Origin of the sequence: Diaphorobacter sp. LI3 (genome assembly GCF_022807955.1) — a bacterium.
GTDB lineage: Bacteria > Pseudomonadota > Gammaproteobacteria > Burkholderiales > Burkholderiaceae_C > Diaphorobacter > Diaphorobacter nitroreducens.
The window spans coordinates 1,744,726-1,799,954 of record NZ_CP094346.1 but is presented as its reverse complement, the minus strand read 5'-3'; the positions used below and the strand labels follow the sequence as shown (position 1 = coordinate 1,799,954).

At 65.9% G+C, this 55,229-nt stretch carries 57 protein-coding genes (1 of these 57 running past the window's edge); 41 read left to right on the top strand and 16 right to left on the bottom strand.

Annotated features, from left to right (window positions below):
- The first annotated feature begins 251 nt into the window (after window positions 1–251).
- The 6 genes from MRB47_RS08360 (at window position 252) to MRB47_RS08335 (ending at window position 3,361) form a co-directional block, all read left to right on the top strand.
- Window positions 252–761, top strand: a complete 510-nt coding sequence (locus MRB47_RS08360) for a hypothetical protein (protein WP_252102424.1) — start codon at window positions 252–254, stop codon at window positions 759–761.
- A complete protein-coding gene (locus tag MRB47_RS08355; protein ID WP_252102423.1) occupies window positions 754–1,002 on the top strand; it encodes a hypothetical protein in 249 nt (82 codons plus the stop codon). Before MRB47_RS08360 ends, MRB47_RS08355 begins: the two co-directional genes overlap by 8 nt.
- The gene (locus MRB47_RS08350) at window positions 989–1,423 is read left to right on the top strand and encodes a hypothetical protein (RefSeq protein ID WP_252102422.1); all 435 of its coding nucleotides are present in this window, start codon (window positions 989–991) and stop codon (window positions 1,421–1,423) included. Before MRB47_RS08355 ends, MRB47_RS08350 begins: the two co-directional genes overlap by 14 nt.
- 222 nt (window positions 1,424–1,645) lie before the next feature.
- A complete protein-coding gene (locus MRB47_RS08345) occupies window positions 1,646–2,365 on the top strand; it encodes a hypothetical protein (RefSeq protein ID WP_252102421.1) in 720 nt (239 codons plus the stop codon).
- Complete coding sequence (locus tag MRB47_RS08340) at window positions 2,358–2,618, top strand: hypothetical protein (RefSeq protein WP_252102420.1); 261 nt, start codon at window positions 2,358–2,360, stop codon at window positions 2,616–2,618. Before MRB47_RS08345 ends, MRB47_RS08340 begins: the two co-directional genes overlap by 8 nt.
- Before the next feature lie 182 nt (window positions 2,619–2,800).
- A complete protein-coding gene (locus MRB47_RS08335; protein ID WP_252102419.1) occupies window positions 2,801–3,361 on the top strand; it encodes a hypothetical protein in 561 nt (186 codons plus the stop codon).
- A 568-nt stretch (window positions 3,362–3,929) separates the two neighbouring features.
- On the opposite strand, the gene MRB47_RS08330 is transcribed toward MRB47_RS08335, so the two are convergent.
- The 3 genes from MRB47_RS08330 to MRB47_RS08320 all read right to left on the bottom strand — a co-directional run bounded on the left by MRB47_RS08330 (window position 3,930) and on the right by MRB47_RS08320 (window position 7,796).
- Window positions 3,930–5,837 (bottom strand): hypothetical protein, encoded by a 1,908-nt coding sequence (locus MRB47_RS08330; protein WP_252100595.1) that lies wholly within the window; start codon window positions 5,835–5,837, stop codon window positions 3,930–3,932.
- 137 nt (window positions 5,838–5,974) lie between these two features.
- Complete coding sequence (locus MRB47_RS08325; RefSeq protein ID WP_252102418.1) at window positions 5,975–6,433, bottom strand: hypothetical protein; 459 nt, start codon at window positions 6,431–6,433, stop codon at window positions 5,975–5,977.
- Between the two features lie 136 nt (window positions 6,434–6,569).
- Window positions 6,570–7,796 (bottom strand): tyrosine-type recombinase/integrase, encoded by a 1,227-nt coding sequence (locus MRB47_RS08320; protein WP_252102417.1) that lies wholly within the window; start codon window positions 7,794–7,796, stop codon window positions 6,570–6,572.
- Between the two features lie 180 nt (window positions 7,797–7,976).
- Here MRB47_RS08320 and MRB47_RS08315 point away from each other — a divergent pair, with 180 nt between their 5' ends.
- Window positions 7,977–9,065 carry an IS5-like element ISDisp1 family transposase gene (locus tag MRB47_RS08315; RefSeq protein ID WP_011803559.1) on the top strand — a complete coding sequence of 363 codons (1,089 nt, stop codon included), beginning with the start codon at window positions 7,977–7,979 and terminating at the stop codon, window positions 9,063–9,065.
- Window positions 9,066–9,601: 536 nt separating this feature from the next.
- Here MRB47_RS08315 and MRB47_RS08310 read toward each other — a convergent pair.
- The gene (locus MRB47_RS08310; RefSeq protein ID WP_252100569.1) at window positions 9,602–10,576 is read right to left on the bottom strand and encodes an IS5 family transposase; all 975 of its coding nucleotides are present in this window, start codon (window positions 10,574–10,576) and stop codon (window positions 9,602–9,604) included.
- A gap of 153 nt (window positions 10,577–10,729) precedes the next feature.
- Between MRB47_RS08310 and MRB47_RS08305 the strand changes: the two genes are divergently transcribed.
- Window positions 10,730–11,710 (top strand): DNA ligase, encoded by a 981-nt coding sequence (locus tag MRB47_RS08305; RefSeq protein ID WP_252102416.1) that lies wholly within the window; start codon window positions 10,730–10,732, stop codon window positions 11,708–11,710.
- A gap of 110 nt (window positions 11,711–11,820) precedes the next feature.
- Here the strand turns inward: MRB47_RS08305 and MRB47_RS08300 are convergent, their stop codons facing one another.
- Window positions 11,821–14,190 (bottom strand): arginine/lysine/ornithine decarboxylase, encoded by a 2,370-nt coding sequence (locus MRB47_RS08300; protein ID WP_252102415.1) that lies wholly within the window; start codon window positions 14,188–14,190, stop codon window positions 11,821–11,823.
- Window positions 14,191–14,360: 170 nt separating this feature from the next.
- On the opposite strand from MRB47_RS08300, the gene MRB47_RS08295 reads away from it, so the two are divergent.
- The 11 genes from MRB47_RS08295 to tolA all read left to right on the top strand — a co-directional run bounded on the left by MRB47_RS08295 (window position 14,361) and on the right by tolA (window position 22,558).
- Entirely contained in the window at window positions 14,361–14,792 is a 432-nt protein-coding gene (locus MRB47_RS08295; protein WP_011805919.1) for an NfeD family protein, read from the top strand.
- Window positions 14,793–14,870: 78 nt separating this feature from the next.
- The gene (locus tag MRB47_RS08290) at window positions 14,871–15,785 is read left to right on the top strand and encodes an SPFH domain-containing protein (protein WP_011805920.1); all 915 of its coding nucleotides are present in this window, start codon (window positions 14,871–14,873) and stop codon (window positions 15,783–15,785) included.
- A gap of 81 nt (window positions 15,786–15,866) precedes the next feature.
- On the top strand, window positions 15,867–16,160 hold the full coding sequence (locus MRB47_RS08285) for a 2Fe-2S iron-sulfur cluster-binding protein (protein WP_011805921.1): 294 nt from the start codon (window positions 15,867–15,869) through the stop codon (window positions 16,158–16,160).
- A gap of 258 nt (window positions 16,161–16,418) precedes the next feature.
- Window positions 16,419–17,540, top strand: a complete 1,122-nt coding sequence (gene ribBA / locus MRB47_RS08280; RefSeq protein WP_047350451.1) for a bifunctional 3,4-dihydroxy-2-butanone-4-phosphate synthase/GTP cyclohydrolase II — start codon at window positions 16,419–16,421, stop codon at window positions 17,538–17,540.
- A 3-nt stretch (window positions 17,541–17,543) separates the two neighbouring features.
- Window positions 17,544–18,008 (top strand): 6,7-dimethyl-8-ribityllumazine synthase, encoded by a 465-nt coding sequence (ribH, locus tag MRB47_RS08275; protein ID WP_047350450.1) that lies wholly within the window; start codon window positions 17,544–17,546, stop codon window positions 18,006–18,008.
- A complete protein-coding gene (gene nusB / locus MRB47_RS08270) occupies window positions 18,005–18,538 on the top strand; it encodes a transcription antitermination factor NusB (protein WP_015913682.1) in 534 nt (177 codons plus the stop codon). Before ribH ends, nusB begins: the two co-directional genes overlap by 4 nt.
- A gap of 93 nt (window positions 18,539–18,631) precedes the next feature.
- Window positions 18,632–19,816 (top strand): pyridoxal phosphate-dependent aminotransferase, encoded by a 1,185-nt coding sequence (locus tag MRB47_RS08265; RefSeq protein ID WP_088886446.1) that lies wholly within the window; start codon window positions 18,632–18,634, stop codon window positions 19,814–19,816.
- Between the two features lie 20 nt (window positions 19,817–19,836).
- Entirely contained in the window at window positions 19,837–20,262 is a 426-nt protein-coding gene (locus MRB47_RS08260; RefSeq protein ID WP_011805926.1) for a YbgC/FadM family acyl-CoA thioesterase, read from the top strand.
- Complete coding sequence (gene tolQ / locus MRB47_RS08255) at window positions 20,259–20,960, top strand: protein TolQ (RefSeq protein ID WP_011805927.1); 702 nt, start codon at window positions 20,259–20,261, stop codon at window positions 20,958–20,960. The genes MRB47_RS08260 and tolQ overlap by 4 nt, the downstream gene beginning before the upstream one ends.
- A gap of 179 nt (window positions 20,961–21,139) precedes the next feature.
- Window positions 21,140–21,565 (top strand): ExbD/TolR family protein, encoded by a 426-nt coding sequence (locus MRB47_RS08250; protein WP_011805928.1) that lies wholly within the window; start codon window positions 21,140–21,142, stop codon window positions 21,563–21,565.
- A gap of 21 nt (window positions 21,566–21,586) precedes the next feature.
- A complete protein-coding gene (tolA, locus tag MRB47_RS08245) occupies window positions 21,587–22,558 on the top strand; it encodes a cell envelope integrity protein TolA (RefSeq protein ID WP_252102414.1) in 972 nt (323 codons plus the stop codon).
- Window positions 22,559–22,680: 122 nt separating this feature from the next.
- On the opposite strand, the gene MRB47_RS08240 is transcribed toward tolA, so the two are convergent.
- Complete coding sequence (locus MRB47_RS08240) at window positions 22,681–24,012, bottom strand: MFS transporter (RefSeq protein ID WP_252102413.1); 1,332 nt, start codon at window positions 24,010–24,012, stop codon at window positions 22,681–22,683.
- A 311-nt stretch (window positions 24,013–24,323) separates the two neighbouring features.
- On the opposite strand from MRB47_RS08240, the gene cyoA reads away from it, so the two are divergent.
- The 10 genes from cyoA (at window position 24,324) to MRB47_RS08190 (ending at window position 34,658) form a co-directional block, all read left to right on the top strand.
- Window positions 24,324–25,373 (top strand): ubiquinol oxidase subunit II, encoded by a 1,050-nt coding sequence (cyoA, locus tag MRB47_RS08235; protein WP_015913686.1) that lies wholly within the window; start codon window positions 24,324–24,326, stop codon window positions 25,371–25,373.
- A gap of 61 nt (window positions 25,374–25,434) precedes the next feature.
- Complete coding sequence (gene cyoB, locus MRB47_RS08230; RefSeq protein WP_088886442.1) at window positions 25,435–27,441, top strand: cytochrome o ubiquinol oxidase subunit I; 2,007 nt, start codon at window positions 25,435–25,437, stop codon at window positions 27,439–27,441.
- Window positions 27,434–28,069: a cytochrome o ubiquinol oxidase subunit III gene (cyoC, locus tag MRB47_RS08225; RefSeq protein WP_015913688.1), complete on the top strand. Its 636-nt coding sequence runs from the start codon at window positions 27,434–27,436 to the stop codon at window positions 28,067–28,069. Before cyoB ends, cyoC begins: the two co-directional genes overlap by 8 nt.
- Complete coding sequence (gene cyoD, locus MRB47_RS08220) at window positions 28,070–28,489, top strand: cytochrome o ubiquinol oxidase subunit IV (RefSeq protein ID WP_252102412.1); 420 nt, start codon at window positions 28,070–28,072, stop codon at window positions 28,487–28,489.
- An 11-nt stretch (window positions 28,490–28,500) separates the two neighbouring features.
- Complete coding sequence (locus tag MRB47_RS08215) at window positions 28,501–29,310, top strand: SURF1 family protein (protein ID WP_252102604.1); 810 nt, start codon at window positions 28,501–28,503, stop codon at window positions 29,308–29,310.
- On the top strand, window positions 29,307–30,650 hold the full coding sequence (locus tag MRB47_RS08210) for an ATP-binding protein (protein WP_252102411.1): 1,344 nt from the start codon (window positions 29,307–29,309) through the stop codon (window positions 30,648–30,650). The genes MRB47_RS08215 and MRB47_RS08210 overlap by 4 nt, the downstream gene beginning before the upstream one ends.
- A complete protein-coding gene (locus tag MRB47_RS08205; RefSeq protein ID WP_011805937.1) occupies window positions 30,640–31,173 on the top strand; it encodes a response regulator transcription factor in 534 nt (177 codons plus the stop codon). The genes MRB47_RS08210 and MRB47_RS08205 overlap by 11 nt, the downstream gene beginning before the upstream one ends.
- Window positions 31,174–31,299: 126 nt before the next feature.
- Window positions 31,300–31,929: a glutathione S-transferase family protein gene (locus tag MRB47_RS08200; protein ID WP_252102410.1), complete on the top strand. Its 630-nt coding sequence runs from the start codon at window positions 31,300–31,302 to the stop codon at window positions 31,927–31,929.
- A gap of 319 nt (window positions 31,930–32,248) precedes the next feature.
- On the top strand, window positions 32,249–33,625 hold the full coding sequence (gene yegQ / locus MRB47_RS08195; protein ID WP_252102409.1) for a tRNA 5-hydroxyuridine modification protein YegQ: 1,377 nt from the start codon (window positions 32,249–32,251) through the stop codon (window positions 33,623–33,625).
- A gap of 148 nt (window positions 33,626–33,773) precedes the next feature.
- Complete coding sequence (locus MRB47_RS08190; RefSeq protein ID WP_252102408.1) at window positions 33,774–34,658, top strand: plasmid replication/partition related protein; 885 nt, start codon at window positions 33,774–33,776, stop codon at window positions 34,656–34,658.
- 16 nt (window positions 34,659–34,674) lie between these two features.
- Here MRB47_RS08190 and MRB47_RS08185 read toward each other — a convergent pair whose 3' ends face one another.
- Both MRB47_RS08185 and MRB47_RS08180 read right to left on the bottom strand, forming a co-directional pair.
- Window positions 34,675–35,637 (bottom strand): IS110 family transposase, encoded by a 963-nt coding sequence (locus tag MRB47_RS08185; RefSeq protein ID WP_011804582.1) that lies wholly within the window; start codon window positions 35,635–35,637, stop codon window positions 34,675–34,677.
- Between the two features lie 211 nt (window positions 35,638–35,848).
- On the bottom strand, window positions 35,849–36,280 hold the full coding sequence (locus MRB47_RS08180) for a hypothetical protein (protein WP_252102407.1): 432 nt from the start codon (window positions 36,278–36,280) through the stop codon (window positions 35,849–35,851).
- Window positions 36,281–36,385: 105 nt separating this feature from the next.
- Between MRB47_RS08180 and MRB47_RS08175 the strand changes: the two genes are divergently transcribed.
- A complete protein-coding gene (locus MRB47_RS08175) occupies window positions 36,386–37,201 on the top strand; it encodes a helix-turn-helix domain-containing protein (protein WP_252102603.1) in 816 nt (271 codons plus the stop codon).
- Window positions 37,202–37,420: 219 nt separating this feature from the next.
- Here MRB47_RS08175 and acnB read toward each other — a convergent pair whose 3' ends face one another.
- The 5 genes from acnB to MRB47_RS08150 form a co-directional block, all read right to left on the bottom strand.
- Window positions 37,421–40,012 carry a bifunctional aconitate hydratase 2/2-methylisocitrate dehydratase gene (acnB, locus tag MRB47_RS08170; protein ID WP_252102406.1) on the bottom strand — a complete coding sequence of 864 codons (2,592 nt, stop codon included), beginning with the start codon at window positions 40,010–40,012 and terminating at the stop codon, window positions 37,421–37,423.
- A gap of 114 nt (window positions 40,013–40,126) precedes the next feature.
- Window positions 40,127–40,747 (bottom strand): hypothetical protein, encoded by a 621-nt coding sequence (locus MRB47_RS08165; protein WP_011805944.1) that lies wholly within the window; start codon window positions 40,745–40,747, stop codon window positions 40,127–40,129.
- 59 nt (window positions 40,748–40,806) lie between these two features.
- Window positions 40,807–41,817 (bottom strand): HpcH/HpaI aldolase/citrate lyase family protein, encoded by a 1,011-nt coding sequence (locus MRB47_RS08160; protein WP_252102405.1) that lies wholly within the window; start codon window positions 41,815–41,817, stop codon window positions 40,807–40,809.
- Entirely contained in the window at window positions 41,814–42,590 is a 777-nt protein-coding gene (gene tam / locus MRB47_RS08155) for a trans-aconitate 2-methyltransferase (RefSeq protein WP_252102404.1), read from the bottom strand. The genes MRB47_RS08160 and tam overlap by 4 nt, the downstream gene beginning before the upstream one ends.
- Before the next feature lie 12 nt (window positions 42,591–42,602).
- Window positions 42,603–43,589 (bottom strand): malate dehydrogenase, encoded by a 987-nt coding sequence (locus MRB47_RS08150; RefSeq protein WP_015913700.1) that lies wholly within the window; start codon window positions 43,587–43,589, stop codon window positions 42,603–42,605.
- Between the two features lie 200 nt (window positions 43,590–43,789).
- Here MRB47_RS08150 and MRB47_RS08145 point away from each other — a divergent pair, with 200 nt between their 5' ends.
- The 10 genes from MRB47_RS08145 to fghA all read left to right on the top strand — a co-directional run bounded on the left by MRB47_RS08145 (window position 43,790) and on the right by fghA (window position 52,468).
- A complete protein-coding gene (locus MRB47_RS08145) occupies window positions 43,790–44,578 on the top strand; it encodes a GntR family transcriptional regulator (protein ID WP_047350436.1) in 789 nt (262 codons plus the stop codon).
- A 137-nt stretch (window positions 44,579–44,715) separates the two neighbouring features.
- Window positions 44,716–45,150, top strand: a complete 435-nt coding sequence (gene sdhC / locus MRB47_RS08140; protein WP_015913702.1) for a succinate dehydrogenase, cytochrome b556 subunit — start codon at window positions 44,716–44,718, stop codon at window positions 45,148–45,150.
- A 47-nt stretch (window positions 45,151–45,197) separates the two neighbouring features.
- A complete protein-coding gene (sdhD, locus tag MRB47_RS08135) occupies window positions 45,198–45,563 on the top strand; it encodes a succinate dehydrogenase, hydrophobic membrane anchor protein (protein ID WP_015913703.1) in 366 nt (121 codons plus the stop codon).
- Window positions 45,564–45,585: 22 nt separating this feature from the next.
- The gene (gene sdhA, locus MRB47_RS08130) at window positions 45,586–47,391 is read left to right on the top strand and encodes a succinate dehydrogenase flavoprotein subunit (protein WP_011805951.1); all 1,806 of its coding nucleotides are present in this window, start codon (window positions 45,586–45,588) and stop codon (window positions 47,389–47,391) included.
- A 30-nt stretch (window positions 47,392–47,421) separates the two neighbouring features.
- The gene (locus MRB47_RS08125; RefSeq protein WP_011805952.1) at window positions 47,422–48,126 is read left to right on the top strand and encodes a succinate dehydrogenase iron-sulfur subunit; all 705 of its coding nucleotides are present in this window, start codon (window positions 47,422–47,424) and stop codon (window positions 48,124–48,126) included.
- Between the two features lie 5 nt (window positions 48,127–48,131).
- Window positions 48,132–48,404, top strand: a complete 273-nt coding sequence (locus MRB47_RS08120; protein ID WP_047350435.1) for a succinate dehydrogenase assembly factor 2 — start codon at window positions 48,132–48,134, stop codon at window positions 48,402–48,404.
- Window positions 48,405–48,446: 42 nt separating this feature from the next.
- The gene (locus tag MRB47_RS08115; protein ID WP_011805954.1) at window positions 48,447–49,757 is read left to right on the top strand and encodes a citrate synthase; all 1,311 of its coding nucleotides are present in this window, start codon (window positions 48,447–48,449) and stop codon (window positions 49,755–49,757) included.
- A 313-nt stretch (window positions 49,758–50,070) separates the two neighbouring features.
- Window positions 50,071–50,337, top strand: coding sequence for a metal/formaldehyde-sensitive transcriptional repressor (locus MRB47_RS08110; RefSeq protein WP_015913705.1), 267 nt, complete (start codon window positions 50,071–50,073; stop codon window positions 50,335–50,337).
- A gap of 35 nt (window positions 50,338–50,372) precedes the next feature.
- Window positions 50,373–51,488: an S-(hydroxymethyl)glutathione dehydrogenase/class III alcohol dehydrogenase gene (locus MRB47_RS08105; protein WP_011805956.1), complete on the top strand. Its 1,116-nt coding sequence runs from the start codon at window positions 50,373–50,375 to the stop codon at window positions 51,486–51,488.
- A gap of 107 nt (window positions 51,489–51,595) precedes the next feature.
- Window positions 51,596–52,468, top strand: coding sequence for an S-formylglutathione hydrolase (gene fghA / locus MRB47_RS08100; RefSeq protein WP_252102403.1), 873 nt, complete (start codon window positions 51,596–51,598; stop codon window positions 52,466–52,468).
- 200 nt (window positions 52,469–52,668) lie between these two features.
- Here fghA and MRB47_RS08095 read toward each other — a convergent pair whose 3' ends face one another.
- Both MRB47_RS08095 and MRB47_RS08090 read right to left on the bottom strand, forming a co-directional pair.
- Complete coding sequence (locus tag MRB47_RS08095) at window positions 52,669–52,968, bottom strand: putative quinol monooxygenase (protein WP_011805958.1); 300 nt, start codon at window positions 52,966–52,968, stop codon at window positions 52,669–52,671.
- A gap of 55 nt (window positions 52,969–53,023) precedes the next feature.
- On the bottom strand, window positions 53,024–54,181 hold the full coding sequence (locus MRB47_RS08090) for a PA0069 family radical SAM protein (protein WP_252102402.1): 1,158 nt from the start codon (window positions 54,179–54,181) through the stop codon (window positions 53,024–53,026).
- 278 nt (window positions 54,182–54,459) lie between these two features.
- Between MRB47_RS08090 and rnk the strand changes: the two genes are divergently transcribed.
- Window positions 54,460–54,867: a nucleoside diphosphate kinase regulator gene (gene rnk / locus MRB47_RS08085; RefSeq protein ID WP_088886428.1), complete on the top strand. Its 408-nt coding sequence runs from the start codon at window positions 54,460–54,462 to the stop codon at window positions 54,865–54,867.
- A gap of 55 nt (window positions 54,868–54,922) precedes the next feature.
- On the opposite strand, the gene MRB47_RS08080 is transcribed toward rnk, so the two are convergent.
- Window positions 54,923–55,229, bottom strand: partial view of an acyltransferase family protein gene (locus MRB47_RS08080; protein WP_252102401.1) — the 3' end only. It continues 857 nt past the right edge of the window; the window shows 307 of its 1,164 coding nt (coding positions 858–1,164); the start codon falls outside the window, past its right edge — the gene reads right to left on this strand; its stop codon occupies window positions 54,923–54,925.

The following is a 55,229-nucleotide window of genomic DNA, read 5'->3' as shown; positions in this document are numbered from 1 at the left end:
CGACCCCGTGTCGGGGTGACCAGAGCCTGGCCGACCGTGGCGGGCGTGGCGACCGATGCGGGGAACGCGGCCCGATCGGCGCCCCGAAGCGCCCCAGACCTCTCCCTCGCGCGCGTGGTTCCAGGCCGCCTAATCATCGATTCGTGGGCCGAAGCCTCCCAAGTGGTTGATGCGCTTACCGAAACGATGGCGTGCCCGCGCGCATTAACACGGCACGATCAAGTTCAACACCATTTTTCGGGAGTCGGGCCGTGGCCGCCAAGAAGTTCACCCCCGAGGTGCAGGAGCTGTTCCTCCAGATACTGGAGGACACCGCGTCGCCTAAGCAGGCGGCCCAGGTGTGCGGCATCTCCCGCCGCCTCGCATTCGAGTACAAGCAAAACGACCTGGAGTTCCGCCGCCGCTGGGAGCAGGCGATCGAGGTCGCCATGGACGCCCTGCTGGACGAGGCGTACCGCCGCGCCTGCATCGGCGTGGATGAGCCGGTCATCTACCAGGGGCAGCTCGCCATGACCAAGGACGCGGCGACGGGTGAGGATCGCCCGCTCACCGTCCGCAAGCACAGCGACCGCCTGCTGGAGGTGCTGCTCAAGTTCAGGTACGGCGACCAGCTCGCCGACAGGCTGCGCGTCAAGGTCGAGGATACGGGCCTGGACGCCGACGCGCTGCTCAGGATGCCCAGCGAGGAGCGCAAGGCGCTGACCGAGCTCCTGGCGAAGTACAAGAGCAACCGCCGCGAGGAGGAGGACGATGATGAGTGAGAAGCTGACCGTGGCCGAGGCCCTGGCCCGCGCCGAGATGATCGACCGCAGCCTGGACGCCTGGCAGGGGACCGCCCCGCAGGGCATCGAGGAGATGGGAGGGCGTGACGCCTTCGCCGACCGCTGCGAGATGGCCTGCTTCGGTCCCGTGCCGCGCCTGGACCACGACGAGTGGGAGCGCCTGAGCCTGGAGTACGAGGACAGGCGCGCCAACGGAACCATCAACCGTGGCGAGCGGTAACGGGTACGCCGTCGGCGTCGAGGTGGATGGGGTGCGATACCCCAGCGCCCGACAGGCGGCACTGACCCTCGGCCTCCAGCCCGCCACGGTGCAGCAGCGGGCGCACAGCCCCAACTTTCCGACCTACCGCTGGCTGGGCGAGACGCCCGGCCCCAGGCGGGTAATGACGTTCGAGGACAGGCTCGTCGGCAGGACGCTGGCCGAGCCCGAGCGCTGGCCCTACGACGGAGGCGTGCGACGCGCCCCCGTGATGGACCCGAACTTCGACCCGCCCCGGCTGGTGCGGCGCGTCGGCTGGCTCCGCTGCATGGCCTGCGGCCGCCCGCACTTCTCCGAGGACGTGGCCCGCGTCCGCCTGTGCTGCGCCTGCGGCGGCCTGGGCGGGCTGCCCCTCGGGACCGATCCAGACGGGGACCTCTGATTGGTTGTCGGGACGCCGACGACCGCAAGCCCCTGATCCGCAAGCCGCCGTGATGGCGGCAGCGACACTGGAACACGGCGTGGCAAACGTTGGCTCGCTCCGGGCCGCCCGCACGACACATTGACAGCATCCGGTCGCGCATTGGCGCGTGACCACCCGAAGGCTCGGGGATGCGCTCGTGGAGGCGACCGGAGGAGACCAACCTCACTGGAGCCAGAAGCCATGACCATCCTCGCAGACGCACCCCTCCTCACGCCCGCCCAGGTCGGCGAGCTCGCATCCTCCCTCGACGGCCTGCACGGCCGCGTCCTCAAGGTCATCGACCGCCTGCAGAAGGACGTCGAGGCCCGCAAGAAGGACATCGCCAGCCGCTGGAAGAGCGCCCCCGGCGTCTCGGCCGGCGACCTCGCCCGCTTCGCGCAGAACGAGACCGTGGCCGCCGTCCGCCAGATCAAGGACAACAGCAAGGCCGAGCTCGACAAGATGCTCAAGGAGGCGGGCCCCGCTCACGCCCGCCTGATCGCCCAGCGCCCGTTCTACGACAGCCCCGTCAAGGTGCTGAGCCGCGCCTCCCTCGGCGACGCCCGCCGCACCGAGTACCTGAACCAGCTCGCCTACGCAGGCCCCGCCGAGCTCGGCCACATGGCCCAGGTTGCGGTTGCCACCCAGAACGTGCCGCTGGCCGCCGCCGTGCTCTCCCTGCTTGACCGCATGCCCAGCAAGGACCGCCCGGTCGGTCCCGCCGAGCTGGCACACGCCATGCGCCTGGACGACTTCCTCAAGGTGCAGGAGTACATCAAGCTGGGCGACGTGCGCCTCCAGGGCATCCTGGTCGCCATCCGCACCTGGACCGCCGGCAAGTCCAACCCGCTCGACACCGTGCAGCTCGCCATGCGGGAGCGCGGCATCGACCGCGACCTGATCGGAGGCGGCGATGAATAAGCAGCCCGCCTACGAGGCCAGCCACCCGGTAGCCGTCGCCCTCGGTGGCATGGTCCGCGCCCTGCGCAGCGGCGCAGACCTCCTCGACGCCCTGGCCGAACAGGCACGCCGCGTGGGCGTGGCCCCGTTCTCGCCCGAGTTCGACGAGGCCGCCGCCCTGGCGGGCATGCCGTACAGCCGCGCCTGGGATGCCTACCTCGACCCCGAGACCTGGGCACAGGCAGAGCGCCAGCCGCTCGCGCACATCCACTGAGTTTGGTGCCAGCGGCCGGGGGCGGAACAGAGGCCGAGGTGCCCCGGCCGTGCTTCGGAGGGTCGTCCCACAAGGACGACCCTTCTTTTTCATGCAGTTGCGCGGCGTCGCGTGCCGATCGACAGTCAGAGGGCAACTTTTTGAGGGGGGCCCCGCTCCCGGAATCCCACGAACGCGACCTAATGAACTCACACACCAACAACCTGGAGCGTGAGATGAACCTTCAAGAGATGAGCACCAAGTCCCTGCTGGCCCTGCACAACGCCATCGCAGACGAGCCGGCAGGACCCAAGACTTTCGCGACCAAGGCCAAGCTGATCGCGCGGATCGAGCAGATCGCGGCAGCCGGAAGCATTGACCTGGCCTCGTTCGGGCAAGGCGCAGAGCCCGAGGTGACCGAGCAGCGCGCACAGCCGCAGGCCGAGGCCGCCGAGACGACCGAGGCCCCGACAGAGACCGAGAAGAAGCTCGGCGGCAAGGGCATCGGCCGCCTCGCCCGCGAGTTCCTGATGGACCCAGCGGGCTACCCCCACGCGCTGATCGCTGAGATGGTCAATGCGCAGATCGAGGGCGCGCAGGCAACCGCCAAGTCGGTCAGGTGGTACGCCCACGACATGCGCAAGAAGGGCGTCGAGGTCCCGTCCCGGCAGAAGGTGCACGCCGCCGAGATGAACGAGGAAGAGTCGGCCGAGTGGCTGGCAACCGTGACCGTGGTCGAGCCTGCGCCCACCGATGAGGGCTGAACGTTGCCCGGACGTGTCATGAAAAGGGCCACCTCGACGGTCTAGCCGTTCCGTTAAGGTGTTGCTAAGCCCTTGATTCAAGCCCCTCTGCTTCGGCACGAGGGGCTTCGTTTCTTTGGTCGCTATAAGGGACATGCTGAATTTCAAGCCCCTTTCCCTAGGCGTCGCGCTCGTGTGTGCCGCCAGCTTCCTCACTGCCTGCAACGACGAGCCCGCTCCGGACTTCAGGGGCAGCACTCCCGTGGCATACGGCAATCGGACTGTCTCTCTGAGCGTTGAGGCTTGGCGAGACAATGGCAGCCAGCCTTGTCGTGTCCTTATCAGAGGCGCTGAAGTAACAAATTGGGTCAAACCAACCGGTATTCTGCCGCGGATGACCCTAGCCCCGGCAGTAGTGCTGGCCTGCACAGGGCGGAGCCCGTACCTTTCCTCGGTGAGCGGCGAGGGTGAAGGGGGTGTAGCCGAATGGGAAGAGTCCTCGGGGCCTGAATCGGGAGCCCCCCTCTCTGTCTACCAAGTGCGAGTGAGCTCCCTGACTGCGGACCAAGCTCACCTCGAACTACGGGTCCTACGCGGCAAGTGACTCGCTTGCGTGAGCCACGGGGCCGGAGGGCTTGAGCGACCGAGCGGCAGGCGCGCGGCGTCTTTCGGGCGGTTCGGGAGTGAAATAGATGATGTCTTCGGGCGCTATGGGTCCGCGCGCCAGCCCCAGCCGCATTGCCGGCGTTTTCCCGTCCCGGCCAACCTCGCAGTAGTTGAAGTACGTCCGGAAGATGCCGAGCACCTTCACCAGGACTTCGGGGTTGTAGGCGCTCTTCCCGAACCAGAGACGTCGGTCGGTGTTGGCGCTGGCCACCGCGCGTTCTGCCAGCGTGAGGCCTCGCCGGACCTGCATAAAGAAGCGGTCGACAGCGGTAAGGGTGGCTTTCAGGTGCAGTAGCGCCTGGTGGCTAAGCTGGAGCCGACGCTTGTCCGGTTCGGTTTCGACCGGGTCGATATCGGTCAGCCAGCAAACGGATTTCTCAGGCTCACGCATCTCCGATATGGGATGGCGGAACCAGCGGTCCCCCCACTTGCCGATGGCAACCATGCGCGCCAGTTCTTCCTCGGCAGCCAGAAGTTCTGCAGCCTCAGGGGTTACCCCGTATTTCTCCGCTAAGCGCGCCAGACGCCGCTTGGTTGCACCAACCAGCGCGCGCTTCATGTCCACTGACATATCTTTGAGCACCTTGACATAGAAAGCGTCAGCCGTCCGGTCCAGAACCCTTTTCGGCACGGCCGTCAGAATGGCCGCACGTATGCCCGACTCCTGGTCTGTGAAGAAGCGAATCTTCTTGGCACGGCAGAGCAGTCGAGTGACAAGCTGGATGTGGGCGTACATCACCACTTGCTCATGCAGCAGCATGCCCTTTACGGGGGCACGGGATGAGTTCGCGGGGCCTTCACCATCTTCTATATCGGGGCGACCTAAGGCTGCGTCGTACGTCTCTTCGATGACCGATTCCATAGGCTTTCGGGAGGTACCTCCGCGAGGCGCCGCCCTCTCAGCCGCAGCATTCCAATCAGCCGGTAGCCAGACTCTCGCGTAGCGGCGAAACGCTCTGGCAAGTGCATGGTCGCCAAAGCGAACCATGTCCTTCTCTACGTCAGCAGAGTCCAGCGCAGGGTCAAAGTTGACGTTGACCCCGAACACATAGCCCGTAGCCTGGTCGGCCGTTGCAATGGACAGCAAAAGTGTGTTCTTTCGCACCTTCTTAGAGTGCCAGTTCACCACCAGCTTTTGCCGGTCAACCGACAGATATCTTGAGCCTAGGTCGTCGCGTCCCATGAGGGTTCGCTCACGCTCGCCGGCGAACATCTGGGCCTGCTCATAGAGGAAGTCGATGCGGTCGTATAGCTGGCTGGGGGAGATATCGAGGACCTTGATGATGCGCCGCAGCGGCATGGCGTTCATCAGATGCACCAAGATATCGCGATTGGAGTGACTGCGACGTTGGCGCTTGGTTGACCGGCCGCCGAAGGAGAACGCCTTCTTGCAGCCGACACACTTGAACCGGGGAGTTCCGTGGGCGTTGGTGCCGAAGCGAGTCACATTCTCAAGGGATGGCGCCCCCTCCGATAGAGAGCAGGCCTCGTTCGGACACTGCGGGAGTACTGGTTCAAGGTACTCCGACATGCGCATAAGCTCCTCGGCAATCGCCAAGTTGCTCTGCATAGGGGTGATTTCCTCGCACAGGCGGCACTTCAGTGCCGGCTGGTCCTTACCGGTAGCGACCACGGTGTAGTCGCCTGGGCCAACGGAAGAAGCTGGAGTACCGGCCCCGCCTCGGGCAACCGCAAGCTTGGGCGGTACGCCGAAGTTACCGCACTTGGGGTTCTTGCAGTGATTGACTTGAATACCCGCCGCGGCCGGCGGAAATCTAGGCGGCCACTTAGTCGGCTTTACTGAAGTTGGATGAGATTTTTCCTTGGACAAAGAAACGCCCTAGTCGTTGACTAGGGCGGAATTTTGAGCCATTACAGCTTTCTTAGCAACACTTTAACAGAACGGCTAGCCTCGACGGTGGCCCTTTCGTTTCATCGCCTTGGGCGCGATGGCGCCCCGATAGAGGATCAGGCAGCCAGTTCCGCGAGTTCCTCTTCCTCCTCCTGCTCCTTGCTCAGCTGCAAGTCGCGCACGGTTTCATAGGCCTCCATCGCATGGCGCCAGATCGTCCCAGCCGTCGCCTCTGCGTGCTCGCGAACCGTTCCCTTCACGAGTTCAAGGTAGTCGGTCAGTGCGGGGATGGGCCACTCAGGACCGTAGACGCTGAACAGGTCCATGTAGTCGAGATAGCGGGGAACGTCGCCCTGCGGGTCGAGCCCTTCCCAAGCAGCCTCCCAGCCGATGTTGGTTCCGACAGCGCTCCTCAGCTCGTAGGGCGCCTCCTCGTCCTCGATGTCGTAAGAGGTCTCCTCGGGCTCACACAGGGCGACCCAAGCCGACACGGGGCGCACGCCGCTGAAGGTCATCATCTCGTTCCCGAAGGCGATCAGGCTGCTGCGGGCGTTTTCAAGGTTGTTGGTGTTCATGCTCACATCTCCAAAAAGTAGGTTGGTGAGACGCTCTGCCGAGGTGGCCTACCTCGGCGAGCGCCCCGGTCAAATAGCGCGCTGGAGAGAAGTTTGAACGCCAGTCAACACCCCGTGAACTATTATTTTGCAGGCGCTATGCGACCTCGAATTCGTTGATTGACGCGGCTTCTGCAGACGTGGTTGCGAGGCGTGGGGGCCACTGTCCTTCGGTCCATTCGAGGCCGAGGGCTTCGAGCACGTAGGCGCTGGCCTTCTCTTGGTAGCCGCGCAGGTGGTCCAGCGTCGGGTTCAGGTAGCCCATGGTCACGTTGCCCGCCGCGTGGTTCAGCAGGAACTTCAGCTCGGCGATGGGGACCCCTGCCTGCAATGCCAGCGTGGCGTAGGTATGCCGCAGGGCATGCCCCGTTAAGCCGTCTAGCTCGTGCTGTGCCACCTCGGCGACGTGCCCCGACTTCGAGTCGGCGGGGAACAGCCACGGACTCTTGCGGTGGAGCTTCGGGTTCTCGGCCAGCCGGTGGCCGAGCAGGTCGGCGAGCGGTCCCGACAGCGGCAGGTCGAACGCTCGGGCCGCGCCGCCCTTGGGCTTGGGTACGTGCAGGCGCCGCGCGCCGAGGTCCAGCTCGGGCGCCCGAGCCTCGCAGGCAGAGGTGCGCCGCATGCCCGTCAGGATCATGAACAGGTGAAGGTCGCGCCGCACGGGGTGGAGGTCGAGCACTGCCTTGCCCCACGCCCGCAGGCGCTCGGCCTCGACGTCCACCTTGCGCCGACGCAGGCCGTGGTAGTCCACGTTCGTGGTCGGGTTCGAGGGCAGGTCGGGGTGCTCCCGCAGGCCGCGGTTGTAGACGGCGCGCAGGACGCGGAAGACGTTGTCTGCCGAGGGCGCGCCGTGCTTCTCGGTGATCTTGCGGTGGCGCTCGCGCACGCCCGCACGGTCCGCGCCGAGCTCGGCCAGAGGCTTGTCGAGCCAGTCGGCGAGGTACTGCTCGCAGTTGTAGCGGTAGTCCTCCTTGGTCCTCGGGGACAGGGGCTTCGCCGCCAGGTGCAGGTCGAGTGCGTCGCGCAGGGTGATGCCCCTCGCCCTGGCCTTGCGCCGCTCCTCGTTCGGGTTGGCGCCGCCCCGCATATCAACCAGCGTCTTGCGGGCGGCATCGCGCGCCTGCTTGGCGTCCATCGCCGGGTGGTCGCCCAGCTTCGTGCGGACCTGCTTGCCGTTGACGAGGGACTGGACGTAGAAGCTGCGCTTCGTGGGCGTGACGATCAGGTAGAACCCGCGCATCTCGCTGTCGGCGTAGAGGGCGGACTTGCCCCGCTCGGGGGCTGGTGCCCTCTCGACGAGGGCTTGGGTTATCTTCGACTTCATGTGTTGGCTCCTAGTTACGGGGCCACGGCACGAACACGGTTTAGCACCAAACAGTGCTGTGTTCAGTCGTGCCGCTTTTGCCCCTGTAGAGCCATTAACAGGCCGTTGAAAAATCCCCCGCCGACGCCCGCGTTGGCCGCTACGATCTGAAGCCATCGGTGAACGACCCAGACGAGGACGATGAGAGGCAGTCAAGATTTCCAGGGGGCGATGTTCAGCTACATCAGCCTTGAAGAGCGCGTGCCGCAGGCACACCCGCTGCGCAAGTTGCGCGCGGTGGTTGATGCGCTGCTGGCAACCATGAACCGCGAGTTCGAAGCGGTGTACGCCCGCCGTGGCCGCCCATCGGTGCCACCGGAGATGCTGCTCAAGGCCTTGCTGCTGCAGATCCTGTTCTCCATCCGCAGCGAGCGCCAGTTGGTCGAAGCGATCAACTACAACCTGCTGTACCGCTGGTTCGTGGGCCTGAACATCGAAGACAAGGTCTGGGACCACTCCACTTTCAGCGCCAACCGCGAACGTCTGTTCAACGAAGACCTCGCCCGCGCCTTCTTCGAGCGCGTCAAGCTCAGTGCCCAGTGGGGCAAGCTCGCCAGCGACGAGCACTTCAGCGTGGACGGCACGCTCATTGACGCCTGGGCCTCGCACAAGAGCTTCAAGCGCAAAGACGACGACAGCGGCACGCCGCCTGGGCGCAACCCCGAGGTGGACTTCAAGGGGCAGGAGCGCTGCAACGACACCCACGAGAGCACCACGGACGCCGATGCCCGGCTGTTCAAGAAGAGCCAGGGCGACAAATCCCGCCTGTGCCACATGGGGCACATCCTCATGGAGAACCGCAACGGGCTGATCGTGGATGTCGAGATCACCCACGCCAGCGGCACGGCCGAGCGCGAGGCGGCGCTGGCCATGTTGGAGCGTCGGGGCAACAGGAACAAACGGGCCACGGTCGGTGCCGACAAGGGCTACGACAGCAAGGCCTTCATCAAAGGCTGCAGAAAGCTCAAAGTCACGCCCCACGTGGCGGCCAAGGACAAACACTCGGCGGTGGATGCGCGAGTGACACGGCACGAGGGCTACAAGACCAGCCTGAAGGTGCGCAAGCGCATCGAAGAGGCCTTTGGCTGGATCAAGACCGTCGGTGGTCTGGCAAAGACCAAGCTGATCGGTCAGGCCAAGCTCACGGGCCAGGCGCTGCTGTGCTTTGCCACCTACAACCTTGTGCGAATGGGCAGCATCGGCGGCTGGTGGGACGCGCATCATGCGTGAGCCCAGGGATACGTGCGCCCGAAATGGGCGGGAGGGCCTGCAAACCGGCCAGATGGGCCGTTGCAATCGCTGCGCAGACGCGTCTGGGCAGCTCGTGTCTTCGCACTCAGCGTCCCTGATGCGTTCGAAAAGCACTTTTTCAACGGCCTGTTAAGTCGCGGATTTCCCTTGTTGTAAGCGCCCCTAGGCCATCTAATCTCAAATCATGGCAAAGCTCGCGCGCGCCGATTCGTAATGAGAAGGTCGCGTGTTCGATTCATGTCTCCGGCACCACAATGAAAGCCCCTGATTCGCAAGAGTCAGGGGCTTTTGCTTTGCGGAGTGCATGGGAAGTCCGCCGCTCTCGGGAGCTTTGAACCATGCGTTGCGGCTTCTCTGCCATCCACCCACCGCACCGCAAAGCCGACTTAAGGCAACGCTGAACAAGCCGTCGTAATTTGCTATGCGGCACTGAACGACGCAGTTTTTCGGATGTTTTGGCCCCTCGCACCGCCCATTTGGGCAGTTCGCGGGGCCTTCAGGCCCGATTCCCGCCCTTACGGGCGCACCTGTCCCAACAGATGACTGCGGCACAGGTAAATGTTGGCCAGCGCCAGGGCCGTGAATGCGCGCGTGGCGTTCTTCTGCAGCCCGCGATAGCGCACCTTGCTGAACCCCCATAGCCGCTTGACCACGGCAAAGACATGTTCGACCCGAGCACGCACCCGCGACTTGTTGCGGTTCTTGGCCCGCTGCACTTCGTCCACCTCGCCAGCGCAGCGCGTGCGCTGGTTGGTGAAGTCCTTGGCCCTGGGCGCCTTGCTCGCGATCAGTGCCTTCTGGCTGGCATAGGCCGAGTCGCCATAGACCCGTTGCTCATTGCCGTGCAGCAAATCAGGCAGTGGATGCTTGTCATGCACGTTTGCCGCTGTGACCACCGCGCTATGGCTCAGCCCCGTTTGACTGTCCACACCGATGTGCAGCTTCATGCCGAAGTACCACTGCTGGCCCTTGCGGGTCTGGTGCATCTCGGGGTCTCTTGCCTTGTTAGCGTTCTTGGTCGAGCTGGGCGCACCGATGATGGTGGCGTCCACGATGGTTCCGGTATTGACCTTGATGCCGCGTGCCTGCAGCTCCTTGCCAACGCGTGCAAACAGGGCTTCGCTCAACCTGTTGTCGTTGAGCAGCCGACGGAACCTGAGCATCGTGGTCGCGTCGGGCACGGGTTCACAGCCCAAGTCAATGCCGACGAAGCGACGCAGACTGGCACTGTCGTAGAGGGCTTCCTCACACGCCAGGTCGGCGAGATTGAACCAATGCTGGATGAAGTGGATGCGCAGCATGCGCTCCAGGCCAATGGGAGGGCGCCCATTGCCGGCCTTGGGGTAGTGCGGTGCGATTTCTTCGCACAGCGCCGCCCAGGGCACCAGCGAATCCATAGTCTTGAGGAATTCGTCGCGCCGCGTAGGCTTACGGTGTTGTTCAAAGCCCAACTGCGCGTCGGCTGCCATAGCAAGGGTCTGCTGCTTCATGGCCCAGTAATTTACCCAGGCTGGAGCAGCAGCGGAGACTTTTTCAGCATTGCCTTAAAGACCCCTTCGACCTCTAGCGAGCATCCAGCAAGCGCTGACCGCTATATTTTTTGCATCGCCGACAATCCAGAGTTCCTGAATCCGGACTCTGCCATGCTCCTTGCAACGCAATTCGCACTGTTGGCCCTCCGGCGCCGGGCCTGGCTACTGGCCATAGCTGCTTGTGTAGGAGCAGCAAACGCGCAGCCGGCTGCTGCCCTGGAGTCGCCCTCCTCCGCGGACCCGGCGGCGCCCTCGCCCACGCTGGCGCAGCATTACCACCCGGGCGTGGTGGTCGCGGACTATTGGGTGAGCGAAAAATACGACGGTGTGCGCGCCCTCTGGACCGGTCAGCAACTGATCAGCCGGCAGGGCCTGCTCATCCGGGCGCCAGCGTGGTTCACCGCCGGCTGGCCGCCGGTACCGATGGATGGCGAACTGTGGGCCGGCCGCGGCCAGTTTGCCGCCGCGCAGGCGACCGTGGCGCAGGCCACGCCCGACGATGCCCGGTGGCGCGCGCTGCAGTACATGGTGTTCGACCTGCCGCGCGCGCCGGGCGGTTTCGGCGAGCGCCTGCCCCTGCTGCGCCGCACCGTGGCCCATCTGGGCCAGCCGTGGGTCCAGCCTGCAGCGCAATGGAGGGTGTCCAGCCACACGGAACTGGTGGGGCAGTTGCACCGGCTGGAGAAGGCCGGCGCCGAGGGACTGATGCTGCGCCGGGACGACGCGCCCTACCGTGGCGGGCGCAGCGACGATCTGCTCAAGCTCAAGACCTTCGAGGATGCGGAGGCCGTGGTGGTAGGGCACGTGCCCGGACGCGGCAAATACGCGGGCCAGACCGGCGCGCTGCTGGTGGCGCTGCCCGACGGCCGGCGCCTGCGCTTGGGCAGCGGCCTGCCGGATGCGGTGCGGCGCAATCCACCGCCGGTGGGCACCGTGGTGACCTACCGCTTCAACGGCACCCACGCAAGCGGCTTGCCGCGGTTTGCGCGCTTCTGGCGAGTGCGCGCCGACGCGCCCTCTGCGGCCAACGCGGCCGCTGCCGGCGGGCAGGCCAATCTGGAGCCCGCCCCAGCAAGAAACAGAGGCAAATGAGGTCCTAGCACACACCCAGCAAGCGCTGCCAGCTATCAAAACAAAAGCAAAAGGGGCGGTCGCCCGCCCCTTTTTAGCCCGCCCCTCCTGCGAGAGGTGCTGCCGGCACTTCAGATGGTGCGGCCAAACGGGCCGTCGCTGCCCACCTGCACCAGCGACTCAGGGTCGTTGGCGCGGGGCTTGCGGCTGCCGCCCGTGCCCTGCGCCACGCAGTCGGCGTAATAACGCACGTTGCCGTTGTCGTCCTCGATCTCCACCAGGCCGTGGATGTCGGTCTCGAAGCCCGGGCAGAGCTTGGAGAACTCGCGCGAGAACTTGAGGTAGTCCACGATCTTCTTGTTGAACACCTCGCCGGGAATCAGCAGCGGAATGCCCGGCGGGTACGGCGTGATCAGGCTGGTGGTGATGCGGCCTTCCAGTTGGTCGATCTCCACGCGCTCGGTCTTGCGCTGCGCGATGTGGGCATAGGCGTCGCTGGGCTTCATGGCCGGCGTGAGGTCCGAGAGATACATCTCGGTCGTCAGGCGGGCGATGTCGTACTTGGCGTACAGCTGGTGCACATGCTGGCAGAGGTCCTTCAGGCCCATGCGTTCGTAGCGCTTGTGCTGCTGGCAGAACTCGGGAAGGATGCGCCACATGGGCTGGTTCTTCTCGTAGTCGTCCTTGAACTGCTGCAGCGCGGCCAGCAGCGTGTTCCAGCGGCCCTTGGTGATGCCGATGGTGAACATGATGAAAAACGAGTACAAGCCCGTCTTCTCCACCACCACGCCGTGCTCGGACAGGTATTTGGTGACGATGCTGGCCGGAATGCCGGTCTTGTCGAACTTACCGTCCAGGTTCAGGCCGGGCGTGACGATGGTGGACTTGATCGGGTCCAGCATGTTGAAGCCGTCGGCCAGCGCGCCGAAGCCATGCCACTTGCTCGCGCCGTTCTTCTTGCCCTTGGCGTCGCCGCGGATGATCCAGTCGTCTGCGCGGCCCACACCCTCGTCGGCGAGCTTGTCGGGGCCCCAGACCTTGAACCACCAGTCGTCCTTGCCGAACTCGCCCTCCACCTTGCGCATGGCGCGGCGAAAGTCCAGCGCTTCGACCAGGCTTTCCTCCACCAGGGCGGTGCCGCCGGGCGGCTCCATCATGGCTGCAGCCACGTCGCAGCTGGCGATGATGCTGTACTGCGGGCTGGTCGAGGTGTGCATCAGGTACGCCTCGTTGAACAGGTGACGGTCCAGCTTGGTGGTCTGGCTGTCCTGCACCAGCACATGGCTGGCCTGGCTGATGCCGGCCAGCAGCTTGTGGATGGACTGCGTGGCGTACACCACCGACTGCTTGGGCCGCGCGCGCTTCTTGCCCATGGCGTGGTAGCTGCCGTAGAACGGGTGGAAGGCCGCGTGCGGCAACCAGGCCTCGTCGAAGTGCAGGTTCTCGACGTAGCCGTCGAGCATGCCCTTGATGGTCTCGGTGTTGTAGAGCACGCCGTCGTAGGTCGACTGCGTGAGGGTCAGCACGCGCGGCTTGACCTTCTTGGCGTCCACGCCCTTGAGCAGCGGGTTGGCCTTGATCTTCGCCTGGATGGTCGCGGGCTCGAATTCGCTTTGCGGAATGGGCCCGATGATGCCGAAGTGGTTGCGCGTGGGTTTCAGGAACACGGGGATCGCCCCGGTCATGATGATGCTGTGCAGGATGGACTTGTGGCAGTTGCGGTCCACCACCACCACGTCGCCCGGCGCCACGGTGTGGTGCCACACCATCTTGTTGGAGGTGGACGTGCCGTTGGTCACGAAGAAGCAGTGGTCGGCGTTGAAGATGCGCGCGGCATTGCGCTCGCTCTCGCCGATGGCGCCGTTGTGGTCCAGCAGTTGGCCCAGTTCTTCCACGGCATTGCAGACGTCCGCGCGCAGCATGTTCTCACCATAGAACTGGTGGTACATCTGGCCCACGGGGCTCTTGAGGAACGCCACGCCGCCCGAGTGGCCCGGGCAGTGCCAGCTGTAGGAGCCGTCTTCCGCGTAGTCCAGCAGCGCCTTGAAAAACGGCGGCTGCACGCCCTCCAGGTAGCTCTTGGCCTCGCGGATGATGTGCTTGGCCACGAACTCGGGCGTGTCCTCGAACATGTGGATGAAGCCGTGCAGCTCGCGCAGGATGTCGTTGGGCAGGTGGCGCGCGGTCTTGGTCTCGCCGTGCACGTAGATCGGCACGTCGGCGTTCTTGCGGCGCACCTCTTCGATGAAGGTGCGCAGGCTGTGCACGATGGGATCCTGGCCCGTGCCCAGCGTGAACTCCTCGTCGTCGATCGACAAGATGAACGCGCTGGCGCGGCTTTGCTGCTGGGCGAACTGCGACAGGTCGCCGTAGCTGGTCACGCCCAGGACCTCGAAGCCCTCTTGCTCGATGGCCTGCGCCAGCGCCCGAATTCCCAGGCCGGAGGTGTTCTCTGAACGATAGTCCTCGTCGATGATGACGATGGGAAAGCGAAATTTCATGCGCTGCCTCCGATGACCGGGCCAAAAAAACGAAAGAGGCGCGCAGTGTAAGGAATATGCGTGCTATCCCTATGAACACCGCAGCATTTCGCCCAGAATCCATCGACCTGGAAACAACACCGCGCCGCCCGCCGGCGCGCACCCGACAGAGAGGGAAGGAGAAAACACACATGAATCTGGACGCATCCACGCTCTGGTGGCTCATGGCCGGGGTGGCCGTGGTGGCCGAGCTGCTCACCGGCACCTTTTACCTGCTGATGCTGGCCGTGGGCCTGGCGGCCGGCGCACTCGCGGCCCACGCGGGCCTGGGCAACACGGCGCAGATCCTGGTGAGCGCACTGGTCGGGGCCGGCACCGTGCTGGGGGCCTACGTCAAGCGCCGCAGCCGGCCGGGCGAGCCGTCCGCGCGGGCCGACCGCAGCGTGAACCTGGACGTGGGCGAGACGGTGTTCATCGACGCCTGGCAGCCCGATGGCACGGCCGTCGTGAAGTACCGCGGCGCGAGCTGGACCGCCATCCACCGCCCGGGCATCACGCCCGCCACTGGCCCGCACCGCGTGGCCGAACTGGTGGGCAACCGCCTGCTGGTGGATCCGCTGTAGTCATCCGGAACCGGGAGCGGCCTCGCTACCATCCGCCCTGCCCTTCACCGCCGCACGCGGCACAGAAAGAAAAACCTCATGGAAATCGCCATCATCCTCTTCGTCATCGCGGTGATCTTCATCGCGCGCGCCGTCAAGATCGTGCCGCAGCAGCATGCCTGGGTGAAGGAGCGCCTGGGCAAGTACGCCGGCACGCTCACGCCGGGGCCGAAGTTCATCATCCCCTTCGTCGACCGCATCGCCTACAAGCACAGCCTGAAGGAAATCCCCCTGGACGTGCCCAGCCAGGTCTGCATCACCAAGGACAACACCCAGCTGCAGGTGGACGGCATCCTGTACTTCCAGGTGACCGACCCCATGCGCGCCAGCTACGGTTCGTCCAACTACATCACCGCCATCTCGCAGCTGGCCCAGACCACGCTGCGCAGCGTGATCGGCAAGCTGGAGCTGGACAAAACGTTCGAAGAGCGCGACATGATCAACGCCCAGGTGGTGCAGGCCATCGACGAGGCGGCGCTGAACTGGGGCGTGAAGGTGCTGCGCTACGAGATCAAGGACCTGACGCCGCCCGCCGAGATCCTGCGCGCCATGCAGGCCCAGATCACCGCCGAGCGTGAAAAGCGCGCGCTGATCGCCGCTTCGGAAGGCCGCCGCCAGGAACAGATCAACATCGCCACCGGCGAGCGTGAGGCTTTCATCGCCCGCTCCGAAGGTGAAAAGCAAGCCGCCATCAACAACGCCCAGGGCGAGGCCGCCGCCATCACCGCCGTGGCCGACGCCACCGCCCAGGCCATCGAGCGCATTGCCGCCGCCATCCGCCAGCCGGGCGGCGAGCAGGCCGTGCAGCTCAAGGTCGCCGAAAAGGCCGTGGAGGCGTATGGCAAGGTGGCCGCGGACGCCACCACCACGCTCATCGTGCCCAGCAACATGACCGAGGTATCCGCACTCGTCAGCTCGGCCATGAAGATGATCCAGACGCAGCAGCGCAGCTGACCCAACGCTTTCACTATTTTTTTTATAGCTACCAGCGCTCACCCCACAAGCGCTGGAGCCACTTTTTGCTTAGAACTGCGCATGAACTCCCCCGTAGCCCCCTTCTTCACGGCCCGCGTGGGCGACGACGGCACCCAGTGCGATGCCTGGCCCGAGCAGCCGCTGCTGCTGTCGCTGGAGCAAGGCGGTATCGACTGGCCCAGCTCCTGCCGCAACGGCACCTGCCGCACCTGCATCGGCGTGCTGGCGGAGGGCGAGGTGCGCTATGCCATCGACTGGCCGGGCCTGACGGCAGAAGAAAAGGCCGAGGGCTGCGTGCTGCCCTGCGTGGCCTATCCCGTGAGCGACGTGAAGCTGGAGGCCCCCGCCATCTGAGCCCTGTGCCGCGCTCCGCGCACCGGTACGGTTGAGGCAGCGCAACCTGCGGCCCGCTTGCCCCCACCTGCGGCAGACTTACCGCGGCGGCGCGCGGACAACGGCCCGGCGGCGCGACTAGAATTGGCCGCTTCGGGACCGCGCGTCCCTCCTCCGTGCGGCAGGGGCCGCATCGCCGTTCTTTGGGGGCACGCCCGTTGCCCGCCCGCCGGGGAACGCACACCGCCCCGGACCGCATGGCCCATCCGAAAGCCCTGCATGACCACCCCCCTCACGCCCGCGCCCATCTCGCCCGTCCAGGACATCGTGGCCGAGTTGCGCGCCGGCCGCATCGTGATCCTCGTCGATGAGGAAGACCGCGAGAACGAAGGCGACCTCGTGATCGCCGCGGACCATGTCACGCCCGAGGCCATCAACTTCATGGCGCGCTTCGGCCGCGGCCTGATCTGCCTGACCCTCACGCGCGAACGCTGCGAGCGCCTGCGCCTGCCGCCCATGGTGGCGCGCAACGGCACCAAGATGGGCACCGCCTTCACCGTCTCCATCGAGGCGGCCGAGGGCGTGACCACCGGCATCAGCGCCGCCGACCGCGCGCGCACCGTGCAGGCCGCCGTGGCCGCCAACGCCCAGGCTGCCGACCTGGTGCAGCCCGGCCACATCTTCCCGCTGCAGGCGGTGGATGGCGGCGTGCTCATGCGCGCCGGCCACACCGAGGCCGGCTGCGACCTGGCCGCCATGGCCGGCTGCAGCCCCTCCGCCGTGATCTGCGAGGTGATGAAGGACGACGGCACCATGGCCCGCCTGCCGGACCTGCAGCTGTTCGCGGCCGAGCACGGCATCAAGATCGGCACGATCGCCGACCTGATCGAATACCGCAGCCGCACCGAGTCGCTGGTACACAAGGTGGCTTCGCGCCAGATCACCACGGCGTTCGGCGAGTTCACCATGCACGCCTTCCGCGACGAGCCGAGCCAGGCCGTGCACCTGGCCCTGGTCAAGGGCCAGTGGGACACCGCCGAGAGCGTGCCCGTGCGCGTGCACGAGCCCTTGTCGGTGCTGGACCTGCTGGAAGTGGGCCGCGGCATGCACTCGTGGAGCCTGGACGCCAGCCTGCAATACATCCACCACCACGGCCAGGGCGTGGCCGTGCTGCTGAACTGCGGCGAGAGTGCCGAGCAACTGCTGGAGCAGTTCGAAGGCACGGCCCGCGCCGCCCAGGCGCCCGAGCGCGGTCGCATGGACCTGCGCACCTACGGCGTGGGCGCCCAGATCCTGCGCGAAGTGGGCGTGGCCAAGATGCAGCTCATGGGCCAGCCGCGCCGCATGCCCAGCATGGTGGGCTACGGACTCGAAATCACCGGCTACATCCCCAAGGAATAAGACATGTTTGGCGCAGACAAAGGAACCGCAGACAAGCTCGATGGCAAGAAGCTGCACATCGGCATCGTGCAGGCCCGCTTCAACGAGAACATCACCAACACCCTCGCTGCCGCCTGCCGTGCAGAGCTGCTGCGCCTGGGCGTGCAGGAAAAGCACATCCGCCACGTGCTGGTGCCCGGCGCGCTGGAAGTGCCCGTGGCGCTGCAGGCCCTGGCCGAGCGCGACGAGTACGACGCGCTGATCGCGCTGGGCTGCATCATCCGCGGCGAGACCTACCACTTCGAGCTGGTGGCCAACGAATCTGGCGCGGGCGTGACCCGCCTGGCCCTGGACTACCAGGTACCGATCGCCAACGCCATCATCACCACCGAAAACCTGGAACAGGCCCTCGCCCGCCAGACCGAAAAAGGCGTGGACGCGGCCCGCGTGGCCGTGGAAATGGCCAACTTGCTGGAGGAGCTGTCGTGACCGATTCCGCCAACCCCACGCCATCCGCGCGGCCGCCGCGCCAGCCGCGCACCGGCACCACCGGCACCGGCGCGCGCAAGGCCGGCTCCAAGTCGGGCCGTAGCCGCGCGCGCGAATTCGCCCTGCAGGCGCTCTACCAGCACCTGGTGGGAGGCAACGACGCCACCGCCATCGACGTGTTCACGCGCGACCTGTCGGGCTTTCACAAGGCCGACGCGGCGCACTACGACGCGCTCCTGCACGGCTGCATCACCACCGCCCAGTACATGGACGAGTTGATCGCGCCCCAGCTGGACCGCAAGATGAGCGAGATCTCGCCCATCGAGCATGCGGTGATGTGGATCGGCGTATACGAATTCCAACATTGCCAGGACGTGCCCTGGCGCGTGGTCATCAACGAGTGCATCGAGCTGGCCAAAGAGTTCGGCGGCACCGACGGCCACAAGTACGTCAACGGCGTGCTCAACGGCCTGGCGCCGCAATTGCGCGCCACCGAGGTCGCGGCCGACAAGGCCGCCGCCCGCGGCTGAAGGCCCCGCCCTCTTGCGCCGCTTCGCATTGTTCGTTCCCTCAGCGCACCCGCCGCTGGCCTCAGCCGGCGGGTGCCTGCACGTTGCATCGCCATGAAGTTTTCCACCCGCGCCGAGCGCATCGAACCCTTTTACGTGATGGAAGTGGCCAAGGCCGCCCAGGCCCTGGCGCGCGAGGTCGCCGGCACCCGCGAGCCGATGATCTTCCTGAACATCGGCGAGCCCGACTTCACCGCGCCCCCGCTGGTGGTGGAGGCGGCCGACCGCGCGGTGCGCAGCGGGGCCACGCAGTACACCAACGCCCTGGGCCTGGAGGCGCTGCGCGAGCGCATCAGCGGCTGGTATGCCGAGCGCTTTGGCGTGGATGTGCCGGCGCGGCGCATCGTGGTCACGGCCGGCGCATCGGCCGCGCTGCAGCTGGCCTGCCTGGCGCTGATCGACGCGGGCGACGAGATCCTGATGCCCGACCCCAGCTACCCATGCAACCGCCACTTCGTGAGCGCGGCGGAAGGCAAAGCGGTGCTGATCCCCACCACGGCCGAGGAGCGCTTCCAGCTCAGCGCCGCCAAGGTCGAGGCCGCATGGGGTACCAAGACACGCGGCGTGCTGCTGGCATCGCCCTCCAACCCCACGGGCACCTCGATTGCGCCGGACGAACTGCGCCGCATCCATGATGTGGTGCGCGGCAAGGGTGGGCTCACGATCATCGACGAGATCTACCTCGGCCTGTCCTATGACGACGCCTTCGGCCAGACGGCGCTGGCGCTGGGCGAGGACATCATCAGCATCAACAGCTTCAGCAAGTACTTCAACATGACCGGCTGGCGCCTGGGCTGGATGGTGGTGCCCGAAGCCATGGTGCCCGTGGTGGAGCGTCTGGCGCAGAACCTGTTCATCTGCGCCAGCACGGTGTCGCAGCATGCGGCGCTGGCCTGCTTCGAGCCGGACAGCATCGCCGAGTACGAACGCCGCCGCGCAGAGTTCAAGGCGCGGCGAGACTACTTCATCCCCGCACTCGATGCCCTGGGCCTCACGGTGCCGGTGCAGCCCGATGGCGCCTTCTACGCCTGGGCCGACTGCACGCAGGCCGCCGAGCGCCTGGGCGTCGCCGGCAGCTGGGACTTCGCCTACGAGCTGATGCGCCGTGCCCACCTGGCCATCACGCCGGGGCGCGACTTCGGCACGGCCGACACCCAACGCTTCGTGCGCTTTTCCACGGCCAACTCCATGGCGCAGTTGCAGGAAGCGGTGGCGCGCCTGCAGCGCCTGATCGGCTGACCCCATCCAGGCGTGCCAGCATGGCTTTCGAGTGGCCCGTTCGCATTTACTGGGAAGACACCGATGCCGGCGGCATCGTGTTCTATGCCAACTATCTCAAGTTCTTCGAGCGCGCGCGGACCGAGTGGCTGCGCTCGCGGGACCTGGGCCAGCAACGATTGCGGGAACTCACGGGCGGCATGTTTGTCGTAACCGACGCACGCCTGCGCTACCTGCGCCCCGCCCGCCTGGACGATGAACTGATTGTTACCGCCAGCCTGCGCGAAGGGGGCCGCGCTTCGCTCACAATCGAGCAGCAGGCGCTCTTGAAACCAGAGCAGATGATCCCCGACTCTCCCCCCGCACTGCTGTGCGAAGGCACCATCCGCATCGGCTGGGTGGATGCCGCCACCATGCGCCCTGCACGCATTCCGGGGTCCCTTTTGGAACGACTCTCCTCATCATGAATTCCCAAGACATGTCCATCTTGAGCCTGGTGCTCAATGCCAGCTGGGTGGTGCAGCTGGTGATGCTGCTGCTGCTCGCGGTTTCCGTGGCCAGCTGGGCCGCCATCTTCCGCAAGCTGTTCGCACTCAAGCGCGTGAAGGCCCTGAACGAAGACTTCGAGCGCGACTTCTGGTCGGGCACCAGCCTGAACGACCTGTACGCCAGCGCCACGCACAACGCCAAGAGCGCGGGCCCGATGGAGCGCATCTTCGCCAGCGGCATGCGCGAATACCAAAAGCTGCGGGAACGCCGCATCAGCGACCCCGGCACACTGCTGGACGGCGCGCGCCGCGCCATGCGCGCGAGCTTCCAGCGCGAGATGGACGTGATCGAGTCCAGCCTCTCGTTCCTCGGCTCGGTGGCCTCGGTGTCGCCCTATGTGGGCCTGTTCGGCACCGTCTGGGGCATCATGCACGCCTTCACCGGTTTCGCCGGCATGGAGCAGGTAACGCTCGCCACGGTGGCGCCCGGCATCGCCGAAGCGCTGGTGGCCACCGCCATCGGCCTGTTTGCCGCCATTCCCGCCGTGATTGCGTACAACCGCTTCGCACGCGACATCGACCGCGTGGCGACGCACCAGGAGACCTTCATCGAGGAGTTCTCCAACATCCTGCAGCGCAACCTGGGCGCACACCCCGCGTCCCCCTCGGGGCATTGAGATGAAGGACATCCCCCTGAGCCGCTGCGCGGCTTCCCCCTTCTCTCGCAGCGCTACGCACTGCGGGAAAGGGGATCGATTGCTCAGCGCGGCGAGACGGCCCTTGCGCGGCGTCTGCTGGCATCGGACACGTCCGTTTTATCCACAGCGCGCACTGCTCAGCGCAATGGAGAACTGAAATGCCTGCCATGGCCTCACGCAGCGGCACCCGCCGCCGCTCCATGAACGAAATCAACATGGTGCCGTTCATCGACGTGATGCTGGTGCTGCTCATCATCTTCATGGTGACCGCGCCCATGCTCACGCCCAGTTCGGTGAACGTGCCTTCCGTGGGCAAAGGCGCCAAGGTGCCCAAGACGCGCGCGGACGTCATCGTCGACAAGGACGGCAGCATCCGCTTCAAGGCCGACGGCAACGAACGCACCGTGCCGCTGCAAAACCTGGGCGCCACCGCCAAGAACTGGCTCAAGGACCAGCCAGAGGACACACCCGTGCTCATCAGCGCCGACAAGAACGTGTCGTACGACGCGGTGATGAAGGCCATGTCTGCGCTGCAACAGGCGGGCGTGGCACGCGTCGCCCTGGCGGTGAAGAGCGGCGGCTGACGAGAACTTTCACACGATCTAATGCACGCCACGAACGACCGCGACCAGTTTGCCCCGCCCCGCCCGCCCGGACGCATGCGGGCCATCGCCCTGGCGGTACTCGCCCATGCCGCGCTGATCGGCGCGCTGACCTGGGGCGTGAACTGGAAGAGCAGTTCCGACCAACCGGCGGTGGAGGCCGAACTCTGGTCTGCCGTCCCCCAGCAAGCGGCGCCGCGCGCCGTGGAGCCGCCCCTACCCCCTGCTCCGGCCCCTACCCCCGCACCAGAGCCCGCGCCCGCACCGCCGCCTCCACCGCCACCACCGCGTCCGGAGCAAGCCGACACGCGCGAGGCCGATATCGCCCTGCAGCAGCAGAAGAAGCGCCTGGAAGAAGAAAAGAAAAAGCGCGAACAGCAACTGGAGCGCGAGAAGCGCGAACGCGAGCGCAAGGAAGAAGAGCGCCGCGAGCGGCTGGAGCAGGAGAAGAAGGAACGCCTGCTGGCGCAGCAAAAGGCCGAGCGCGAGAAAGCCGAACGCGAAAAGGCCGAGAAGGAGAAGGCCGCCAAGGCCGAGCAGGACAAACAGAAGAAGCTGGCCGAGGACAAGCGCCGCAAGGCCGAGGAAGCCCGTGAAGCCAAGGAGGCCGAGGCGCGCCGCCAGGAGAACCTGCGCCGCATGCAGGGGCTGGCAGGCGCCACGGGCGGCGAGACCGCCACGGGCACCGCGCAGCGCAGCTCCGGCCCCTCGGGCAGCTACGGTGGCAAGGTGGCCGCCAAGGTACGCCCCAACATCGTCTATCCCGACACCATCTCGGGCAACCCGCGCGCCGAGGTCGAGGTGCGCGCCGCTCCGGACGGCACCATCGTCGGCGCGCGCATCACCCAGTCCAGCGGCAACAAGGCGTGGGACGACGCGGTGATTCGTGCGCTGCACCGCACGGAAACCCTGCCACGCGACGTGGACGGCCGCGTGCCGTCGTCCCTGGTGATCGGCTTCCGCCCGCGCGACTGAAGCAAAAAAGAGAGCTGCCTGCGCTTGTCCCTCAAGGGTTTCACATTGAAAACACTGTGAACCCTAGTTGCAGCAAGCGCCGGCAGCTATCATTTTCGAGAACAGCCGACAGCCAGTCGAACTCAGCTGCGCTGCTCGATGAGGCGATTGATACGCAACGCGCCGAGTGTGCAGACCACGCCCGACAGCAGATACAGCGTCACCGCCCCCAGCCCGAAACGTGCCGACAACCCCAGAGCCACCAACGGCGCGAAGGCCGCGCCGATCAGCCAGGCCAGGTCGGACGACAGTGCCGCCCCGGTGTAGCGGTGCAGGGTGGAGAAGTTGGCCGTCACCGTGCCCGATGCCTGGCCGTACGACAGGCCCAGCAGCACGAAGCCCAGCAGCAGGAACACCGTGCCGCCCACCGCGCCACCGCCCAGCAGCCAGGGTGTGGCCAGGCTGAACAGGCCAATCAGCACGGCCATGGAGCCCAGCAGGTTGCGCCGGCCCATGCGGTCGGCCAACCGCCCCGACACCACCACCGCGCCGATGGCCAGGAATGCGCCGGCGATCTGCACGCACAGCACCTCGGCCATGGAGCGGTCGGAGAACAGGGCGAACCACGACAGCGAGAACACCGTCACCACGTGAAAGAGTGCGAAGCTGGCCAGTGCCGCAAAGGCGCCCAGCACCACATTGCTCCCCTCTTCGCGCATCACGCGGGCCACGCCCACGGGCTCCAGTTCCTTCTCTTGCAGCAATTCGGCATAGGACTGCCCCACCACCAGGCGCAGCCGCGCAAACAGCGCCACCACGTTGATCGCAAAGGCCACGCAGAACGGGTAGCGCCAGCCCCAGGCCAGGAATTCTTCGCTGGAGAGGCTGCCGTACAGGTAGGCGAACAACCCGGCGGCCAATGCAAACCCTACGGGCGCGCCCAGTTGCCCCACCATGGAATACCAGCCGCGGCGCTCCGGCGGTGCCGCCATCGCCAGCAGCGACGGTAGCCCGTCCCAGGAGCCGCCCAGCGCCAGCCCCTGGCCGAAGCGCAGCACCGCCAGCGCCCCGGCGGCTGCCAGCCCCGCCACCTGGTAGCTGGGCAGGAAGGCCATGCTCACCGTACAGCCGCCCAGCAGGAACAGCGCCAGCGTCAGCTTGGTGCCGCGCCCCCAGCGCCGCTGCACGGCCATGGAGATGGCGGTGCCCAGCGGCCGGGCGATGAAGGCGATGGCAAAGATGGCAAAGGCCATGAGCGTGCCGTCCAGCCGCGACATGAAGGGGAACAACAGCGACGGGAAGACCAGCACGCAAGCGATCCCGAATACGAAGAAGTCGAAATACTCCGACGCGCGCCCGATGATCACGCCCACGGCGATCTCGCCCGGGGTGACGTCTTCGTCGGTGTGCGCGCGCGACAGCGATGCCGCGCTCTCGGGGCCGTAAACGGGGTATGCGACGGAACCGCTACTCATGACCGTACTCCTTGGCTTTGCAGACACAGCTCCGTTCTACACGCAAGCCCCGCGGTCAACAAGTACGCTTACACTGACGTCCCGCGCGGGAAAACCCTCACGCCCAGTCGGCCATCCGCGCCGCCATGGTCGCGCCTGCAGGCCGCATCCGGCCTGCCATCACGCCATAAGTTTGACCCTGGACAAAATGTCCAATCGACAAATGCGCTAGGCGTATTACATTCGTCTCCGTCCAGTAATTCGCGTTTACACCTAGCGCCGCGCCCGCCCGCGCGACGCAAGGCCGTGCACGCTTTTTGACACGCCTAGCAATGCTCCAACTGAAGAAACTCCGCGGGCCCACCTGGCTCGCCGCGGCTTTGGCCGCAGCCAGCCTGGCTGGTTGCAGCAAGGCCGTCGTATTAAACCCGGCGGGTGATATCGCTGCCCAGCAGGGCAACCTGGTGGTGACTGCCACGGTGCTGATGCTGATCGTCATCGTGCCGGTGATCCTGCTGACGCTGCTGTTCGCCTGGAAGTACCGCCAGGGCAACACCGACGCCGAGTACGACCCCGACTGGCACCACTCCACCTCGCTGGAGCTGGTGATCTGGAGCGTGCCGCTGATGATCATCATTGCCCTGGGCGCGCTGACCTGGATCGCTACCCACAAGCTGGACCCCTACCGCCCTCTGGACCGCATCGACGCCCAGCGCGCGCTGGCCGCCGACGTCAAACCGCTGGAAGTACAGGTGGTGGCCATGGACTGGAAGTGGCTGTTCTTCTACCCCGAGCAGGGCATTGCCACGGTGAACGAGGTGGCCGCGCCAGTGGACCGCCCGATCCTGTTCAAGCTCACCGCCACGTCGACCATGAACGCGTTCTACGTGCCCGACCTGGCCGGCATGATCTACGCCATGCCTGGCATGCAGACCGAGCTGAACGCCATCATCAACAAGCCCGGCGTGTTCCATGGCCTCGCCTCGCACTACAGCGGCCCCGGCTTCTCCGGCATGACCTTCAAGTTCCACGGCCTGAGCGATGCCGAGTTCGCCCAGTGGGTGGACAAGGCCAAGACTGAAGGCAAGCCCCTGGACAAGACCACCTACCTGCAACTGGCCAAGCCCAGCCAGCGCGACCCCGTGCAGCGCTTTTCCACCGTGGAAGACGGCCTGTACGGCAAGGTGCTCAACCGCTGCGTGGAAGACGGGCAGATGTGCATGCACGACATGATGGCCATCGACGCGCTCGGCGGCGAAGCCTTCGTCAAAGCCAACGGTCTGACGCTGCCGCAGGACGTATGCACCGCCGGCAACGCGCCACAGATCCTGGCCGCGCTGCAGCCCGCAGCCGCCCTCCCCGAGGCCACCACCCAACAGTGAATTTGACGGACCCGACGCGGGCGCCAAGCCGGCGCCGGGCCCATTAGCCAAGAGATTCGATATGTTGTCTGAACAAACTACCCCAGCCCACTGGCTGTTGGGCCGCATCACCTGGGACTCGATCCCGATGGCGCACGAGCCCATCGTGCTGTGGACCTTCATCGCGGTGGTCCTGGGTGGCATCGTGATGCTGGCCGGCCTCACCAAGTTCCGCCTGTGGGGCCCGCTGTGGCGCGACTGGATCTGCTCCATCGACCACAAGAAGATCGGCATCATGTACATGATCCTGGGCCTGGTCATGTTCCTGCGCGGCTTCGCCGACGCGGTGATGATGCGCCTGCAGCAGGCCATGGCTGTGGGCGAGAGCATGGGCTACCTGCCGCCGCACCACTACGACCAGATCTTCACGGCCCACGGCGTGATCATGATCTTCTTCGTGGCCATGCCCTTCGTCACGGGCCTGATGAACTACCTCGTGCCGCTGCAGATCGGCGCGCGCGACGTGTCGTTTCCCTTCCTGAACAACTTCAGCTTCTGGATGACCACCGGCGGCGCCGTGCTGGTGATGATCTCGCTGTTCCTGGGCGAGTTCTCCACCTCCGGCTGGCTGGCGCTGTCCAACCTCGGGGCGCAGGACCCTGGCGTGGGTCTCGACTATTACATCTGGGGCCTGCAGATTGCGGGGGTGGGCACCACCTTGTCGGGCATCAACCTGATCGTCACCATCATCAAGATGCGCGCGCCGGGCATGAACCTGATGAAGATGCCCGTGTTCACCTGGACCGCGCTGTGCACCAACGCGCTGATCGTCGCCTCGTTCCCCGTGCTGACGGCAGCGCTGGTGCTGATGTCGCTGGACCGCTATATCGGCACCAACTTCTTCACGAACGACCTGGGGGGCAACTCCATGCTGTACGTGAACCTGATCTGGATCTGGGGCCACCCCGAGGTCTACATCCTGGTGCTGCCGGCCTTCGGCGTGTTCTCCGAGGTCGTCGCCACGTTCTCGCGCAAGCGCCTGTTCGGCTACACCTCCATGGTGTACGCCACGGTGTGTATCACCATCCTGTCGTACCTGGTGTGGCTGCACCACTTCTTCACCATGGGCTCGGGCGCCACGGTTAACACCTTCTTCGGCATCACGACGATGATCATCTCGATCCCGACGGGCGCCAAGATCTTCAACTGGCTGTTCACCATGTACAAGGGCCGCATCCGCTTCAGCGTGCCCATGCTGTGGACGGTGGGCTTCATGTGCACCTTCGCCATCGGCGGCATGACTGGCGTGCTGCTGGCCGTGCCCCCGGCCGACTTCGTGCTGCACAACAGCCTGTTCCTGGTCGCGCACTTCCACAACGTGATCATCGGCGGCGTGGTGTTCGCCGTGTTCGCTGCCATCAACTTCTGGTTCCCCAAGGCCTTCGGTTTCCGCCTGATCGAGTCCTGGGGCAAGGCATCGTTCTGGTTCTGGTTGACTGGCTTCTGGGTCACGTTCACGCCGCTGTACATCCTGGGCCTGATGGGCATCACACGCCGCGTCAACCATGTGGAAGACGCTTCGCTGCACATCTGGTTCATCATCTCCGCGGTGGGCGTATGCCTGATCGCGGCGGGCATCGCCTGCTTCTTCATCCAGCTGTTCGTGAGCTACCTCAAGCGCGACCAGCTGCGCGACGTGACCGGCGACCCCTGGGACGGCCGCACGCTGGAGTGGGCCACCTCCTCGCCCCCGCCGCAGTACAACTTCGCCTTCACGCCCGTGGCGCACGAGATCGACGCCTGGTGGGACATGAAGAAGCACGGCTACAAGCGCCCGCTGACCGGCTTCCAGCCCGTCCACATGCCCGCCAACACTGGCGCCGGCGTGGTGATCGCCGCGCTGTCCACCGTGTTCGGTTTCGCCATGATCTGGCACATGTGGCCGCTGGCGATCGCCTCGTTCGCCGCGACCGTGCTGGCCTCGATCATCCACACCTTCAACTACAAGCGTGACTACTACATTCCGGCAGCCGAAGTGGCCGCCACGGAAGACGCACGCACCAAGCAGCTTGCCGCAGCCCATGTCTAATACGCACACCCTCCAAGCGGGCGGCACCGCCGCCCTGGCACCGCGCGAGTACCACCTCGCGCATGAGCCCCACCCTGAGAACGGCACGTCCCTGGGCTTCTGGCTCTACCTGATGAGCGACTGTCTCATCTTCGCAGCGCTGTTCGCCACGTACGGCGTGCTGGGCCGCAGCTACGCTGCGGGCCCCACGGGCGCGCAGCTGTTCGACTTGTCTCTGGTAGCCATCAACACGGCCTTCCTGCTGACGTCGTCCATCACCTTCGGCTTTGCCATGCTGCAAAAGCAGGCGGGCAACGCGCGCGGCACGCTGGCCTGGCTGGCCGTCACCGGCCTGCTGGGCCTGGCCTTCCTGGGCGTGGAGCTGTATGAGTTCGCACACCTGATCCACCAGGGCGCGACACCCCAGCGCAGCGCGTTCCTGTCGGCCTTCTTCACGCTGGTGGGCACGCACGGACTGCACGTGACCTTCGGCCTGATCTGGCTGGTGACATTGATGATTCAGATCAGCAAGCACGGCCTGATCCATGAAAACAAGCGCCGCCTGAACTGCCTGTCCATGTTCTGGCACTTCCTGGACGTGGTCTGGATCGGCGTCTTCACCTTTGTGTACCTGATGGGGGTGCTGTAAATGAGCGCACACGAAATTCACGCCGGCCACGACGACCATGGCCACGACCATGACGACCTGCACGTCACCAAGGGAGACTACGTCAAGGGCTTCATCCTCGCCGTGATCCTCACCGTGATCCCGTTCTGGCTGGTCATGGCCGACGTGATCCAGAACCGCACCACCGCCGTGCTGGTGCTGGGCGTCTTCGCCATGGTCCAGGTGGTGGTGCACATGGTGTACTTCCTGCACATGAACGGCAAGATCCAGGGCGGCTGGACGATGCTGTCCACCATCTTCACCATCGTGTTCCTGGCAGTGATCATCATCGGCACGTTGTGGGTCATGTTCCACATGAATGCCAACATGATGCCCGCGCACGCCAACCCCATGGCCGCACAGCACCAGGGCAGCGAGGCACACCAACCGAAGGCGCCTTGACCGCTCCGACCATGCACGCCCCGGAGCCGCAGCGCACCCGCGCGCACTCCAACCTGACGATGGCGGTGCTCGCTCTGGCGGGCATCGCCTTGTTCGTTGTGTTCTGTGCCCTCGGCTGGTGGCAGGTGGAGCGGCGCACCTGGAAGCTGGCCCTGATGGAACGCGTAGAGCAGCGTCTGCATGCCGCGCCCGTGCCGCTGCCCGCGCGCGCGCAGTGGCCTGGCGTGGATGCGGCTGGCTTTGAATACCAGCCTGTGCAGGCTGAGGGTCAGTGGTTGGCCAGCAAAACCGTATTGACCCAGGCCACCACGGCGCTCGGCGCGGGTTTCTGGGTCATGACCCCGCTGCAGCTGGACGGCGGCGGCCAGGTGCTCGTCAACCGCGGCTTCATCCCCCAGGCGCAGCGCGCCCAGTGGGCCGCTGGCGGCCCCGGCATGCAGGAAGGCGAAGCCGTACAGCTGCAGGGCCTGTTGCGCATGAGCGAGCCCGGAGGCGGCTTCCTGCGCCGCAACGACCCCGGGGCGCAGCGCTGGCATTCGCGCGACGTGGCGGCCATCGCCCAGGCCCAGGGCCTGGACGCCGCGGCCCCGTTTTTCATCGACGCGGGCATTCCCGACGCGAACGCCCCAGCGCCGATGGATGCCGAGACTTCCACCACCGCCGGTCCCTGGCCCCGCCCGGGACTAACGGTGGTTCGCTTCCACAACAGCCACCTGGTGTATGCCATCACCTGGTTCGGGCTGGCCGCCATGGTGGCGGCAGCGGCTGCGTATGTGGCACGCTACGAGCTTCGCCTGCGCGCCACCTTGCGCTCCCGATGACAGCTTCCGCCACCTCCACCCCCTCCGCCTCCCCGCCCGCCTTGAAGGCGCGCTCGGCCGATGCCGCGGCCGGGCTGAAAAACCTGCACCAGCTCATCCAGTTGCGCTGGATCGCCGTGGTGGGCCAGGTGTTCACCATCGAGGTGGCGCACTACGTGCTGCAGCTTCCCCTGCCCCTGCGCGAGATGCTCATGGTGGTGGGTTGCCTGGTGCTCTACAACGCGGTGAGCTTCGTGCGCTGGCGCACCGGCCGCGGCGTGCGCAATGTGGAGCTGTTTCTGGCGCTGTTGGTGGACGTGGCCGTGCTCACCGTGCAGCTGTATCTGAGCGGGGGCATCCGCAACCCATTCGTCTTCTTGTACCTGCTGCAGGTGGCGCTGGGCGCGGCGCTGCTGCGCAGCGCCTACATCTGGACCATGGTGCTCATCACCGCAGCCTGCTTTGCGCTGCTGGCGCATTACAGCGTGCCATTGCAGCTGGCGCCCGACTTCGCGCGCGGGCTGGGCAGTCCCTACGTGCTGGGCCTGCTGGTGTGCTTCATGCTCAACGCGGCGCTGGTGGTGATCTTCATCAGCCGCATCGGCCAGAACCTGCGCCAGCGGGACGCGCGTCTGGCCGCCATACGTCAACGCGCCGCCGAGGAAGAGCACGTGGTGCGCATGGGGCTGCTGGCTTCAGGCGCGGCCCATGAGCTAGGCACGCCGCTGGCCACCATGGCGGTGATCCTGGGGGACTGGAAGCGTGATCCTGCATTGGCCGCCAACCCCGCGCTGCAGGAAGACGTGGCCGAGATGCAGGCGCAGGTGCAGCGCTGCAAGACCATCGTCAGCGGCATCCTGATGTCCGCCGGCGAGACGCGCGGCGAGGCATCGGCGCAGACCACCGTGTGCCAGTTCCTGGACACGCTCGCCAGCGAGTGGCAGGCCACGCGCTCGGTTGACGAGTTCACCTATGACAACCGCTTCGGCCAGGACACCCCCATGGTGTCCGATGTCACGCTGCAGCAAATGGTTTTCAATGTGTTGGACAATGCCCGCGACGCATCGCCCCACCGGGTCGGCCTGGTGGCCGAGCGTGATCAAGGCCTGCTGCGCATTACCGTCACAGACAATGGCCCCGGCTTCGCGCCGGCCATGCTGTCGCAGTTCGGCAAGCCCTACCAGTCCAGCAAGGGCCGCCCCGGCGGCGGGCTGGGCCTGTTCCTGGCAATGAACGTGGCGCGCACCCTGGGGGGCACCGTGCAGGCACGCAACCTTCCGGGCGGCGGCGCCCAGGTCACGATCACGCTGCCGCTAGCCGCGATTGCGTTGCAGGAGACACCCACGCACCATGGACGCTGAACGCTTGCTGCTCATTGTGGAAGACGACGAGGCCTTCGCGCGCACGCTGGCCCGTTCGTTCGAGCGGCGCGGCTACCGCGTGCTGCACGCCGATAGCCTGGCACAGGCCGAAGCACTGCTGGCCGGGCACACGCCCGACTATGCCGTCGTGGACCTCAAACTCAAGGGCGAGGCCACAGGCCTGGCCTGCGTACGGGCGCTGCACGCGGCCAACCCGGACATGCTCATCGTCGTGCTCACGGGCTACGCCAGCATTGCCACCGCCGTCGAGGCCGTGAAGCTGGGTGCCTGCCACTACCTGGCCAAGCCATCGAACACTGACGATATCGAGGCCGCCTTCGGCCTTACCGAAGGCAATGCCGACGTGGAACTGACCAACCGCGCCAGCTCCATCAAGACGCTGGAGTGGGAGCGCATCCACGAAGTGCTGGCCGAGACGGGCTTCAACATCTCCGAGGCCGCGCGCCGCCTGGGCATGCACCGCCGCACACTCACGCGCAAGCTGGACAAGCGGCGGGTTTAGCGCATTGAGCGCGCATGGGCTGTCATCGGCCAGAGCCTGCCTTTACGAAGGGCGGCTGATGGGGAGGCTGTCGCCGCATACATTCAGGATCCTCGAAGCGCGTTGTTTGAGATGGAAGACCTGCCCATGATCCTCGTCGGCCAATATGACAGCCCCGTCACGCGCCGTGTCGCCATCGCGCTGCATCACTACGGCATCCCCTTCACCCGCGATACGCGATCCATCTTTGGCGATGCGGCAGCAATCGGGAGGATCAGCCCGCTGACCCGCATCCCGGCCCTCGTCCTCGACGATGGCGAAGTGCTGATCGACAGCGCATCCATCCTGGATCATCTCGATGAGCAGGCAGGCGACGCGGCGCTGATCCCCCGCTCCGGCCCCGAACGCCGGCGCGTTCTCCAGATGACGGCACTGGCGCAAGGCACCCTCGAAAAGGTCGCGGCTGTGGTGTACGAGAGGCACTTTCACCGCCCCGAACACCGCAGCGCCGTCTGGCTGGATCGCTGCCTTGGCCAGGCACGCGCTGGTCTCGACGAACTGACCAAACGCCTTGCCACACCGTATGCCTGCGGGGCGGCACTCACCCATGCCGATGTGATGATCACCACGCTGATCTGGTACATGCAGGACCGGATGGATGAAGTGCTGTCACCGTCCGCCCACGCCGCGCTGATCTCACTGGCCGAACACTGTGAAGCGCTGCCCGCCTTCCGCGCCGCCGCCCCGAGCGATTTCGAGGCGATGCCACGAAGCTAGGGCCTGTTGGCACGGATGTGAACAGGCCCTCGTCTTGGATATACCTGTTCATGGCATCCAAGGGAAGGCCGGGCGCACGCGGCGTTGAGCCACGGTTCGTGGCGTCGGATTAGCGTCCGGCACAAGCCGCTGGGGGCCAAACTCCGCCACCGGCGAGCAGTCCGCTCTCGCCCCAGCCTCTCGACCCTACGTCACACACCCCTCCTAATCCTTCCAACTGCCACCGCCGACAACGCAAAGCAACCGCCCCAAAGACCCCAACCCGGTCATTACCCACGCGCCCCACCCTCACCCCGCACATCAGCGAAAATTGCAGGCTATGACCCTCAAAGCCCCCGAACTGCTGCTGCCCGCCGGCTCGCTCGACAAGATGCGTGCGGCGTACGACTTCGGCGCCGACGCCATCTACGCCGGCCAGCCGCGCTACAGCCTGCGTGCGCGCAACAACGAGTTCCGCCTGGAGCAGATCGCCCAAGGCATCCAGGAGGCGCACGCGCGGGGCAAGAAGTTCTTCGTCACCAGCAACCTGATCGCGCACAACGACAAGGTGCGCACCTACCTGCGCGACATCGAGCCCGTCATCCAGTGCAAGCCCGACGCCTTCATCATGGCCGACCCGGGGCTGATCATGATGGTCAAGGAAAAGTGGCCCGAGACCGAGATCCATCTCTCGGTGCAGGCCAATACCACCAACTACGCCACGGTGAAGTTCTGGCAGAAGGCGGGCGTGTCGCGCATCATCCTCTCGCGCGAACTGAGCCTGGACGAGATCGAGAAGATCCGCCAGGAATGCCCTGACATGGAGATCGAGGTCTTCGTGCACGGCGCGCTGTGCATTGCCTACTCGGGCCGCTGCCTGCTCAGCGGCTACTTCAACCGGCGCGACCCCAACCAGGGCACCTGCACCAACGCCTGCCGCTGGGAATACAAGACCCACGACGCGGCGGTGGACCCCAACACCGGCGAAGCGCTGGCCACGTCCATGGAGCAGGGTTTCAACTTCGAACAGGCGCGCGAGGAAGCCGACAGCCAGTTCACCAGCACCTGCGGTAGCGGCCAGCGCCACCCCAAGGCCGACCAGGTCTACCTGATCGAGGAGATCGGCCGCCCCGGCGAACTGATGCCCATCATGGAGGATGAGCACGGCACCTACATCATGAACTCCAAGGACCTGCGCGCCGTGGAGCATGTGGAGCGCCTGGTGAAGATCGGCGTGGACTCGCTCAAGATCGAGGGCCGCACCAAGAGCCTGTACTACGTGGCGCGTACCGCCCAGGTGTACCGCCGCGCGATCGACGACGCGGTGGCAGGCCGCCCGTTCAACCCGCACCTGATCACCGAGTTGGAAGGCCTGGCTAACCGCGGCTACACCGGCGGCCTGCTGGAGCGCCGCCCGGCCAACGACTACCAGAACTACGAGACCGGCAACAGCGTGCTGCAGCGCGCCCACTTCGTCGGCCAGGTGCGCGGCTACGCCGACGGCATGGCCGAGGTCGAGACCATGAACCGCTTCGCCGTGGGCGACACGCTGGAGGTGATCCACCCCAGCGGCAACCGCACGGTGCAGCTCACGCAGATGTTCAACCTGGACGGCGAAAGCGTGCAGGTGGCGCCGGGCAATCCGCTGCGTGTGCGCATTCCGATCGACGGCCCGGTGGAAGGCGCGCTCATCGCGCGATTGCTGCAACCTTCCTGAAACCATAGCTGGCAGCGCCCGTCCACAGGGCGTTTCAGGTAGATTTGATACCGAAACGCCCAGCCATCAAGCGCGAGCAGCTCCTCTTTTTGCAAAGGCCCCGGCGGGGCCTTTGCCCATTTCTTGCCCCGCCCCATACCAAGAACCCATGAATCCTGAAGACATCGTCGTCCTGCCCGAACTCAAGGCCTACATCGACCCGCTCACGCCCGAAGAGCACGACGCGCTGGAGCGCAGCATCCTCGCAGAGGGCTGCCGCGACGCGCTGGTGCTGTGGGGCAACATTCTCGTGGACGGCCACAACCGCTTCGGCATCTGCCACAAGCACGGCCTGCCCTTCCAGACGGTGCAGAACACCCGCTTTCAGAACATGGAGGACGTGCACCTGTGGATGATCGACCAGCACCTGGGGCGGCGCAGCGTGTCGGAGTTCCAGCGCGGCGTGCTGGCACTGCGCAAGCGCGAGATCATTGCCGAGCGCCGCGCCGCGGCCGCTGCCGCCGTGGTGGCAGCCAAGGCCGAGGCCGCCCAAGCGCCTGAACAAGCGCCGTGGGAGGGTGACACCGACCCGGTCGTCGCCCAGGCGCTGGCCAGCGTGCCCAAGGTGCCCGAAGACGCGCTGGACACGCGCGAGGCCCTGGCCCGCGCCGCCCGCCTGACGGCCGCCCAGGTCAAGGCCATCGAGACCATCCACCAGAACGCAGCGCCGGAGGTGGTGGCCGCCGTCAAGTCGGGCGAACTGTCCTTGAACGCCGCTGCCGTGGTGGCCACCCTGCCGGTGGACGAGCAAAAGAGCGCCGCGGCCGGCGGTGCGCAGGAACTCAAGCAGGCCGCCAAGCGCGTGCGCGATGGCAAGAAAAAACCAAAGGCCGATGCCGCCGCAACGGAGGCCGACGGCACCGCCGGGCCGGAATCGACGGCCGCCCCCGACGCCGCAAAGCTGCAGCAGCGCGTGGCGGAACTGGAGGCCGAAAACGAGCGCCTGCGCCAACAGGTCAAGGCCCTGCAAGACCTGCTGGCCGAGCAGGACTGAGTAACCGTCTTCGAAGTCAAGCGCAATGAAGCGACTTGTCCCAAGGTTTTCCAGTGCGCACCATGGCGTTGAGCGTGGTGAGCAACTTGCGCATGCAAGCGACCAGGGCGACCTTGGGCAACTTGCCAGCGGCCTTCAGACGCTCGTAGAAGGCCTTGATGGCCGGGTTGTAGCGGGTGGCCGTGAGCGTTGCCATGTACAGCACGCGGCGGATCTCGAAGCGCCCGCCTTGTACGCGCCGCCTGCCCTTGCTGCCGCCGGAGTCATTGGCCATGGGCGCCACGCCCACCAATGCAGCGATCTCGCGCCGGTTCAGCCGGCCCAGCTCTGGCAGCTCGGCAATCATCGTGGCACTGGCCACCGGGCCGACTCCCGCAGCCGACTGCAGCAGCGTGTCGAGCTCCCCAAAGTGCTCGCGCACATGCGTGACCATCTGCTCTTCGATCTCATCGAGCTGCGCCTTGATCGCCGCCTCGATGGCCTCGATGCTGGCGTGCAGCTTCTTGGGCGTGATCTGCAGCCGTTGGCGCTCCGAATGGAGCATGGTCAGCAACTGGCGCCTGCGCGTGACCAGGGCCGCGAGCCACTGCTGGCGCTCATCGGCCAGGGGGCGCAAGAAGCGCTGCAGATCGTCGCGGCGCAGCAGCACCGCTGCCAGCTCGGCCAGCGTGCGCGCATCCACCGCGTCGGTCTTGGCCAGGCGTCCCATGGATTTGGCGAAGTCGCGCGCCTGGCGCGGGTTGATGACCGCCACGGGCAGGCCTGTGGCCTGCAGGGCACACGCTAACGCGGCCTCGTAGCCGCCGGTGGCCTCCATCACCACCAGACCCACGTCCAGGGGCTGCAGGGCAGCCGCCAGCGCCGAGTGGCCTTCGGCATCGTTGTCAAACCGCTGGGCGCTGCTCTTGGCACCCAGCACACAGACATCCACGTGCGCCTTGGCCACGTCGATGCCCACCGTCACTGAGGTAACAGACATGATCTTCAGATCCCTTGCTTGTGCATGCGCGCTCAATCAAGGCGCGCGTAACCGTTCGGGCTTCACGAAGACCAGCGCGGCGGCCATGCGTTCTGTACTCAGTCACGGGCTCTATCACCCCAGCGCCTACCAAACTGCACGGGCCGGTCTGGCCGCCTCAACGGCGTTCAGACTCTACCGCGCTGGTCTGGTTTAAAGATACAAGCGCCCGTCAGGAGACCGCCGCGCGCACGCCCTGCACCGCCACGCGTGCGCCGCGCAGCGCCATCCACTGCAGTTCCGCCAGGGCCAGCACGGCCACCGCCTGCACGGCCACATAGGCCTGGCCCCAGCCGCCGGTCACCCACGTCGTGCCCCACAGCACCACTGCGCTGGCCAGCACCCACAGGAAATTGCCCGCCACCAGCAGCGCCAGCGCGCCGCCGGCTGCCTCGCGCCGCAGGGCCAGCGACCCGGCCAGCAGCACGAAAGGCAGCAGCAGCCAGCCGCTGGCCAACAGCAACCGGGGCGACATGCCCAGCCATTCAGCCAGCGGCGCTGCCGCGCCCAGGTGCAGCGCCGCCATGCCGGCGCCTGCGGCGGCATCGGCCCAGAGCACGCGGCGCAGGCCGCCGGGGGACATGAAAGCATCGATGAAGGCCATGGTGTGATCTCCTGAGGGGTTGAACATGGCCTGCATCGTCGGCACGCGGCGGCTGCGCGTCCATGACCTGACAGGTCATACCCACGCCGCGTGGCCGGCCCTACCATGCAGGGCATGCACCACGCTCCCGCCCTATCGACACCCGCGCCTTTTGGAGAACGCCTGCGCCACTGGCGCCAGCGCCGGCGCTTGAGCCAACTGGACCTCGCGCACGCGGCCGAGGTGTCTACGCGCCACCTGAGCTGCGTGGAAACGGGCCGCGCCAGCCCCAGCCGCGACATGGTGCTGCGCCTGGCCCATCGCCTGGACGTGCCCCTGCGCGAGCGCAACGCGCTGCTGGTGGCCGCGGGCTATGCCCCGATGTATCGCGAACGCCCGCTCGATGCGCCCGAGATGGCCGATGCGCGCGCGGCGGTGCAGCGCATCCTGGACTGCCACGAACCCTGGCCGGCGCTGGCGATGGACCGGCACTGGAACCTGCTCATGGCCAACCGCATCGTGCCCCTGCTGCTGTCCGGCGTGGACGCCCAGCTGCTGCAGCCGCCCGTGAACGTGCTGCGCCTCAGCCTGCACCCGGGGGGCCTGGCACCGCGCATCGCCAACCTGGAGCAATGGCGCGCGCACCTGCTGGAGCGGTTGCGCCAGCAGATCCACGAGAGCAGCGACCCGGTGCTGGCCGCCCTGCTGCAGGAACTGCAGGCCTACCCTTTGCCGCCTGCCAGCCCACCGATGCCGGGCGAGCACCTGGGCGTGCTCATGCCGTTCGAGTTCCGCACGCCGGCCGGCACGCTCCAGCTGGTGAGCACCACCACGGTGTTCGGCTCGCCCGTCGACGTGACGCTGCAGGAGCTGGCGCTGGAAACGTTCTTCCCCGCCGACGACGCCAGCGCCGCCGCACTGCGCGCGCTGGCCGCGGCCTGAACGGCACCGTCTCCCGGGTCGTGACCACGGTCTCGGCGTGCGACATCCCCCGACGCGCGGCACACGCGGCGCGAGCATTTAAGTGAAAATGGCCGCTAACGCAGCACCAGCAAGCGTAAGCAGCTATCAATTAATGAGCAAAAGAAAACCCCCGCCAGGCATGCGCCCTGCGGGGGTTGACGGGAGGGGCCGCGCCGCGGCCCGGGCCTCAGCCGGCGATCAGGCCGTCACGCCCTTGGCGACCTCTGCATATTCCTCGATCTGGTCGAAGTTCATGTAGCGGTACACGCTGGCCTTGTCGGCATCGATCACGCCCATTTCCTGGAGGTATTCCTCCTTGGTGGGCAGCTTGCCCAGGCGCGAGGCGATGGCGGCCAGCTCGGCTGAGCCCAGGAACACGTTGGTGTTCTTGCCCAGGCGGTTGGGGAAGTTGCGCGTGCTGGTCGAGATGACCGTCGCACCCTCGCGCACCTGCGCCTGGTTGCCCATGCACAGCGAGCAGCCGGGCATTTCGGTGCGCGCGCCGGCCGTACCGAAGGCAGCGTAGTGGCCTTCCTTGATCAGCTCGTTCTGGTCCATCTTGGTAGGCGGAGCCACCCACAGCTTGACCGGAATGTCGCGCCGGCCGCCCAGCAGCTTGGCCGCTGCGCGGAAGTGGCCGATGTTGGTCATGCACGAGCCGATGAAGGCCTCGTCGATCTTGGTGCCGGCCACTTCGGACAGGAACTTGGCATCGTCCGGATCGTTCGGGCAGCAGACGATGGGTTCCTTGATGTCGGCCAGGTCGATCTCGATCACGGCGGCGTATTCGGCGTCCTTGTCGGCTTCGAGCAGGTCGGGCTTGGCGAGCCAGGCTTCCACCTTCTCGATGCGGCGCTGCAGCGTCTTCGCGTCCTGGTAACCGTCGGCGATCATGTTCTTCATCAGCACGATGTTGGAGCGCAGGTACTCCTTGATCGGCTCGGGGTTGAGCTTGATCGTGCAGCCGGCGGCGGAACGCTCGGCCGAGGCGTCGGACAGCTCGAAGGCTTGCTCCACCTTCAGGTCCGGCAGGCCCTCGATTTCGAGGATCTTGCCCGAGAAGATGTTCTTCTTGCCGGCCTTGGCCACGGTCAGCAGGCCCGCCTTGATGGCGTACAGCGGGATCGCGTGCACCAGGTCGCGCAGCGTCACGCCGGGCTGCATTTCGCCCTTGAAGCGCACCAGCACCGACTCGGGCATGTCCAGCGGCATCACGCCGGTGGCAGCGCCGAAAGCCACGAGGCCCGAGCCTGCGGGGAAGGAAATGCCGATGGGGAAGCGGGTGTGCGAGTCACCGCCGGTGCCCACGGTGTCAGGCAGCAGCAGGCGGTTGAGCCAGCTGTGGATCACGCCGTCGCCGGGGCGCAGAGCCACGCCGCCGCGGTTGCTGATGAAGGCCGGCAGTTCGCGGTGCGTCTTCACGTCCACGGGCTTGGGGTAGGCAGCGGTGTGGCAGAAGGACTGCATCACCAGATCGGCCGAGAAGCCCAGGCAGGCCAGGTCCTTCAGTTCGTCACGCGTCATGGGGCCAGTGGTGTCCTGGCTGCCCACGGTGGTCATCTTGGGCTCACAGTACGTGCCCGGGCGGATGCCCTGGCCTTCGGGCAGGCCGCAGGCGCGGCCGACCATCTTCTGGGCCAGTGTGAAACCGGCATTGGACGCCGCAGGTGCCTGGGGCAGGCGGAACGCGGTCGAAGCGGGCAGGCCCAGGAACTCACGCGCCTTGGCGGTGAGCGAGCGGCCGATGATCAGGTTGATGCGGCCGCCGGCCTGCACCTCGTCCAGCAGCACGTCGGACTTGAGCGCGAACTCGGCCACGGTCTCGCCGTTCTTCACGATCTTGCCGTCGTAGGGCAGCACATCGATCACGTCGCCCATCTCCAGCTTGGAAACGTCCACTTCGATCGGCAGAGCGCCGGAGTCTTCCTGCGTGTTGAAGAAGATGGGAGCGATCTTGCCGCCCAGCGTCACGCCACCAAAGCGCTTGTTGGGCACGAAGGGAATGTCCACGCCCGTGCCCCAGATGATGGAGTTGGTGGCGGACTTGCGCGACGAGCCGGTACCCACCACGTCACCCACGTAGGCGACCAGATGGCCCTTCTTCTTCAGGTCCTCGATGAACTGCATCGGGCCGCGCTTGCCGTCTTCCTCCGGCTTGAAGGCTGCGTCGGGGCGCGTGTTCTTCAGCATCGCCAGGTAGTGCAGCGGGATGTCGGGGCGGCTCCAGGCGTCAGGCGCGGGCGACAGGTCGTCGGTGTTGGTCTCGCCGGGCACCTTGAACACGGTGACGGTGATCTTTTGCTCGACCTTGGGGCGGCTGGTGAACCACTCGGCATTGGCCCAGCTCTGCATGACCTCCTGGGCCTTGGCGTTGCCGGCCTTGGCCTTGGCGGCCACGTCGTTGAAGAAGTCGAACATCAGCAGCGTCTTCTTCAGCGCTTCGGCAGCCACGGAAGCGACTTCGGCGTCGTCCAGCAGCTCGATCAGAGGGTGCACGTTGTAGCCACCCACCATGGTGCCCAGCAGCTCGGTGGCCTTGGCCTTGGAAATCAGGCCGACCGTGATGTCGCCATGGGCGACGGCCGCGAGGAAGGACGCCTTGACCTTGGCAGCGTCGTCCACCCCCGGCGGCACGCGGTGGGTCAGCAGGTCCACCAGGAAAGCCTCCTCGCCAGCGGGCGGGTTCTTGATCAGCTCGATCAGTTCGGCCGTCTGCTTGGCATCGAGCGGCAGCGGCGGGATGCCCAATGCAGCGCGCTCGGCCACATGGTCGCGGTAGGCTTTCAACATGTCTTCTTTCTCCGGGATAGTCTAGGTTTTCAAAGTGGGGCGACAACCGGCCGGCCACACTGGCGCACACGGCAGGCGTGCACTGCGTGGCCCCGCCGGCAGGCGGCTCTAGGTTTACTTGGCGGCCGGGTTGTCCAGCAGGCTTTGCGGCGGGTTCTTCTTGATGGCCTCGGCCACCACCACCTGCTGCGGGCTCATGCATTCGTCAGCCATGCGCTGGCCCAGCTTCTGGTTCATGAGCATGGATTTGTTGGCGATCTGCACCCACACGGCACCCGCGCGCTGGTCTTCCAGGCGCACCGCGCCGGTGGTGGTGGCTACCGGGGCCATGTGGTACTTGAAGCCCTTGCCTTCCACATGGAAGCGCCCGGGCGACTGCGTATCGGCCTCGATGCTCACGAACGCGCCCAGTTCGCACGCCATGCGGCCCGTGTACACGCGCTCGGCGATCTGCAGTTCTTCGGGAGTGAGCGCCGCCTCGGCCGCAGCCAGGCCCGACGCCACCTGCACGGCACCGCTGTGCAGGCGCGTGCGGCTGCTGGTGGGCGACGCCTTGGCGACGGTGTCGCTCTTCTTCTCGGCCTTGGGCTTGGTCGCCTTGGCGGAGGTGCTCTTCGCCGCAGGCTTGGCGCTGCTCTTCTTGGCCTCGGCGGGGGCGGCGGGCTTGGTCGCCGTCTGCGCCGTGGTGAGGGCGGGCGCCAACAGTATCAATGCGGAAGCGATGAGGGTCTTCATGGTGACTCCTGCGGGGAAAGAATGAATGGAAGGCAGATGGGGCGACAAGAATACCCGTATCAGGTGAACGTGGTCTCAGCCTTGGCAAACCAGCCCTGCGCCTCGGCGGGCAGCATGCGGCCGGTCTGGTGTGCACGCTCGAGCACCTGCCAGAAATAGCGGTAGCTTGCGCGGTCGTGCAGTACGCCCTCCTCGCTGATGGGAGCCCAGTCAGCCTGGATGGCGGCAGAAATGATGCGGCTGGCCCGCGCGATTTCCGCACCTTCCGGTGCGAAAGCCGCCAGGATGGGCCGGATCTGCGCGGGGTGGATGCTCCACATGCGCGTGTAGCCAAACTGGCGCGCGGCCCTGCCGGCCGCGGCTTGCATGGCGTCGGGATCGCTGAATTCGGTGACCACGCAGTGCGATGGCACCTTGCCATTGGCATGGCAGGCGGCGGAGATCTCCAGCTTGGCACGCACGACGAGCGGATGCTCGAACTGCCCGGTGGACGTCATGCCCGAGGCGGGAATCGCACCGCCATGGGCGGAAACGAAGTCCATCAGGCCGAAGCTCAGGCTCTGGATGCGCGGGTGCGCGGCGATCTCGAAGGCCCGGTGCACGGCAGCGGGGGACTCGATAAGGGCGTGCAGCGGCAGATGGCTGGCGCCTACGGCCTCCAGCGCTCGCTCTGCCGCGAGCACGTCGTCCACGGTTTCCACCTTGGGCAGCATGATGTGGCACAGGCGCTGCCCCGCCTCACCGGCGATGATGGCCATGTCCTGCGCAAAGGCGGGGTGGTCGACCGTGTGCACACGTGCCGCCACGCGCGCGCCGGCTCCGGCTTCGCGCGCCAGGCGTGCCACCAGCATGGCGTGCTCGCGCTCTTGCCCCACGGGCGCGCCGTCCTCGCAGTCGAGCGTCACGTCAAACACGCAATGGCCAAACTCGGCAAGCAGCTCCTGCTGCAGTTGCAGGCTCTTGCGCATGCGCACTTCCACGCCGCTGTAGTGGTCGCACACGGGAATCGCATGGGCGCCCGCCTGAGCGCCCAGCAGGACTTCAGCGGGATGGGCAGCGGACGAGGTCATGGGGCACGCTGGGCAACGATGAACAAACGGGGAAACGCGAACAGCCGATGGCCGTCCGCGCGCTCGGTATAGGCCTCGCCAATGCGCTGCGTGTAGGCTTGCAGATACGCATCCCGCAACACGGCGGAGAGAGGATCAAGGAAGGGTTTCAGGCCTGTGGACTCCAGCCACTCGACGATGGCCTGGACCGAAGGCATGACATGGCGGTACGCGGTGTGCCAGATATCGACCCGGCAGGCCATGGGCGCGAGAAGGTCGTAATAAGCCTCCACCGACAACAGCGCCGCGCGCTGGTCCGCGGCATGCGCCAGCTGATCACGCCACGCAGACTGGCTCGCCAGCTCGCGCATGAGCTGGTGCGACGGCTGGTCCAGGTTGTCGGGCATCTGCACCGCCAGGACACCGTCGGGTGCCAGGCAGCGCATCAGCCGGGCGAACAGCCCGGCATGCCCTGCCACCCACTGCAGGGAGGCGTTGGCAAAAATCAAATCGGGCGCCACGGTGGGCGCCCAGTCGGCAATGTCGGCCTGCACGAAGGGCACACCAGGCAAACGCTTGCGCGCACTGGCCAGCATCGCTTCGGAGTTGTCCAGACCGATGAGTTGCGACTGCGGGAACCGCTCCAGCAGCAATTGCGTGGAATTGCCATTCCCGCAGCCCAAGTCCACGATGTGGCGGGGTGCGGGATGGGAGACCCGCGCCAGCAACTCGACAGCCGGGCGCGTGCGCTCGCTCTCGAAGCGCTGGTAGAGCGCGGGATCCCAGTCGTGCATGGAGATGCGCGATTACAGCAGGTGCTTGACGCCGTCCTGCTCGCCTTGCAGCTCGGCCAGGGTCTTGTCGATGCATTCTTGCGAGAAGGCGTCGATGGCCAGGCCTTCGACGATCTTGTACTCGCCGTTCTCGGTGGTGACCGGGAAGCCGAACACGATACCGGCGGGAATGCCGTATTCGCCGTTGGAGGGCACACCCATCGTCACCCACTCGCCCTTGGAGCCCAGGGCCCAGTCGCGCATGTGGTCAATGGCGGCGTTGGCGGCAGAAGCAGCCGAGGACAGGCCACGAGCGGCGATGATGGCTGCGCCGCGCTTGCCGACGGTGGGCAGGAACACATCCTTGTTCCAGGCCTGGTCGTTGATGGCGTCCTTCACGGACTTGCCGTCCACCGTGGCGAAACGGTAGTCGGCGTACATCGTGGGCGAATGGTTGCCCCACACCGTCAGCTTCTTGATGTCGCCCACCTTGAAGCCACCCTTGGCCGCCAGTTGGGAAGCTGCACGGTTGTGGTCCAGGCGCAGCATGGCCGTGAAGTTCTTGGCCGGCAGGTCGGGGGCCGACTTCATGGCGATGTAGGCGTTGGTATTGGCGGGGTTGCCCACCACCAGCACCTTCACGTTGCGCGAGGCCACGGCGTTCAGGGCCTTGCCCTGGGCCGTGAAGATCTGGGCATTGGCAGCCAGCAGGTCGGCACGCTCCATGCCGGGGCCGCGCGGACGGGCGCCGACCAGCAGGGCGTAGTCGGTATCCTTGAAGGCGGTCATGGGGTCCGAGTGGGCTTCGATGCCGGCCAACAGCGGGAACGCGCAGTCTTCCAATTCCATGATCACGCCCTTGAGCGCGTTCTGGGCCTTCTCGTCGGGAATTTCCAGCAGTTGCAGGATGACGGGCTGGTCCTTGCCCAGCATTTCGCCGGAAGCGATGCGGAACAGCAGCGCGTAACCGATTTGGCCTGCAGCGCCGGTCACGGCGACACGAACGGGTTTCTTGCTCATGCGAAAACTCCAGAAAGAGGTGTGAGGGAGATGGTGTTGGTGCAAGGTCGCACCAGCGCCAGTCATCAGCAGCCCGTGCCCCGCAGAACAGCCCAGGAGTTTACCGCCGATTACTGCGCAGGGTCAATTTGTCTTATGTCTTATATAAGATATGATCGTCCTCAATTCAGCGGCATGATCCGCCCCCGGCACAGCCCACCATGTCCTCCTCGCCCCCTCCGACCACAGAAGGCACGCCCCCAGGCGCGGGTGCTGGGGCATCGACTCCCGCATTCAGCCCCCTGTACCAGCAGATCAAGGGGCTCATCCTGCACAGCCTGCAGCATGGTGAATGGAAGCCCGGTGAAGCCATCCCCAGCGAAATGGAACTGGCTGCGCGCTTTCGCGTGAGCCAGGGCACGGTGCGCAAGGCCATCGACGAGCTGGCAGCCGAAAACCTCGTGATGCGCCGCCAGGGCAAAGGCACCTTCGTGGCCACCCACGCAGAGCGGCAGGTGCAGTACCGCTTCCTGAAACTGCTGCCTGACACCGGGGACGCCCGCGTGGAAGGCCCGGCGCAGCGCACCATCCTGGAGTGCCGGCGCATGCGCGCCAGTGCGGAGATCGCACGCACGCTGGCGCTGCGGACCGGAGATGTGGTGGTGCAGGTCAAGCGCATCCTGTCGTTTGTGGGCGTACCCACCATCCTGGAGGACATCTGGCTGCCAGGGCAGGCCTTCAAGGGCCTGACCGCGGAGCAGATGGCCCACTACCAGGGGCCCACCTATGCCATGTTCGAGCTGGATTTTGGCGTGCGCATGGTGCGCGCCGAAGAAAAGATCCGCGCTGTGTTTCCCGATGAAACGCAGGCTCAATGGCTGAATATCCCCGTCGCCACACCACTGCTCAGCGTGGAGCGCCTCGCTTACACCTATAACGATGTTCCCATGGAGTTACGGCGCGGGCTGTACCGGACTGACACACATCACTATCACAATGAACTGAGCTGATCCACTGCCCGACCACGAATGCAACCAGGGAAAATACGCAGTCTCCGCAAGCTTCCCGTAATGCATTGCAATAGAATTTTGGGTTGTTTGCATCCGCGCAATTACAACGCAGTTACATCCACGAAAGCACACACGCCATGACAGAACTTGCCAAGCAACGGCCTGAATACCGCAACATCCACGCGTTTCGCGACCTGCCCAGCTACCGGTGGCCGCTGGCCGCGCTGGTTTCTGGCATGCACCGCATCAGCGGCATGATCATGTTCCTGCTGCTGCCTCTGGTGATCTGGATGTTCGATACCTCTGTGTCGTCGGAAATCTCCTTCGGCAAGTTCACCTCTGCCTTCTCGTCGGGCCTGGGCTTCGCGCCTGGCTGGCTCATCAAGCTGCTGACCCTGGGCCTGATCTGGGGCTATCTGCACCACTTCATCGCCGGCCTGCGCCACCTGCTGATGGACATGAACCATGCCGCCGTCACGAAGGAATTTGGCAAGAGCTCTGCTGCCGTCACGCTGGTCGCAAGCTTCGGCCTGACCGCGATTCTGGGCGCCAAGCTCTTCGGCCTGTACTGATCGGCGCACCTGCGCAGATCACTTTTTCACATAAAAAAGGAATTTCCATGTCCGTGAATTACGGCTCCAAGCGCACCGTCGTGGGTGCCCACTATGGCGTGCGCGACTGGCTGGTGCAGCGCGCCACCGCCGTCTTGATGGCTTTGTTCACCCTGGTGCTGCTGGCCTGCGTCATCTTCAGCAAGGGCCCCATCGGCTACGACCTGTGGGCCGGCATCTTCTCCAGCCAGTGGATGAAGGTTCTGACCCTGTCCGTCATCGTGGCGCTGGCCTGGCACGCCTGGGTAGGCGTGCGCAACGTGTGGATGGACTACATAAAGCCGGCAGGCCTGCGTCTGACGCTGCAAGTCTTCACCATCGTCTGGCTGGTGGCCTGCACCGGCTGGGGTATCCAGGTTCTGTGGCGTCTCTGATTCCCGCGACTGAAAGAAAACAATGAGCTACACCAAAGCCAACATCACCAAGCGCAAGTTCGACGTGGTCATCGTCGGTGCCGGCGGCTCGGGCATGCGCGCCTCGCTGGAACTGTCCCGCGCAGGCCTGAACGTGGCCTGCCTGTCCAAGGTCTTCCCCACCCGCTCGCACACCGTGGCAGCGCAAGGCGGCGTGTCCGCATCGCTGGGCAACATGAGCGAGGACAACTGGCACTACCATTTCTACGACACCATCAAGGGCGGCGACTGGCTGTCCGACCAGGACGCCGTCGAGTTCATGTGCCGCGAAGCACCCAAGGTGGTGATTGAGCTCGAACACTTCGGCATGCCGTTCGACCGCAACCCCGACGGCACCATCTACCAGCGCCCCTTCGGCGGCCACACGGCCAACTACGGTGAGAAGCCCGTGCAGCGCGCCTGCGCCGCGGCCGACCGTACCGGCCACGCCATGCTGCACACGCTGTACCAGAAGAACGTCGAATCCAAGACCAACTTCTTCGTGGAATGGATGGCGCTGGACCTGATCCGCGACGCTGAGGGCGACGTGGTCGGCGTAACCGCGCTGGAACTGGAAACCGGCGACCTGTACGAATTGCACGCCAAGGCCGTGCTGCTGGCCACAGGCGGCGCTGGCCGCATCTTTGCGGCATCGACCAACGCCTTCATCAACACCGGCGACGGCCTGGGCATGGCCGCACGCGCGGGCATCCCGCTGCAGGACCTGGAGTTCTGGCAGTTCCACCCCACCGGCGTAGCCGGCGCGGGCGTGCTGCTGACCGAAGGCTGCCGCGGCGAAGGCGCCATCCTGCTGAACAGCAATGGTGAGCGTTTCATGGAGCGTTACGCGCCCACCTTGAAGGACCTGGCACCGCGCGACTTCGTGTCCCGCTCGATGGACCAGGAGATCAAGGAAGGCCGTGGCTGCGGTCCCAACAAGGACTACATCCTGATGAAGCTCGACCACCTGGGCGCTGACACCATCCGCAAGCGCCTGCCGTCGGTGGAAGAGATCGGCCACAACTTCGCCAACGTGGACATCACCAAGGAACCGATCCCTGTCGTGCCCACCATCCACTACCAGATGGGCGGCATTCCGACCAATATCCACGGCCAGGTCGTCACCTGGGACGGCGAGAAGAACAACGTGGTCAATGGCCTGTACGCCGTCGGCGAATGCGCCGCGGTGTCGGTGCACGGTGCCAACCGCCTGGGCACGAACTCGCTGCTCGACCTGCTGGTGTTCGGCAAGTCGGCCGGCAAGCACATCGTGCAATTCGTTGGGGGCTACGGCGAGCACAAGGCCGTGCCGGCCGACGGCAGCGACCGCACCCTGGCGCGCCTGAACCAGTTGGAAGAATCCAAGGACGGCGTCTACGCCCAGGACCTGGCCAACGACATCCGCCAGACCATGCAGCAGCACGCCGGCGTGTTCCGCACGCAAAAGGGCATGGACGAAGGCGTGGTCAAGATCAACGCCATCCGCGAGCGCGTGGGCACCGTGACCCTGAAGGACAAATCCAAGGTCTGGAACACCGCACGCATGGAAGCGCTGGAAGTGGACAACCTGATCGAGGTCGCCCAGGCCACGATGACCTCGGCCGCGGCCCGCCAGGAGTGCCGTGGCGCACACACCGTGGACGACTACGAGCACCCTGCCGACCATCCCGACTTCCCGTTGGGCCGCAATGACAAGGAGTGGCTCAAGCACACGCTGTGGCACAGCGCCAGCAACAGCCTGAGCTACAAGCCCGTGAACATGAAGCCCCTGACGGTGGACAGCATTCCTCCGAAGGTCCGCACGTTCTAAGACAGCCGCCGCCCACGAGAGAAACAACCCATGAAACGCACTTTCAAGATCTACCGCTACGACCCGGACAAGGACGCCAAGCCCTATATGCAGACCGTGGAGGTCGAGCTCGACGGCCACGAACGCATGCTGCTGGATGCATTGCTCAAGCTCAAGGCACAGGATCCCACGCTGTCGTTCCGCCGCTCCTGCCGCGAAGGCGTGTGCGGCTCCGACGCCATGAACATCAACGGCAAGAACGGCCTGGCCTGCCTGACGAACATGAAGACCCTCTCGGGCGACATCGTCTTGAAGCCCCTGCCCGGCCTGCCGGTGATCCGCGATCTGATCGTGGACATGACGCAGTTCTTCAAGCAGTACCACTCGATCAAGCCCTACCTGCAAAGCGACATCTACGCGTCGCCCACCAAGGAGCGCCTGCAGTCGCCCGAAGAGCGTGAAGAGCTCAACGGCCTGTACGAGTGCATTCTGTGCGCCAGCTGCTCCACGAGCTGCCCCTCGTTCTGGTGGAACCCCGACAAGTTCGTGGGTCCCGCCGGCCTGCTGCAGGCCTACCGCTTCATCGCGGACAGCCGCGACACGGCCACGGGCGAGCGCCTGGACAACCTGGAAGACCCCTACCGCCTGTTCCGCTGCCATACCATCATGAACTGCGTGGACGTGTGCCCCAAGCACCTGAACCCCACGCGCGCGATTGGCAAGATCAAGGAATTGATGGCACGCCGTGCCATCTGAGAACCATGGCTGACGAAGCGCTGCTGGACGAACGCGAAGTGGCCATCCTGCGGTGGCGCTGCCGCCGCGGGCTGGTGGAGAACGACCTGTTTCTCGAGCGGTTCTTCGCAACCCACGGCTCCTGCCTGACGATCCGTCAGGCGCGAGGACTCACGCTACTGATGGACTTGTCGGACAACGACCTGCTGGACCTGCTGCTGCGCCGCAAGGAACCCACGGGCGAAGTCGCTAAGGACGAAGTCAAGGAAGTGCTGGAGCAGTTGCGCAACCGCGCTTAAGCCCCAGCCCCGTGCAAGGCAAACTACAGAAGGAAACTGGAAATGAAACTGGCAGACAACAAAGCGACGCTATCGTTCAGCAACGGCAGCCCGAGCGTGGAACTCCCCGTGTACCAAGGCAGCATCGGCCCGGACGTGGTGGACATCCGCAAGCTGTACGCGCAAACGGGCATGTTCACCTATGACCCCGGTTTCCTTTCCACGGCCTCCTGCCAGTCGTCCATCACCTACATCGACGGCGACAAGGGCGAGCTGCTGTACCGCGGCTATCCCATCGAGCAGCTCGCCACCCAGTGCGACTACCTCGAAACGTGCTACCTGCTGCTGAATGGCGAGCTGCCCAACGCCGCGCAGAAGGCCACGTTCAACGACCGCGTGACCAAGCACACGATGGTCAACGAGCAGATGCAGTTCTTCCTGCGCGGTTTCCGCCGCGACGCACACCCCATGGCCGTGCTGACCGGTCTGGTGGGCGCGCTGTCGGCCTTCTACCACGACAGCACGGACATCAATAACCCCGAGCACCGCGAGATCTCCGCCATTCGCCTGATCGCCAAGATGCCCACGCTGGTGGCCATGGCGTACAAGTACGGCAAGGGCGAGCCCTACATGTACCCCCGCAACGACCTCTCGTACGCAGGCAACTTCCTGCGCATGATGTTCGGCACGCCCTGCGAGGACTACAAGGTCAACCCCGTGATCGAACGCGCGATGGACCGCATCTTCATCCTGCACGCCGACCACGAGCAGAACGCCTCCACCTCCACGGTGCGCCTGTGCGGCTCCTCGGGCACCAACCCGTTCGCCGCCATCGCTGCCGGCGTGGCATGCCTGTGGGGCCCTGCCCACGGCGGCGCCAACGAGGCCTGCCTGAACATGCTGGAAGAAATCCAGGCCATGGGCGGCGTGTCCAAGGTGGGCGAGTTCATGGAGAAGGTCAAGGACAAGTCCTCCGGCGTGAAGCTGATGGGCTTTGGCCACCGCGTGTACAAGAACTACGACCCCCGCGCCAAGCTCATGCAGGAAACCTGCAACGAAGTGCTGGCCGAGCTGGGCCTGGAAAAGGACCCGCTGTTCGCCCTGGCCAAGCAGCTGGAGAAGATCGCGCTGGAGGACGACTACTTCGTGCAGCGCAAGCTCTACCCGAACGTGGACTTCTACTCCGGCATCGTGCAGCGCGCGATCGGCATCCCGGTCAACCTGTTCACCGGCATCTTCGCGCTGGCCCGTACGGTGGGCTGGATCGCCCAGCTCAACGAGATGATCGGCGACCCCGAGTACAAGATCGGCCGCCCCCGCCAGCTGTTCGTGGGCGCCGAGCGCCGCGACGTTCCGGCCCTCAACAAGCGCTGATCAAGGAGCGCCGCCTGCCGCGAAGGCAGGCGTGCCCCGCCCCCGCCCGCACGCACCTGTTGCCTGCGGGCTTTTTTGCGTCCGGGCCCTTTTTGCTGCGCACAACGGGAAGCGTGCCGCAGCCGCGGTCAACCGCTACGCCGCCAATGCCCGCGCGACACGCCAATCAGGCGCATCCACCTATACCCCCTCCCAGTAATAGGCATTTATTGCCCGCCAGCGCTTCATCCTAAAGCGCCATCGATTTATACTTCCCCCTAGTACAAGACACATAGCAACACGTCCCGGCTCAACGCCCGCCCATCCAACCGCCATGCCCCATACCGCCGAAGACAAGCAACGCGCCATCACGCGCCTGCGCCGCATCCGCGGCCAGGCCGAGGCGCTGGAGCGCGCCGTGCAGGCGGGCAGCGACTGCGCACCCATCCTGCAGCAGCTGGCCGCCCTGCGCGGCGCCGTGCATGGGCTGATGGCCGACATGCTGGACAGCCATGTGCGCGAAACGCTGGCGCAAGAGCCCGCCCCCTCGCCCGAGGCCGTGGACGAGACGCTGGCCCTGCTGCGCTCGTACCTGAAGTAACGTTCCCCCACCCTTTCACCACAAGGAGCCCTCCCATGAAATCCCGCGCCGCCGTCGCCTTCAAAGCTGGTGAACCCCTGCAGATCGTCGAACTCGACGTGGCCCCGCCCCGCAAGGGCGAAGTACTGGTCAAGATCACCCACACCGGCGTATGCCACACCGATGCCTTCACGCTCAGCGGCGACGACCCCGAGGGCATCTTCCCCGCCGTGCTGGGCCATGAGGGCGCGGGCGTCGTGGTGGAGGTGGGCGAAGGCGTCACCAGCGTCAAGCCGGGCGACCATGTGATTCCGCTGTACACCGCCGAATGCGGCGAATGCCTGTTCTGCAAGAGCGGCAAGACCAACCTGTGCGTGGCCGTGCGCGCCACGCAGGGCAAGGGCGTGATGCCCGACGGCACCACGCGCTTCTCGTACAACGGCCAGCCCGTGTACCACTACATGGGCTGCAGCACCTTCAGCGAATACACCGTGGTGGCCGAGGTGTCGCTGGCCAAGGTTCACCCCGATGCCAACCCCGAGCAGGTCTGCCTGCTGGGCTGCGGCGTGACCACCGGGCTGGGCGCGGTCAAGAACACCGCCAAGGTGCAGCCGGGCGACAGCGTGGCCGTGTTCGGCCTGGGCGGCATCGGCCTGGCGGTGATCCAGGGCGCCCGACTGGCCGGCGCGGGCCGCATCATCGCCATCGACACCAACCCGAGCAAGTTCGACCTGGCACGCACCTTTGGAGCCACCGACTGCGTGAACCCCAAGGACTTCGACAAGCCCATCCAGCAGGTGATCGTGGAGATGACTGGCTGGGGTGTGGACCACAGCTTCGAGTGCATTGGCAACGTCAACGTGATGCGTGCGGCGCTTGAATGCGCACACCGCGGCTGGGGGCAAAGCGTGATCATCGGCGTGGCCGGTGCGGGACAAGAGATCTCGACTCGCCCGTTCCAGCTCGTCACGGGCCGCAAGTGGCTGGGTACGGCCTTCGGCGGCGTCAAGGGCCGCAGCGAACTGCCCGGCATGGTGGAGGACGCCATGGCCGGCAAGATCGAGCTCGCCCCGTTCGTCACCCACACCATGGGCCTCACGGACATCAATCAGGCGTTCGACCTGATGCACGAGGGCAAGTCGATCCGCTCGGTGGTGAACTACGCTGCATAAAAAACAGAAGCGCTTGGCGCTTGATGCACAAGGGGTTCCAGTACTTTTATTACTGAATCCCTCCCATACCAAGCGCCAACAGCTACTTAAAAAGGAGCAACACGCCCATGTCCGACACCCTGGAACAACTCTCGGCCCACGCCTGCTTTGGCGGCGAGCAACGCTTTTACCGCCATGCTTCGCACGCAGTGGGTCTGCCGATGCGCTTCGCCGTCTACCTGCCGCCCCGTGCGCTGGCAGTCGAGAGTGCGGATAGAAAGGTCCCCGCGCTGCTCTACCTGGCGGGCCTGACCTGCACCGAGGAGACCTTCCCCATCAAGGCCGGCGCCCAGCGCCTGGCGGCAGAGCTGGGCCTGGCCCTCATCACCCCCGACACCAGCCCGCGCGGCGCGGGCGTGGCGGGCGAGGCCGACGCCTGGGACTTCGGCGTGGGCGCGGGCTTCTATTTGGACGCCACGCAAGCCCCCTGGTCCACGCACTGGCGCATGGAAAGCTACCTGCTGGAGGAACTGCTGCCGCTTGTCACCAACGCCCTGCCCATCGACGGTGCCCGGCTGGGCCTGTTTGGCCACAGCATGGGCGGCCATGGCGCGCTGACGCTGGCACTGCGCCACCCGGGCCGGTTCAAGAGCCTGTCGGCCTTCGCACCCATCTGCGCCCCCACGCGCTGCCCCTGGGGCGAGAAGGCGTTCACCGGCTACCTGGGCCCGGACCGCACCTCCTGGGGAGAGCACGACGCCACCGTGCTCATGGAGAACCAGCCCCTCGCGCCCTACCCCGGCGGCATCCTCATCGACCAGGGGCTGGACGACAAATTCCTGGCCGATCAATTGCACCCGCACCTGTTCGAGGCGGCCTGCAGCGCCATCGGCCAGCCGCTCACGCTGCGCCGCCACGCGGGCTATGACCACGGCTACTACTTCATCCAGAGCTTCATCGACGACCACCTGCGCCACCACGCGCAGCAGTTGGGCGCCTGAGGCAGTGTGAACGAACCGCCCGGCTCGCTCTTTCAGCCCAACCTGTCCGCGCGCCGTTGCGGATGCCCGCTACAGCCCGCACGAGGGGTGCGCCTTGCGCCGCGACTGGCCGCGATTGGCCGCGTTTCTGCCGCCCTTTCGCGGTGGCCCGGGCCGCCCGAGGTCATGCACCGTCTGACACCCGACGCCCGCCAAACCGCTCACACCGGGCGGGGCGCACCCACCGCGTAAGCGCGCAGGTCACGCCCGCCGATGCCCAGCGCCGGCCACAGAGCGCGCCACTGCGCAATGTGGGCACTGGCGAAGTGCCGGTCCAGGTCGTCCTGGCTGCGCCACAGCTCATGCACGTGGATCAGCCCTGCGTCCAGCACATCCTGCGCATACGCATATTCGATGCACCCCGGTTCGGCCCGTGAGGCCTGCACCATCGCCCGCATGGCCGGCAGCGCGGCGGCCAGCCCGTCCGCCGGCAGGCGGATGGTTCCTACGATCAACAGCATTCAGCACTCCCTCCCTACAGCAAAGCGCCCATGCTAGCCGCGGCGCGCACCGCGCTCAGAACAGCACGCCCTGCCCGCGCGCCAGCGCCGGGCGGTACTGCGACAGGTCCAGTTCCGTGCGCTGGCGGTTCAGGCCCAGGCGCGCACAGGTCTTCTCGAAGCGCTGGCGCAACAGGTCGGCCCACAGGCCCGAGCCCTTCATGCGCGTGGCGTGGCTGCTGTCGTAGCTCTTGCCCGCGATACGCGCGGTTGCGTCGATGCCGTGCAGATCCTGAATGCGCGCCAGGACGCGTTCGGCACGCTGCGGGTAGTGCAGTTGCAGCCACTCGCGCATCAGGGCATTGAGTTCCCACGGCAGGCGGATCACCGTGTAGAAGGCCGAGGTGGCGCCCGCATCGCGCGCGGCGGCCAGCACCTGCTCCATGTCCTCCGTGATGAAAGGAATCTGCGGCGCCACGCTCACGCCGACGGGCACGCCGGCGTCGGCCAGCGCGCGGATGGTGCGCAGCCGCCGATGCGGCGCGGCCGCGCGCGGCTCCAGCACGCGGGCCAGGCGCGCATCCAGCGTGGTGATGGTCACGTAGGCCGCCGCCAGCCGGCTGTGCGCCAGCGGAGCCAGCAGGTCCAGGTCACGTTCCACGCCGCTGCTCTTGGTGATCAGCGAGAACGGGTGTCGTGCATCGCGCATCACCTCGATCAGCGCACGCGTGAGGCGCAGCTCACGCTCCACCGGCTGGTAGCAGTCGGTGGCGGAGCCGATGTTGACCACCGAAGGCCGATGGCTGACGCGCGCCAGCTCGCCCCGCAGCACCTCGGCGATATTGCGCTTGGCGATGATGCGGGTCTCGAAGTCCAGCCCCGGCGACAGGTTGAGGTAGCTGTGCGTGGGCCGTGCGTAGCAGTACACACAGCCATGCTCGCAGCCGCGGTAAGGGTTCACCGACTGCTCGAAGAAAATGTCGGGCGAATCGTTGCCGCACAGCGCGCTGCGCGCGTCTTCCCAGATCACCTGGGTCAGCGGCGCGGCGGGCGCGGCACTTTCGTCGCCCGTCACACCCTCCTCCGGCCCGCCCCAGCCGTCGTCAAACGCCTCGCGCGCATCGCGCATAAAGCGGTGGGCCATACGCGTGGCCGTACCCCGCCCCTTGAGCGGCTGCGCGGGCGCCCATACGACAGGAGCCAGTGAGGGCGGGGGGTCGTCTTCGGAATGCATTGAATGACTGTATAAATAAACAGTTATTCTGGCAATATCCAAAGGCCTACGCCATTTGCCGGAGGGCTGCAAGCGCAGCGCAATTCGCACTGCGCGCGTGTGAGATCGCTTGGCAAACGCGGCACCAGGCCGCACAATTCACCACTTCCGCACCCAATTTGGTGCTTTTTTTGAGAACATGCCTTGGCCCGGACAACCCCGTTGCCCGGGCTTTTGTCCGTTTGAGCGCGGCTGCCCGGCAGACGCGCTTTCACTATCGTTTACAAGGGAATCACACCATGCAGCGCAAGCCCCACATCATCCTGTCGTCCCTGGACCTGGAGCGCATCGAAGCCCTGCTGGAAAAACAAACCGCCCCCTTTCCTGGCCGCGAGGCACTGGAGGCCGAGCTGGACCGCGCCGACGTGTTCGATCCCAAGGACATGCCCCCCAATGTGGTGACCATGAATTCCACCGTGCGCTTCACGCTGCTGGAAACCGGCAAGACGAACACGCTGACGCTGGTCTACCCGAAGGAGATGGACGGCTCAGGCGACAAGGTGTCGGTGTTCGCACCCGTCGGCATCGCACTGCTGGGCCTGAGCGTGGGCGACGAATTCCAGATGCCCAGCCCCACCGGCCAGGTCACTGTGCGCGTGGACGCCATTGATTTCCAACCCGAGAACGCGGGTGAACTGCATCGCTGAGCGCGATCGCACCACCCAAGACCCGAGGCAGCCATGACTGGCTGCCTTTTTTTCGTCAGCGCAGGCCTGCCATGAGCGCGGTGGTCAGCAGGCCGGTTCCCACGAGCCCGGCCTGCCAGCGCAGCGCAGATTGCCATGTGGGAACGTGGCGCTCCACACGCTCGTACAGCAGGTGGCCCGCGGCGATCGACAGCACGAAAGCGATGCCCATGCCCGCCATCGCGGCGGCTACTGACTGCGGCCAGAAGTAGCTTTCCACCGCGTTGACGAGCACGCACACCGCAAAGTGCACGAGGAATACCGAATACGAGATCTGCCCCAGTCGGCTGAGCGGTGCCCAGCCTTGCCAGCGCTGCATGGCC

Excerpts from the sequence above, each read along its gene's own strand:
- MRB47_RS08355 (WP_252102423.1), top strand. The coding sequence starts at position 754 with ATGAGTGAGAAGCTGACCGTGGCCGAGGCCCTGGCCCGCGCCGAGATG.
- MRB47_RS08345 (WP_252102421.1), top strand. The coding sequence starts at position 1,646 with ATGACCATCCTCGCAGACGCACCCCTCCTCACGCCCGCCCAGGTCGGC.
- MRB47_RS08340 (WP_252102420.1), top strand. The coding sequence starts at position 2,358 with ATGAATAAGCAGCCCGCCTACGAGGCCAGCCACCCGGTAGCCGTCGCC.
- MRB47_RS08335 (WP_252102419.1), top strand. The coding sequence starts at position 2,801 with ATGAACTCACACACCAACAACCTGGAGCGTGAGATGAACCTTCAAGAG.
- MRB47_RS08325 (WP_252102418.1), bottom strand. The coding sequence starts at position 6,433 with ATGAACACCAACAACCTTGAAAACGCCCGCAGCAGCCTGATCGCCTTC.
- MRB47_RS08320 (WP_252102417.1), bottom strand. The coding sequence starts at position 7,796 with ATGAAGTCGAAGATAACCCAAGCCCTCGTCGAGAGGGCACCAGCCCCC.
- MRB47_RS08315 (WP_011803559.1), top strand. The coding sequence starts at position 7,977 with ATGAGAGGCAGTCAAGATTTCCAGGGGGCGATGTTCAGCTACATCAGC.
- MRB47_RS08310 (WP_252100569.1), bottom strand. The coding sequence starts at position 10,576 with ATGAAGCAGCAGACCCTTGCTATGGCAGCCGACGCGCAGTTGGGCTTT.
- MRB47_RS08305 (WP_252102416.1), top strand. The coding sequence starts at position 10,730 with ATGCTCCTTGCAACGCAATTCGCACTGTTGGCCCTCCGGCGCCGGGCC.
- MRB47_RS08300 (WP_252102415.1), bottom strand. The coding sequence starts at position 14,190 with ATGAAATTTCGCTTTCCCATCGTCATCATCGACGAGGACTATCGTTCA.
- MRB47_RS08295 (WP_011805919.1), top strand. The coding sequence starts at position 14,361 with ATGAATCTGGACGCATCCACGCTCTGGTGGCTCATGGCCGGGGTGGCC.
- MRB47_RS08290 (WP_011805920.1), top strand. The coding sequence starts at position 14,871 with ATGGAAATCGCCATCATCCTCTTCGTCATCGCGGTGATCTTCATCGCG.
- MRB47_RS08285 (WP_011805921.1), top strand. The coding sequence starts at position 15,867 with ATGAACTCCCCCGTAGCCCCCTTCTTCACGGCCCGCGTGGGCGACGAC.
- ribBA (WP_047350451.1), top strand. The coding sequence starts at position 16,419 with ATGACCACCCCCCTCACGCCCGCGCCCATCTCGCCCGTCCAGGACATC.
- ribH (WP_047350450.1), top strand. The coding sequence starts at position 17,544 with ATGTTTGGCGCAGACAAAGGAACCGCAGACAAGCTCGATGGCAAGAAG.
- MRB47_RS08265 (WP_088886446.1), top strand. The coding sequence starts at position 18,632 with ATGAAGTTTTCCACCCGCGCCGAGCGCATCGAACCCTTTTACGTGATG.
- MRB47_RS08260 (WP_011805926.1), top strand. The coding sequence starts at position 19,837 with ATGGCTTTCGAGTGGCCCGTTCGCATTTACTGGGAAGACACCGATGCC.
- tolQ (WP_011805927.1), top strand. The coding sequence starts at position 20,259 with ATGAATTCCCAAGACATGTCCATCTTGAGCCTGGTGCTCAATGCCAGC.
- MRB47_RS08250 (WP_011805928.1), top strand. The coding sequence starts at position 21,140 with ATGCCTGCCATGGCCTCACGCAGCGGCACCCGCCGCCGCTCCATGAAC.
- tolA (WP_252102414.1), top strand. The coding sequence starts at position 21,587 with ATGCACGCCACGAACGACCGCGACCAGTTTGCCCCGCCCCGCCCGCCC.
- MRB47_RS08240 (WP_252102413.1), bottom strand. The coding sequence starts at position 24,012 with ATGAGTAGCGGTTCCGTCGCATACCCCGTTTACGGCCCCGAGAGCGCG.
- cyoA (WP_015913686.1), top strand. The coding sequence starts at position 24,324 with ATGCTCCAACTGAAGAAACTCCGCGGGCCCACCTGGCTCGCCGCGGCT.
- cyoB (WP_088886442.1), top strand. The coding sequence starts at position 25,435 with ATGTTGTCTGAACAAACTACCCCAGCCCACTGGCTGTTGGGCCGCATC.
- cyoC (WP_015913688.1), top strand. The coding sequence starts at position 27,434 with ATGTCTAATACGCACACCCTCCAAGCGGGCGGCACCGCCGCCCTGGCA.
- cyoD (WP_252102412.1), top strand. The coding sequence starts at position 28,070 with ATGAGCGCACACGAAATTCACGCCGGCCACGACGACCATGGCCACGAC.
- MRB47_RS08215 (WP_252102604.1), top strand. The coding sequence starts at position 28,501 with ATGCACGCCCCGGAGCCGCAGCGCACCCGCGCGCACTCCAACCTGACG.
- MRB47_RS08210 (WP_252102411.1), top strand. The coding sequence starts at position 29,307 with ATGACAGCTTCCGCCACCTCCACCCCCTCCGCCTCCCCGCCCGCCTTG.
- MRB47_RS08205 (WP_011805937.1), top strand. The coding sequence starts at position 30,640 with ATGGACGCTGAACGCTTGCTGCTCATTGTGGAAGACGACGAGGCCTTC.
- MRB47_RS08200 (WP_252102410.1), top strand. The coding sequence starts at position 31,300 with ATGATCCTCGTCGGCCAATATGACAGCCCCGTCACGCGCCGTGTCGCC.
- yegQ (WP_252102409.1), top strand. The coding sequence starts at position 32,249 with ATGACCCTCAAAGCCCCCGAACTGCTGCTGCCCGCCGGCTCGCTCGAC.
- MRB47_RS08190 (WP_252102408.1), top strand. The coding sequence starts at position 33,774 with ATGAATCCTGAAGACATCGTCGTCCTGCCCGAACTCAAGGCCTACATC.
- MRB47_RS08185 (WP_011804582.1), bottom strand. The coding sequence starts at position 35,637 with ATGTCTGTTACCTCAGTGACGGTGGGCATCGACGTGGCCAAGGCGCAC.
- MRB47_RS08180 (WP_252102407.1), bottom strand. The coding sequence starts at position 36,280 with ATGGCCTTCATCGATGCTTTCATGTCCCCCGGCGGCCTGCGCCGCGTG.
- MRB47_RS08175 (WP_252102603.1), top strand. The coding sequence starts at position 36,386 with ATGCAGGGCATGCACCACGCTCCCGCCCTATCGACACCCGCGCCTTTT.
- acnB (WP_252102406.1), bottom strand. The coding sequence starts at position 40,012 with ATGTTGAAAGCCTACCGCGACCATGTGGCCGAGCGCGCTGCATTGGGC.
- MRB47_RS08165 (WP_011805944.1), bottom strand. The coding sequence starts at position 40,747 with ATGAAGACCCTCATCGCTTCCGCATTGATACTGTTGGCGCCCGCCCTC.
- MRB47_RS08160 (WP_252102405.1), bottom strand. The coding sequence starts at position 41,817 with ATGACCTCGTCCGCTGCCCATCCCGCTGAAGTCCTGCTGGGCGCTCAG.
- tam (WP_252102404.1), bottom strand. The coding sequence starts at position 42,590 with ATGCACGACTGGGATCCCGCGCTCTACCAGCGCTTCGAGAGCGAGCGC.
- MRB47_RS08150 (WP_015913700.1), bottom strand. The coding sequence starts at position 43,589 with ATGAGCAAGAAACCCGTTCGTGTCGCCGTGACCGGCGCTGCAGGCCAA.
- MRB47_RS08145 (WP_047350436.1), top strand. The coding sequence starts at position 43,790 with ATGTCCTCCTCGCCCCCTCCGACCACAGAAGGCACGCCCCCAGGCGCG.
- sdhC (WP_015913702.1), top strand. The coding sequence starts at position 44,716 with ATGACAGAACTTGCCAAGCAACGGCCTGAATACCGCAACATCCACGCG.
- sdhD (WP_015913703.1), top strand. The coding sequence starts at position 45,198 with ATGTCCGTGAATTACGGCTCCAAGCGCACCGTCGTGGGTGCCCACTAT.
- sdhA (WP_011805951.1), top strand. The coding sequence starts at position 45,586 with ATGAGCTACACCAAAGCCAACATCACCAAGCGCAAGTTCGACGTGGTC.
- MRB47_RS08125 (WP_011805952.1), top strand. The coding sequence starts at position 47,422 with ATGAAACGCACTTTCAAGATCTACCGCTACGACCCGGACAAGGACGCC.
- MRB47_RS08120 (WP_047350435.1), top strand. The coding sequence starts at position 48,132 with ATGGCTGACGAAGCGCTGCTGGACGAACGCGAAGTGGCCATCCTGCGG.
- MRB47_RS08115 (WP_011805954.1), top strand. The coding sequence starts at position 48,447 with ATGAAACTGGCAGACAACAAAGCGACGCTATCGTTCAGCAACGGCAGC.
- MRB47_RS08110 (WP_015913705.1), top strand. The coding sequence starts at position 50,071 with ATGCCCCATACCGCCGAAGACAAGCAACGCGCCATCACGCGCCTGCGC.
- MRB47_RS08105 (WP_011805956.1), top strand. The coding sequence starts at position 50,373 with ATGAAATCCCGCGCCGCCGTCGCCTTCAAAGCTGGTGAACCCCTGCAG.
- fghA (WP_252102403.1), top strand. The coding sequence starts at position 51,596 with ATGTCCGACACCCTGGAACAACTCTCGGCCCACGCCTGCTTTGGCGGC.
- MRB47_RS08095 (WP_011805958.1), bottom strand. The coding sequence starts at position 52,968 with ATGCTGTTGATCGTAGGAACCATCCGCCTGCCGGCGGACGGGCTGGCC.
- MRB47_RS08090 (WP_252102402.1), bottom strand. The coding sequence starts at position 54,181 with ATGCATTCCGAAGACGACCCCCCGCCCTCACTGGCTCCTGTCGTATGG.
- rnk (WP_088886428.1), top strand. The coding sequence starts at position 54,460 with ATGCAGCGCAAGCCCCACATCATCCTGTCGTCCCTGGACCTGGAGCGC.